49 protein-coding genes, 1 tRNA gene and 3 pseudogenes (2 of these 53 running past the window's edge) are annotated in these 56782 nt (G+C 72.5%); 36 read left to right on the forward strand and 17 right to left on the reverse strand.

The genetic code is table 11. From position 1 onward, the window contains the following. The 5 genes in view from ACH4ZA_RS05615 to ACH4ZA_RS05635 are tightly spaced (each overlapping or abutting the next) and all read left to right on the forward strand, a layout consistent with a single transcriptional unit that may run on beyond the window. On the forward strand, positions 1-192 hold the final stretch of the coding sequence (locus ACH4ZA_RS05615) for an SRPBCC family protein (protein ID WP_319277826.1). Its footprint begins 1056 nt before the window's first position; only the last 192 of its 1248 coding nucleotides appear in the window; the start codon falls outside the window, past its left edge; it ends in the stop codon at positions 190-192. Beyond that, positions 189-599, forward strand: coding sequence for a gas vesicle protein (locus ACH4ZA_RS05620; RefSeq protein ID WP_319277825.1), 411 nt, complete (start codon positions 189-191; stop codon positions 597-599). The genes ACH4ZA_RS05615 and ACH4ZA_RS05620 overlap by 4 nt, the downstream gene beginning before the upstream one ends. Next, positions 596-1381 (forward strand): GvpL/GvpF family gas vesicle protein, encoded by a 786-nt coding sequence (locus ACH4ZA_RS05625; RefSeq protein WP_398428159.1) that lies wholly within the window; start codon positions 596-598, stop codon positions 1379-1381. The genes ACH4ZA_RS05620 and ACH4ZA_RS05625 overlap by 4 nt, the downstream gene beginning before the upstream one ends. Then, the gene (locus tag ACH4ZA_RS05630) at positions 1378-1566 is read left to right on the forward strand and encodes a gas vesicle protein (protein WP_266725677.1); all 189 of its coding nucleotides are present in this window, start codon (positions 1378-1380) and stop codon (positions 1564-1566) included. The genes ACH4ZA_RS05625 and ACH4ZA_RS05630 overlap by 4 nt, the downstream gene beginning before the upstream one ends. Next, positions 1563-1847, forward strand: coding sequence for a gas vesicle protein K (locus ACH4ZA_RS05635; RefSeq protein ID WP_319277823.1), 285 nt, complete (start codon positions 1563-1565; stop codon positions 1845-1847). Before ACH4ZA_RS05630 ends, ACH4ZA_RS05635 begins: the two co-directional genes overlap by 4 nt. A 47-nt stretch (positions 1848-1894) precedes the next feature. On the opposite strand, the gene ACH4ZA_RS05640 is transcribed toward ACH4ZA_RS05635, so the two are convergent. Then, positions 1895-2716, reverse strand: coding sequence for a class I SAM-dependent methyltransferase (locus tag ACH4ZA_RS05640; RefSeq protein ID WP_319277822.1), 822 nt, complete (start codon positions 2714-2716; stop codon positions 1895-1897). Between the two features lie 184 nt (positions 2717-2900). Here ACH4ZA_RS05640 and ACH4ZA_RS05645 point away from each other — a divergent pair, with 184 nt between their 5' ends. Further along, positions 2901-4520, forward strand: a complete 1620-nt coding sequence (locus ACH4ZA_RS05645; protein WP_319277821.1) for an ATP-binding cassette domain-containing protein — start codon at positions 2901-2903, stop codon at positions 4518-4520. Between the two features lie 157 nt (positions 4521-4677). After that, positions 4678-4950: pseudogene (locus ACH4ZA_RS05650) on the forward strand (DUF6158 family protein); the annotation flags it as partial. 225 nt (positions 4951-5175) lie between these two features. Here the strand turns inward: ACH4ZA_RS05650 and ACH4ZA_RS05655 are convergent. Continuing rightward, entirely contained in the window at positions 5176-5718 is a 543-nt protein-coding gene (locus tag ACH4ZA_RS05655; RefSeq protein ID WP_398428163.1) for a type 1 glutamine amidotransferase domain-containing protein, read from the reverse strand. A 192-nt stretch (positions 5719-5910) separates the two neighbouring features. Continuing rightward, the gene (locus ACH4ZA_RS05660; protein ID WP_398428165.1) at positions 5911-6828 is read right to left on the reverse strand and encodes an NAD(P)-dependent oxidoreductase; all 918 of its coding nucleotides are present in this window, start codon (positions 6826-6828) and stop codon (positions 5911-5913) included. 172 nt (positions 6829-7000) lie between these two features. Between ACH4ZA_RS05660 and ACH4ZA_RS05665 the strand changes: the two genes are divergently transcribed. The 5 genes from ACH4ZA_RS05665 to ACH4ZA_RS05685 all read left to right on the forward strand — a co-directional run bounded on the left by ACH4ZA_RS05665 (position 7001) and on the right by ACH4ZA_RS05685 (position 12340). Beyond that, positions 7001-7615 (forward strand): TetR/AcrR family transcriptional regulator, encoded by a 615-nt coding sequence (locus tag ACH4ZA_RS05665; protein ID WP_398428167.1) that lies wholly within the window; start codon positions 7001-7003, stop codon positions 7613-7615. Positions 7616-7767: 152 nt separating this feature from the next. After that, entirely contained in the window at positions 7768-8370 is a 603-nt protein-coding gene (locus ACH4ZA_RS05670) for a hypothetical protein (protein ID WP_319277816.1), read from the forward strand. Between the two features lie 169 nt (positions 8371-8539). After that, on the forward strand, positions 8540-9634 hold the full coding sequence (locus ACH4ZA_RS05675) for a GNAT family N-acetyltransferase (protein WP_398428169.1): 1095 nt from the start codon (positions 8540-8542) through the stop codon (positions 9632-9634). A gap of 286 nt (positions 9635-9920) precedes the next feature. Continuing rightward, on the forward strand, positions 9921-11324 hold the full coding sequence (locus tag ACH4ZA_RS05680; RefSeq protein WP_398428171.1) for a hemolysin family protein: 1404 nt from the start codon (positions 9921-9923) through the stop codon (positions 11322-11324). After that, entirely contained in the window at positions 11321-12340 is a 1020-nt protein-coding gene (locus ACH4ZA_RS05685) for a hemolysin family protein (protein ID WP_398428173.1), read from the forward strand. The genes ACH4ZA_RS05680 and ACH4ZA_RS05685 overlap by 4 nt, the downstream gene beginning before the upstream one ends. A 77-nt stretch (positions 12341-12417) precedes the next feature. On the opposite strand, the gene ACH4ZA_RS05690 is transcribed toward ACH4ZA_RS05685, so the two are convergent. Then, a complete protein-coding gene (locus ACH4ZA_RS05690) occupies positions 12418-14298 on the reverse strand; it encodes a thiamine pyrophosphate-requiring protein (RefSeq protein WP_398428175.1) in 1881 nt (626 codons plus the stop codon). Positions 14299-14704: 406 nt separating this feature from the next. Here ACH4ZA_RS05690 and ACH4ZA_RS05695 point away from each other — a divergent pair, with 406 nt between their 5' ends. From ACH4ZA_RS05695 to ACH4ZA_RS05710, 4 genes are all read left to right on the forward strand, one after another. Then, positions 14705-15511, forward strand: a complete 807-nt coding sequence (locus ACH4ZA_RS05695; RefSeq protein WP_398428177.1) for an RNA polymerase sigma factor SigF — start codon at positions 14705-14707, stop codon at positions 15509-15511. A 476-nt stretch (positions 15512-15987) separates the two neighbouring features. Continuing rightward, positions 15988-16728 (forward strand): hypothetical protein, encoded by a 741-nt coding sequence (locus ACH4ZA_RS05700; protein WP_398428179.1) that lies wholly within the window; start codon positions 15988-15990, stop codon positions 16726-16728. Positions 16729-17118: 390 nt separating this feature from the next. Then, positions 17119-18366 carry an aminotransferase class I/II-fold pyridoxal phosphate-dependent enzyme gene (locus tag ACH4ZA_RS05705; RefSeq protein WP_398428181.1) on the forward strand — a complete coding sequence of 416 codons (1248 nt, stop codon included), beginning with the start codon at positions 17119-17121 and terminating at the stop codon, positions 18364-18366. After that, positions 18363-19505, forward strand: coding sequence for an MBL fold metallo-hydrolase (locus tag ACH4ZA_RS05710; protein ID WP_319277809.1), 1143 nt, complete (start codon positions 18363-18365; stop codon positions 19503-19505). Before ACH4ZA_RS05705 ends, ACH4ZA_RS05710 begins: the two co-directional genes overlap by 4 nt. Before the next feature lie 9 nt (positions 19506-19514). Here ACH4ZA_RS05710 and ACH4ZA_RS05715 read toward each other — a convergent pair whose 3' ends face one another. Together ACH4ZA_RS05715 and ACH4ZA_RS05720 are read right to left on the reverse strand one after the other, a co-directional pair. Continuing rightward, a complete protein-coding gene (locus tag ACH4ZA_RS05715) occupies positions 19515-20144 on the reverse strand; it encodes a VTT domain-containing protein (RefSeq protein WP_319277808.1) in 630 nt (209 codons plus the stop codon). Next, complete coding sequence (locus ACH4ZA_RS05720) at positions 20141-20914, reverse strand: MBL fold metallo-hydrolase (protein ID WP_319277807.1); 774 nt, start codon at positions 20912-20914, stop codon at positions 20141-20143. The genes ACH4ZA_RS05715 and ACH4ZA_RS05720 overlap by 4 nt, the downstream gene beginning before the upstream one ends. A gap of 84 nt (positions 20915-20998) precedes the next feature. On the opposite strand from ACH4ZA_RS05720, the gene ACH4ZA_RS05725 reads away from it, so the two are divergent. From ACH4ZA_RS05725 to ACH4ZA_RS05735, 3 genes are all read left to right on the forward strand, one after another. Further along, complete coding sequence (locus ACH4ZA_RS05725) at positions 20999-21409, forward strand: hypothetical protein (protein WP_319277806.1); 411 nt, start codon at positions 20999-21001, stop codon at positions 21407-21409. A gap of 206 nt (positions 21410-21615) precedes the next feature. Next, positions 21616-23739, forward strand: a complete 2124-nt coding sequence (locus ACH4ZA_RS05730) for a phage holin family protein (protein WP_398428184.1) — start codon at positions 21616-21618, stop codon at positions 23737-23739. A 227-nt stretch (positions 23740-23966) separates the two neighbouring features. After that, the gene (locus tag ACH4ZA_RS05735; RefSeq protein ID WP_319277804.1) at positions 23967-24395 is read left to right on the forward strand and encodes an OsmC family protein; all 429 of its coding nucleotides are present in this window, start codon (positions 23967-23969) and stop codon (positions 24393-24395) included. 86 nt (positions 24396-24481) lie between these two features. On the opposite strand, the gene ACH4ZA_RS05740 is transcribed toward ACH4ZA_RS05735, so the two are convergent. From ACH4ZA_RS05740 to ACH4ZA_RS05755, 4 genes are all read right to left on the reverse strand, one after another. Beyond that, entirely contained in the window at positions 24482-24946 is a 465-nt protein-coding gene (locus ACH4ZA_RS05740; RefSeq protein ID WP_398428186.1) for a hypothetical protein, read from the reverse strand. Continuing rightward, a complete protein-coding gene (locus tag ACH4ZA_RS05745; RefSeq protein ID WP_398428188.1) occupies positions 24943-26703 on the reverse strand; it encodes a right-handed parallel beta-helix repeat-containing protein in 1761 nt (586 codons plus the stop codon). Before ACH4ZA_RS05745 ends, ACH4ZA_RS05740 begins: the two co-directional genes overlap by 4 nt. A 208-nt stretch (positions 26704-26911) precedes the next feature. Then, a complete protein-coding gene (locus ACH4ZA_RS05750; RefSeq protein WP_398428190.1) occupies positions 26912-27775 on the reverse strand; it encodes a helix-turn-helix domain-containing protein in 864 nt (287 codons plus the stop codon). A gap of 112 nt (positions 27776-27887) precedes the next feature. Then, positions 27888-28739, reverse strand: coding sequence for a helix-turn-helix domain-containing protein (locus ACH4ZA_RS05755; RefSeq protein ID WP_398428192.1), 852 nt, complete (start codon positions 28737-28739; stop codon positions 27888-27890). Positions 28740-29026: 287 nt separating this feature from the next. Here ACH4ZA_RS05755 and ACH4ZA_RS05760 point away from each other — a divergent pair, with 287 nt between their 5' ends. After that, the gene (locus ACH4ZA_RS05760; RefSeq protein WP_319277799.1) at positions 29027-29329 is read left to right on the forward strand and encodes a 4a-hydroxytetrahydrobiopterin dehydratase; all 303 of its coding nucleotides are present in this window, start codon (positions 29027-29029) and stop codon (positions 29327-29329) included. A gap of 34 nt (positions 29330-29363) precedes the next feature. Beyond that, positions 29364-30152, forward strand: coding sequence for a class I SAM-dependent methyltransferase (locus tag ACH4ZA_RS05765; protein WP_319277798.1), 789 nt, complete (start codon positions 29364-29366; stop codon positions 30150-30152). Between the two features lie 291 nt (positions 30153-30443). Here ACH4ZA_RS05765 and ACH4ZA_RS05770 read toward each other — a convergent pair whose 3' ends face one another. Together ACH4ZA_RS05770 and ACH4ZA_RS05775 are read right to left on the reverse strand one after the other, a co-directional pair. Next, positions 30444-33113 (reverse strand): cellulose binding domain-containing protein, encoded by a 2670-nt coding sequence (locus ACH4ZA_RS05770; RefSeq protein WP_398428195.1) that lies wholly within the window; start codon positions 33111-33113, stop codon positions 30444-30446. Positions 33114-33504: 391 nt separating this feature from the next. Next, positions 33505-36420 carry a glycoside hydrolase family 48 protein gene (locus tag ACH4ZA_RS05775; RefSeq protein ID WP_319277796.1) on the reverse strand — a complete coding sequence of 972 codons (2916 nt, stop codon included), beginning with the start codon at positions 36418-36420 and terminating at the stop codon, positions 33505-33507. Between the two features lie 264 nt (positions 36421-36684). On the opposite strand from ACH4ZA_RS05775, the gene ACH4ZA_RS05780 reads away from it, so the two are divergent. The 4 genes from ACH4ZA_RS05780 to ACH4ZA_RS05795 all read left to right on the forward strand — a co-directional run bounded on the left by ACH4ZA_RS05780 (position 36685) and on the right by ACH4ZA_RS05795 (position 42181). Further along, positions 36685-38202: a cellulose binding domain-containing protein gene (locus ACH4ZA_RS05780; protein WP_398428197.1), complete on the forward strand. Its 1518-nt coding sequence runs from the start codon at positions 36685-36687 to the stop codon at positions 38200-38202. Between the two features lie 60 nt (positions 38203-38262). Further along, entirely contained in the window at positions 38263-39996 is a 1734-nt protein-coding gene (locus ACH4ZA_RS05785; RefSeq protein WP_319277793.1) for a glycoside hydrolase family 6 protein, read from the forward strand. Between the two features lie 322 nt (positions 39997-40318). Next, positions 40319-41257, forward strand: coding sequence for a class I SAM-dependent methyltransferase (locus ACH4ZA_RS05790; protein WP_398428199.1), 939 nt, complete (start codon positions 40319-40321; stop codon positions 41255-41257). 222 nt (positions 41258-41479) lie between these two features. Next, the gene (locus ACH4ZA_RS05795) at positions 41480-42181 is read left to right on the forward strand and encodes an SDR family oxidoreductase (RefSeq protein ID WP_319277791.1); all 702 of its coding nucleotides are present in this window, start codon (positions 41480-41482) and stop codon (positions 42179-42181) included. Between the two features lie 61 nt (positions 42182-42242). Here ACH4ZA_RS05795 and ACH4ZA_RS05800 read toward each other — a convergent pair whose 3' ends face one another. The 3 genes from ACH4ZA_RS05800 to ACH4ZA_RS05810 all read right to left on the reverse strand — a co-directional run bounded on the left by ACH4ZA_RS05800 (position 42243) and on the right by ACH4ZA_RS05810 (position 46211). Then, complete coding sequence (locus tag ACH4ZA_RS05800) at positions 42243-43079, reverse strand: aldo/keto reductase (protein ID WP_398428202.1); 837 nt, start codon at positions 43077-43079, stop codon at positions 42243-42245. A gap of 124 nt (positions 43080-43203) precedes the next feature. Next, positions 43204-45030, reverse strand: coding sequence for a long-chain fatty acid--CoA ligase (locus ACH4ZA_RS05805; RefSeq protein ID WP_319277869.1), 1827 nt, complete (start codon positions 45028-45030; stop codon positions 43204-43206). 296 nt (positions 45031-45326) lie between these two features. Next, positions 45327-46211: a LysR substrate-binding domain-containing protein gene (locus ACH4ZA_RS05810; RefSeq protein ID WP_319277788.1), complete on the reverse strand. Its 885-nt coding sequence runs from the start codon at positions 46209-46211 to the stop codon at positions 45327-45329. Positions 46212-46461: 250 nt separating this feature from the next. Between ACH4ZA_RS05810 and ACH4ZA_RS05815 the strand changes: the two genes are divergently transcribed. Next, complete coding sequence (locus tag ACH4ZA_RS05815; RefSeq protein WP_398428261.1) at positions 46462-47448, forward strand: bile acid:sodium symporter family protein; 987 nt, start codon at positions 46462-46464, stop codon at positions 47446-47448. A 149-nt stretch (positions 47449-47597) separates the two neighbouring features. Then, positions 47598-48125 (forward strand): isochorismatase family protein, encoded by a 528-nt coding sequence (locus ACH4ZA_RS05820; protein ID WP_319277787.1) that lies wholly within the window; start codon positions 47598-47600, stop codon positions 48123-48125. Between the two features lie 271 nt (positions 48126-48396). Here the strand turns inward: ACH4ZA_RS05820 and fdhD are convergent, their stop codons facing one another. Next, positions 48397-49245: a formate dehydrogenase accessory sulfurtransferase FdhD gene (fdhD, locus tag ACH4ZA_RS05825; RefSeq protein ID WP_398428204.1), complete on the reverse strand. Its 849-nt coding sequence runs from the start codon at positions 49243-49245 to the stop codon at positions 48397-48399. Between the two features lie 7 nt (positions 49246-49252). After that, positions 49253-49367, reverse strand: a pseudogene (locus tag ACH4ZA_RS05830) (Fe-S-binding domain-containing protein); the annotation flags it as partial. 115 nt (positions 49368-49482) lie between these two features. Here ACH4ZA_RS05830 and ACH4ZA_RS05835 point away from each other — a divergent pair. The 9 genes and pseudogenes from ACH4ZA_RS05835 to ACH4ZA_RS05875 form a co-directional block, all read left to right on the forward strand. After that, positions 49483-50817: an OFA family MFS transporter gene (locus ACH4ZA_RS05835; RefSeq protein ID WP_398428206.1), complete on the forward strand. Its 1335-nt coding sequence runs from the start codon at positions 49483-49485 to the stop codon at positions 50815-50817. 284 nt (positions 50818-51101) lie between these two features. After that, positions 51102-52049, forward strand: coding sequence for a beta-ketoacyl-ACP synthase III (locus ACH4ZA_RS05840; protein ID WP_319277866.1), 948 nt, complete (start codon positions 51102-51104; stop codon positions 52047-52049). 347 nt (positions 52050-52396) lie between these two features. Further along, positions 52397-52498: pseudogene (locus ACH4ZA_RS05845) on the forward strand (GntR family transcriptional regulator); the annotation flags it as partial. Between the two features lie 200 nt (positions 52499-52698). Beyond that, positions 52699-52783: transfer RNA gene (locus tag ACH4ZA_RS05850), tRNA-Leu, on the forward strand. 432 nt (positions 52784-53215) lie between these two features. After that, positions 53216-54385, forward strand: a complete 1170-nt coding sequence (locus ACH4ZA_RS05855; protein ID WP_398428207.1) for an ATP-binding protein — start codon at positions 53216-53218, stop codon at positions 54383-54385. Then, positions 54382-54783 (forward strand): roadblock/LC7 domain-containing protein, encoded by a 402-nt coding sequence (locus ACH4ZA_RS05860; RefSeq protein WP_306947531.1) that lies wholly within the window; start codon positions 54382-54384, stop codon positions 54781-54783. The genes ACH4ZA_RS05855 and ACH4ZA_RS05860 overlap by 4 nt, the downstream gene beginning before the upstream one ends. After that, a complete protein-coding gene (locus tag ACH4ZA_RS05865; RefSeq protein WP_057582153.1) occupies positions 54780-55157 on the forward strand; it encodes a DUF742 domain-containing protein in 378 nt (125 codons plus the stop codon). Before ACH4ZA_RS05860 ends, ACH4ZA_RS05865 begins: the two co-directional genes overlap by 4 nt. Further along, the gene (locus ACH4ZA_RS05870) at positions 55132-55725 is read left to right on the forward strand and encodes an ATP/GTP-binding protein (protein WP_319277781.1); all 594 of its coding nucleotides are present in this window, start codon (positions 55132-55134) and stop codon (positions 55723-55725) included. The genes ACH4ZA_RS05865 and ACH4ZA_RS05870 overlap by 26 nt, the downstream gene beginning before the upstream one ends. Positions 55726-55733: 8 nt before the next feature. Continuing rightward, positions 55734-56782: the 5' portion of a cytochrome P450 gene (locus tag ACH4ZA_RS05875; protein ID WP_319277780.1), read on the forward strand. It continues 298 nt past the right edge of the window; only the first 1049 of its 1347 coding nucleotides appear in the window; its start codon is at positions 55734-55736; its stop codon lies off the right edge, out of view.

The raw sequence follows: 56782 nt of genomic DNA on the forward strand, positions 1-56782 counted from the left end.
GACGAGTACGACGACGAGGCCGAGGCCGAGGAGGGGGCCGACGACGAGTACGAGGACGAGGCGGACGACGAGGAGCAGCCCGAAGCCGAAGAGGGCGGCGAGCCGGCGGACGCCGAGGACGAGTACGAGGAGTACGACGAGGAGGAGCCCGAGGACGAGGACGTGGACGACAAGCGCAGGAGTCGTCGATGACCATGGCGAGCCGGATGCCGGAGCCGTACGGCCAGGGCGGCGGAGCCAACCTGGCCGACATCCTCGAGCGAGTCCTGGACAAGGGCATCGTGATCGCGGGCGACATCCGGATCAACCTGCTCGACATCGAACTGCTCACCATCAAGCTGCGGCTCATCGTGGCCTCCGTCGACAAGGCCAAGGAGATGGGGATCGACTGGTGGGAGGACGACCCGGCGCTGTCCTCCGGCGCCCGCCGCAAGGAGCTCGCGCGGGAGAACGCCGAGCTCCGCGAGCGGCTGGCCCGGCTGGAGGAGCTGGCCGACCCGGAGGAGCTGGAGGAGCTGGAGGCGGCCCGTCCCCGGCAGAAACCCCGGCGGGACGCTCCGCGTGAGGCCCGTGGGAACGCCCGGAAGGAGCCCTCGTGACCGGACTGCGCTACGTGTACGCCGTCTGCCGCCCGCTCGGCGCGCCCTTGCAGGCCGCCCTGTCGGGCGTGGCGGGGGATCCGCCCCGGCTGCTGGCTCACCACGGCCTGATCGCCGTGGTGAGCCATGTGCCGGAGCGCGACTTCTCGGAGGAGCCGCTCCGCCGCCGTCTGGAGGACCTGGACTGGCTCACCGAGACCGCCAGGGCCCACCAGCAGGTCGTCGACGCGCTGACGGCCGTCACCACGCCCCTGCCGCTCCGGCTCGCCACCGTCTTCCGGGACGACAGCGCCGTCCGCGTGATGATGGAGAAGCACGAGCAGGATTTCCTGCGCACCCTGGACCGGCTCGACGGGCGGGTCGAGTGGGGCGTCAAGGTGTACGTCGAGCCGCAGACGCGGGAGCCCGAGCCGGCGGCCAGGCCCGTCTCGGGCCGTGACTACCTCAGGCAGCGGCGCACGAGCGCCCGGGCCCAGGAGGACACCTGGCAGCGCGCCGAGCGGTTCGCGGCGCGGCTGCACGCGACGCTGTCCGCGCACGCCCAGGACGCCCGCCTCCATCCGCCGCAGAATCCCGCGCTCTCCGGGGTGTCCGGGCAGAACGTGCTGAACGCCGCCTATCTGGTGCCGCGCGCGCAGTCCGAGGAGTTCGTGGAGATCGTGGACCGCACGAAGGGCGAGGAGCCCGGGATACGGGTGGAGCTCACCGGCCCGTGGGCGGCCTATTCCTTCGTGGACATGACGGAGGACGTCGGGGCCGGCGGACCGGGGGAGGGCGCATGACCGTCGTGGAGCGGCGCGAGGTCGCCCTCGTCGACCTGCTGGACCGGCTGCTGGCCGGCGGGGTCGTCATCACGGGGGACATCACCCTGCGCATCGCGGACGTCGACCTCGTCCGCATCGACCTCAACGCGCTGATCAGCTCGGTGAACGAGAACGTGCCGGCGCCCTGGGGGGATCTGCTGTGACGGACCGTAGCCACCGGGTCGACCTCGAGCCCGACACCGTCGAGCGCGATCTGGTCAAGCTCGTCCTGACCGTCGTGGAGCTGCTGCGCCAGCTGATGGAACGGCAGGCGGTGCGCCGTTTCGACACGGGGGACCTGAGCGAGGAGCAGGAGGAGCGCATCGGGCTCACGCTGATGCTGCTCGACGAGCGCATGACCGAGCTGCGCGAGCGTTACGGTCTGCGGCCCGAGGACCTCAACCTGGACCTCGGGCCGCTGGGACCGCTGCTTCCCAGGGAATGAGCCGTCCGGGAGAGCCGGGCGGCCGCGCGGCGGCGCCCCTCCGCTGTTCAGGCGGCCTTGCGGCAGAGGATCTCTCCGTGCAGCACGGCGAACCAGCCGTCCTCCCGCCGCCCCCACTCCCGCCAGGCCCGTGACACGGCGTGCAGCTGTTCCGCGGTCGCGTGACCGCCCTGCGTGGCGCGCTCCGCGTACGCCGAGGCGACCGTGCGGTCGGCCCACAGGCCGCTCCACCAGGCCCGCTCCTCGGGTGTGCTGAAGGTCCAGGTGGCGGAGGTGGCCGTGACGTCGGTGAACCCGGCCGCCAGCGCCCATGACTTCAGCCGGCGGCCGGCGTCCGGTTCGCCTCCGTTCGCCCGGGCGACCCGGTGGTACAGGTCCAGCCAGTCGTCCAGGCCGGGCGAGGCGGGATGCCAGGTCATCGCCGCGTAGTCGGAGTCGCGGACCGCCACGTAGCCGCCCGGCCTGGTCACGCGCAGCATCTCGCGCAGCGCCTGGACGGGGTCGCCGACGTGCTGGAGGACCTGATGGGCGTGGACGACGCAGTACGTGTCGTCGGGAGCGTCCAGCGCGTGCACGTCGGCGACCGCGAAGTCCACGTTGGCGAGTCCCCGTTCGGCCGCCGTGGCGCGGGCCTGCTCCAGGACGCCGGGCGCGTGGTCGACGCCGGTGACGTGTCCGTCGGGGACGAGGGCGGCCAGGTCGGCGGTGATGGTGCCCGGGCCGCAGCCGATGTCGAGGATCTTCATGTGCGGCTTCAGGGAGCCGAGCAGATAGGCGGCGGAGTTGGCGGCGGTCCGCCAGGTGTGCGACCGCAGCACCGACTCGTGGTGTCCGTGCGTGTAGACGGCGGTCTCCTGCGCTTTCGGCATGGCTGTACCCCTTCTCGGCTGCTCGGCGAACCGGGTGCCCGGCGTCGCTACCGTACGCTGCCGCTCGTATGGTGAGACATTTCGTTTCGCCATATGGACAAGGCGTGGGCGGCGCACGGACCGCGTGGGCGGTGCGGATATTCGGTTTGCCGCGGGTCGGGGGCGGCCCGCAGAATGCCTGACCATGGGACACCTGGAAGCCGCGCACCTCGAGTACTACCTCCCCGACGGGAGGGCGTTGCTCGGCGACGTGTCCTTCCGGGTGGGCGAAGGCGCGGTGGTGGCCCTGGTCGGGCCCAACGGCGCCGGCAAGACGACGCTGCTGCGGCTGATCTCGGGTGAGCTGAAGCCGCACGGCGGGACGGTCACCGTCTCGGGCGGCCTGGGCGTGATGCGCCAGTTCGTCGGCTCCGTGCGGGACGAGACGACCGTGCGCGACCTGCTGGTGTCCGTCGCCCCGCCCCGGCTGCGCGAGGTGGCGCAGGCCGTCGACAGGGCCGAGCACGCCATCATGACCGTCGACGACGAGGCCGCTCAGCTCCAGTACGCGCAGGCCCTCTCCGACTGGGCCGAGGTGCGCGGCTACGAGGCCGAGACGCTGTGGGACATGTGCACCACGGCCGCGCTCGGCATCCCCTACGACAAGGCCCAGTTCCGTCTGGTGCGGACCCTCTCCGGCGGTGAGCAGAAACGGCTCGTGCTGGAGGCGTTGCTGCGCGGCGGTGACGAGGTGCTGCTGCTGGACGAGCCGGACAACTACCTGGACGTGCCCGGCAAGCGGTGGCTGGAGGAGCGGCTGAAGGAGACCCGCAAGACGGTCCTCTTCGTCTCCCACGACCGCGAACTCCTCTCCCGCGCCGCCGAGAAGATCGTCTCCGTCGAACCGGGGCCGGCCGGCGCCGACGCCTGGGTGCACGGCGGCGGCTTCGCCACCTACCACGAGGCCCGCCGCGAACGCTTCGCCCGCTTCGAGGAACTGCGCCGCCGGTGGGACGAGAAGCACGCCCAGCTGAAGAAGCTGGTGCTGAACCTCCGCCAGGCCGCGTCCATCAGCCATGAGCTGTCGTCCCGCTACCAGGCGGCCCAGACCCGGCTGCGCAAGTTCGAGGAGGCGGGACCGCCCCCCGAGCCGCCGCGCGAGCAGGACATCACCATGCGCCTCAAGGGCGGCCGCACCGGCGTGCGGGCCGTCACCTGCAAGGGGCTCGAGCTCACCGGCCTGATGAAGCCCTTCGACCTGGAGGTGTTCTACGGCGAGCGGGTCGCCGTCCTCGGCTCCAACGGCTCGGGCAAGTCGCACTTCCTGCGGCTGCTGGCCGGTGAGACCGTGGCGCACACCGGGGAGTGGAAGCTCGGCGCGCGGGTGGTGCCCGGGCACTTCGCCCAGACCCACGCCCATCCCGAGCTGCTGGGCCGCACCCTGCTGGACATCCTGTGGAGCGAACACTCCCAGGACCGGGGTGCGGCCATGTCCCGGCTGCGGCGCTACGAGCTCACCCAGCAGGCGGAGCAGACGTTCGACCGCCTCTCCGGCGGACAGCAGGCCCGCTTCCAGATCCTGCTGCTCGAACTGCAGGGCGTCACGGCCCTGCTCCTCGACGAGCCCACGGACAACCTCGACCTGGAGTCCGCGGAGGCGCTCCAGGAGGGTCTTGAGGCCTTCGAGGGGACCGTCCTGTCCGTCACGCACGACCGGTGGTTCGCCCGCTCCTTCGACCGGTACCTGGTCTTCGGCAGCGACGGCCGGGTCCGGGAGACCGCGGAGCCCGTGTGGGACGAGCGGCGCGTGGAGCGCGCAAGGTAGCCCACGCGGCCCGCACGCGCGAGGCGCCGGTGCGCACGGAGGCCCGGGGGCCGGAATGTTCGTACAGTGGAGGCAGAGACACGAGCTCCCCGGTTCCCTCCCGGGTCCCGCCGCCGGGGAGTGCTGGCACCGCTCCCGGACGGGGTACCCGGACCGCATGGACGCACACGACGAGCGGGGCACCACGATGACCGGAGTCGACCCGGACCGGCTGGACGACCAGCAGCTGATGAAAGAGCTGGAGACGATCCACCGCACGCGCCACGACACCCTGCTGCACGGCTCGAACGACGCCCTGCGCGCCCACAACGACCGCATGGCCCAGCTGGAGGGAGAGTATCTGCGCCGCAACCCGCGCCGGTTCGTCTCCCCGGGGCGCACCCGCGACGGCGCCAGGGAACGCGGCGCGGGGTCGAACGGCGGCGCCCGCCGGACCCCGGCCGGGACCAGGGCCGCCGGCGAGCCCGAGCCCGCGGCCACGCCCGTCGGCAAGTGGGGGCCGGGCGCAACGGGCCCGGGCGGCACGAGGGGTCCGGGCGTGAGCGGCAGGGGCCCCGGCGGAGCCTGAGCCCCGGCCGGGACCTGCCCGGGTCGTACGGCCAAGGTGCGTACGGCCAGGGTTCGTACGGCCGGGGCCCAGGTGCGTCGGGCCCGCTCAGCCGGTCTCCTGCGCGAACACGCGCAGGTACGTCTCGCAGAACGCCTCGAGGTCGTCCGGCTTGCGGCTGGTGACCAGCTTGCCGGCCCCGTGGTCGCAGACCTTCACCTCCTCGTCCACCCAGGTGCCGCCCGCGTTGCGGATGTCCGTCCGCAGGCTCGGCCACGAGGTGAGCACCCGGCCCCGTACCACGTCCGCCTCGACGAGGGTCCACGGCGCGTGACAGATCGCGGCGACCGGCCGGCCCTGGTCGAAGAAGTCCTTGACGAACGCCACGGCCTTGTCGTCGGAGCGCAGGGCGTCCGGATTCGCGACGCCGCCGGGCAGGACCAGGCCGTCGAAGGAGTCCGCGGACGCCTCGCCCACGACCTCGTCCACGCCGAACGTGTCCGCCTTGTCGAGATGGTTGAACGCCTGGATGCTGCCGGATTCGGTCGACACCAGGACGGGCTCGTGACCTGCGTCGACCGCCGCCTGCCAGGGATCGGTGAGCTCGACCTGCTCGACGCCCTCGGGCGCCGTCAGAAACGCGATGCGCATGGTTTCCCACGTCCTTTCCGTGTCCTCGCGGCCTGGTCCGCGTCCCTCGGGGGCACGACCGTCCGCCGTACGCCCGACCCGGCCGACGGCCGTGTGCGGCCGCGTCGGGTGAGCACCGCGTACCCGAGGACACGAGGCCGACACGGCCTCACCGAACGCCGGCAGCTCCTCCTCCCGCCCGGCCCCGGAGGCTCAGGCCCCGTGGACCGCTCCGGTGCCGCCTGTGGTCCGGGCCTCGAGCGCGTGCAGGACGGCCGCCATGTCCTCGCCCCCGTGCCCCTGCTCGACGGCCTCGCCGTACAGCGCGTGGCAGACGTCGAGGAGCGGTGAGGCCAGCCGGGTCCTGCGGGCGGCGTCGGCGATCAGCCGGTTGTTCTTCAGGACGTCGGCGGCGGCCGCCTGCACGCTGAAGTCCCGGGTCAGCAGCTTGGCCGCCTTCGTCCGGGAGACGGCGCTGGCCATCGGGCCCGCGTCCAGGACGTCCCGGAACAGACGCCGGTCGAGCCCGTGCCGGTCGGCGAAATGGAACGCCTCCGTGAGGCCGGTGACCAGCGTGATCAGGAACAGGTTCACCGAGAACTTCATGAGCAGGGCCTGAGGCGCCGCCCCGCAGACGAAGGTCTCCCGGCACAGCGGGCCGAGCAGCGGCCGCACGGCCGCCACGGACTCCGGGTCGCCCGCCAGCATCCCCACCAGCTCGCCCCGCTCGGCGGGGACGCGGGAGCCGGAGACCGGGGCCTCGACATAGCGGCCGCCCGCGGCCCGGACGTCCTCCTGCAGACCGTGCGAGTACTCGGCCGAGGTCGTGCCCATGTGCACGACGGTGCGCCCGGCGACGCGCGCCGCGAACTCCGCCGTGCCGCGTGCGAGCACCGCGTCCACCGCGTTCTCGTCGGCCAGCATGAGGATCACGGTGCGGGCCCGGGCGAAGACCCCGCCGGGACCCGCCGCGACCTCCGCCCCGGCGGCGCGCAGGGGGTCGCACCGGCCCGCGGTGCGGTTCCACACCACGAGGGGGACACCGGCGCGGGCGAGGTTGAGCGCCATGGGCTGCCCCATGACCCCCAGGCCGATGAAGCCGGCGAGACCGGCGGATCCGACGTCGTCCACGATGCACCGCGCTTTCCGCCGGGCGGCGCAGGGCGGACCGCCGCCACGGACCGCTGCCGCCCGCGCCCCTGCCGCCGCTGACTATGACAGCGGTCATAGTAGCCGGTTCTATGACGCCGGTCATAGGGTGGGGCCGAGGCGGAGCCGGACGACAGGGCGTGGGAGGCGGGCGATGGCGGTGTCCGAGCGCGGACCGCGCGAGCGGATGGTCTTCAGTGCCGCACAGCTGATCCGGCGCGACGGTGTCGCCGCGACCGGGATGCGCGAGGTCGCCGCCCACGCGGGAGCGCCCCGCGGTTCGCTCCAGCACTACTTTCCCGGCGGCAAGGAGCAGCTCGTCAACGAGGCGGTGGGCTGGGCGGGCCGGTACGCGGGCAACCGGGTCGCCCGCTTCCTCGCCGCCCTGCCCGAGCCGACGCCCGGCGCCCTGTTCGCCGAGATGGTCCGGCAGTGGACGGACGAGTACGAGGCCGTCGGCTTCGCGGGAGGCTGCCCGGTCGCGGCCGCCACCGTCGACTGCGCCCGTACCGCGCAGTCCAGCCGGACGGCCGCGGCCGCCGCGTTCGCCGCATGGACGGAGCCGGTGGCCCGTGCGCTGACGGACATGGGCGTGCCCGAGGAGCGGTCCGGCGCGCTCGCCACCCTCATGATCAGCTCCCTGGAGGGCGCGCTTCTCATCGCCCGCGCCGAGCACGACGTACGGGCCCTGCGGGCCGTGACGCGGGAACTGCGCCCTCTCCTGGACGCGGCGGCCGGCCAGGACGCGGCGGCACGGCAGGACGGCTGACGGCCGGCCCGTCCCGTCAGCACCTCTGTCCTTCTCACCCGGTGTCCGTCCGGCTTCACCCGCAGACGTGACCGGTCGCCCGAACGTTCGCCCCCGGCGGTTTCGCCGTTCCGGACCGTCGGCACGCGTGTCTCCTCGACCATGGACGGGACATGACCGTGCACCCGCTCCCGCTCGCCTGCCGCGGCCTCCCGCACGCCGACGGCGCGGCCGGCGCCGGAGCGCTGTCGGCCGTCGGCCTGGCCGCGACCACGACGGCCCTGGCCGCCGCCGGCTACCACCTGGTCTTCGCGTGCACCGCCTCGTTCGCCGCCTGTCTGGTGGCGGCCCTGGTGTTCTTCACGGTCGCCCTCCTGCGGCCGGCCGCCGCCGGGTCCGGCGCCCTGCTGTCCGACCTCGGCGCCATGGTGTCGGCGCAGGTCGCGGCGTGCTGCTGGTTCTCCTTCACGGCCGCCGGCCCCGGCCCCGCCGAAGGGACGCTCCACGAGGGCGCGGGCGGTGCGATCCACCTGGCGATGACCCTGGTCACGGTCTGCGCGCTGCGCGCCGCGGCGCGCTCGCGGTTGCGGCTCCCGGGCCGGGTCCAGTCGGGTCTGCGCAGCCTCTTCCGCCGCCTGCGCGCCCTGCTGTCCGCGCGGACGGCCACGTCCCCGGCCGGGGACCCGAGCCGCCTCCCGGGCGCCCGCCCCGCCGACGAACGGTGCCTCTCCGAAGTGCTGCTCACCGGCGCGTCCGGCAGGCGGGGCCCTCCCTAACACTGCCGGACCCCGACCTGTGCCGCACACACGCGACGCGTCCCCGCACGCCGTCGCGCCGAACCCCTCCCCCCCCCCCGCATGTCCGACCCCGCCGCGCGCCTCGCACGGCCCCGGCGGACGACCCTCTCGCCGCGAACCAGAAACCCAGGGACCCCCCATGACGCCCATGACGACCCCCCGCATCGACATCGTGCACGCCGGCGACCTCACCCCCGGCGACCTCGCCCGCTGGAACGAACTCCGGGGCGCCACGACCGCCGCACCCGCCAACCCCTTCATGAGCGCCGAGTTCACGCAGGCCATCGGCCGGGTGCGCCGCGACGCCCGGGTGGCGGTGCTGCGCCGCAAGCGGCAGGCGGTCGGCTTCTTCCCCTACCAGCGGGGCCGATGGGGCCACGGCCGAGCGGTGGGCCTCGGGGTGTCCGACTGCCAGGGCGCCGTCCTGGACCCCGACGACACGCTCCTCGACCCGCACCACCTCATGCGCGCCTGCTCCCTGAACGCCTGGGAGTTCAACCACCTCGAGAACGGCCAGGACCTCTTCCTGCCGTACGCGACGGGCCGGTTCGCGTCCCCCGTCGTCGACCTCGCCCACGGATTCGCGGCGTACGAGACCTACCTGCGCGCCCACTCGCGCAGCCTGCTGAAGACGACCCGGGCCCAGGAGCGCCGCCTGGCCCGGCACCTCGGCCCGCTGCGGTTCGTCCACGGCGAACGCGACCCGGCGGCCCTGCGGACCCTCGTCGGCTGGAAGTCCGCCCACTACCGGCGCACCGGCCGCCGCGACCCCTTCACCCAGCCGTGGATCAGCCAGCTCATCGCCCTGCTCGCCGCCGCGGACTCGCCCCACTGCCGCGGCGACCTCTCGGTGCTCTACGCCGGCGACAGGCCCGTCGCCGCCCACTTCGGCCTGCGCTCCCGCACGGTCCTGTCCTGCTGGTTCCCCTCCTACGACCGCGGCGTCGCCACCTTCTCCCCGGGCAGGATCCTCTACCTGCGCATGATCGAGGCGGCCGCCGCGTCCGGCATCCGTCTCGTCGACTTCGGCAGAGGCGAGGCCGCCTACAAGAACTCCTTCAAGACCGGCGATCTCATGGTCCACGAAGGAGCACTGCGCACGTCCGGCCCGGGCGCCGCCCTGCACTGGCTCCGCCGGGAGCCGCTACGGGCAGCCCACCGGCTGGTGCGCGAACACCCCGCCCTCAAGGGCGCGGCGCTACGCACGCTGAGGGCCGTCGGCACGGTCCGGAACACGGCCTAGTCCCGCGAGGAGCAGGCGGGAGCACGGGAGCGCGGGAGCGCGGGAGCACGGGACAGTGTCGGCCGTGACGCGAACCGCATGAACCTTCCGGCCTTACCGCCTTGCCGCCATACCGCCTTCCCGGGCGCCGGGAACTCGGACGCGGTCACGGTCGTTTCTCCCAGCACACCGCTACTTCAGGAGAGCAACGCTTGTCCGCCACGTCGACGGACCCCTCGGGGCACGATCCCCGGTCATCCGGTCACGCCCGGTCACCGCGCCGCGCACGGCAGGGCGGTGATGCCGCGTGAGTGTGACGAGCGCCGTGCTGGGCCTGCTGGCGGTCCTCGTGCTGACCGCCGGCACCGGATACTTCGTCGCCCAGGAATTCGCCTACGTCTCCGCCGACCGGCTCGCCCTCGCCCGCGAGGCGCAAGCGGGGGACAGGAAGGCCGCCCGCGCGCTGACGGTGCTCGAGCGGCTGTCGTTCATGCTGTCGGGCGCGCAACTGGGCATCACCGTGACGGGCCTGGTCGTCGGCTTCGTCGCCGAACCGTCCGTGTCCGCGCTCCTGGAGCCCGCGCTGTCCGGCCTGGCTCTGCCCGACGCCGCCGTCTCGGCCGCCTCCGTCGTGATCGCCTTCGGCGGCGCGACGGTCGTCCAGATGGTGCTGGGCGAGCTGGCCCCGAAGAACCTCGCGATCGCCGTGCCCGAACGGCTGGCGAAGTCCCTCGCCGGTTCCACGATCGCGTACCTGAAGATCGTCGGCCCGGTGGTGCGCGTCTTCGACGGCGCGGCGAACAGGCTGCTGCGCGCGGTCGGCATCGAGCCCGTCGAGGAACTGCACCACGGCGCCACCCTGAAGGAGCTCGGCCACCTCATCGGCGAGTCCCACGAGCAGGGCGTACTGCCCGAGGACACGGCCGCACTCCTCGACCACGCGCTGGACTTCTCCGAACGCACCCTGGACGAGGTGATGGTGCCGCGCGCGGACGCCGTCTTCGTCCGCAAGGACGCCAGTGCCGCCGACGCGATCGACCTGATCGGCGTGCACGGGCACTCCAACTACCCCGTCCTCGGCGACCACCCGGACGACGTCACCGGCGTGCTGGGCGTGCGCGAGCTGACGCGTCTGCCCGCCGGCCTGCTCACCGCCACCGCCGCCGGCACGCTCGCCCGCCGTCCGCTCCTGCTGCCCGACACCCTGCCGCTCCCGAACGCGGTCGAGCAGATGCGTGAGCGCGGTGACGAGTTCGCGGTCGTCCTCGACGAGCACGGCGGCGTGGCGGGCATCGTCACCTACGAGGACATCGCCGAGGAACTGGTCGGCGACATCGTCGACGAGTCCGACACCGTCACCGAACTCGCCATCGCCGACGGAGAGGGCTGGCTGGTGGACGCCGGCCGCCGGCTCGACGAGGTGGCCGACGCCACCGGCGTCGAGCTGCCCGCAGAGGAGGACTACGACACCGTCTCCGGTCTGATCGTGGACCGGCTGGGCCGCTTCCCGACCATCGGCGACCGTGTCACCGTCGAGCTGCCGGACGGCGGCCGCGCCGTCATCGACGTCCGCACGCTGAACAGGCACGTGCCCGAGCGCGTACGGATCGAGCGCCTGGGAATCGAGCGCGTGGGGACCGAACGCCTGGGGATCGAGCGATCGGACGGGCAGGCGCACGAGCAGGTGGACGAGAGGGAGGAGCAGGCATGAGTTTCCCGATGGCGCTCTTCGTCACCGTGCTGCTCCTGATCGGCAGCGGGTTCTTCGTCGCCGCCGAGTTCGCGCTGGTCGCCGCCCGACGGCACCGTGTGGAGAAGGCCGTGGCCGAGGGGCGGCGCGGCGCCCGGGCCGCCCTGGCCGGCATGCGAGAGCTGTCGCTGATGCTGGCCGGCGCCCAGCTCGGCATCACCGTGTGCACGCTGGGACTCGGCTCGGTCTCCAAGCCCGCGATCTCGCACGAACTCGACCCCCTGCTGCACGAACTGGGCCTGCCGGCCTCACTGAGCTACGCGATCGCGTTCGCCGTGGCGATGATCGTGGTGGTCTTCCTGCACATGGTGCTCGGCGAGATGGCGCCCAAGTCCTGGGCCATCGCCCACCCGGAGCGATCGGCGATGCTGCTCTCGCCCGCCTTCCGCGCCGCGGTGAAGGCCGTACGGCCGGTCATCGGTCTGCTCGACAAGGTGAGCAACGCGCTGGTACGACTGTGCCGCGTGACGCCACGCGACGAGCTGACCGCCGTCCACGACCGCGAGCAGCTCACCCGTCTCGTCGCGGAGTCGCACCGGCTCGGGCTGATCAGCGATACGGACTCGGGGCTGCTCACCAGCTCGCTCACCCAGCCGCACAATCCGGTGAGCGACCTCCAGGTGCCCGCCGCGCAGATCACCTCGGTGCCGGCCCGGGCGGGCACCGAGGAGATCCTCGCCCTGGCCGCCGCCCACGACCGCAACCGCCTGCTGGTGCGTGACGGGGACCGCGTCGTCGGCTCGGTGCACGCGCGTGACGCGCTCATCGCCCGAGCCCGCGGACGATCGGCGACCGCCCGCGACCTGGCCCGTCCGCTGCCGGAACTGACGGAGCAGGACACGATCAGCCACGCCATCGAGCAACTGCGCCGGCGCCGCGCCTCGCTCGCCGTCGTCCGCGACGGCGCCGGCCGGCTCTCCGGCATCGTCACCCTCGACGACCTGCTCGGTCGGCTGACGCACCCGCAGACGGCGTAGCGTCCGCCGATCCGCCGATCCGGCGGTCCGCCGGTCCGCCGCCCCGTGGCCGCAGTGCGTCACGCCGGCCTCGTCGGTCACGGGCGGTCGTCGCCCGTTTCGCGCCCCGGCAGGAACTCCTGGAGCTTCGCCTTGAACGCCTGCCGGATCACCGCGCCCCCCTCGGCATCGCCGGCGAGGACCGACGCGGCCGTGGCCTCCAGCCGCTCCCAGGTGGTGTGCGGCGGGAGCGGCGGCACGGCCGGGTCGGTGAGGAACTCCACGAGAGCGGGCCCGTCCGCGTCGAGGGCCGTCCGCCAGGCCTGCGCCACGTCCTCGGGCCGCTCCACGCGCACCGCCGTCAGTCCCAGAGAACGGGCGAACTGCGCGTACGGCACGTCCGGCAGCCGCTGCGAGGGAAGGAAGGACGGAGCGCCCTCCACGGCACGCATCTCCCAGGCGCCCTGATTGAGTTCGCGGTTGTTCCACACGGCGACGACGAGCCGCGGATCCCGCCACCGGTCGCGGTAGCGGGCGGCGGTGACCAGCTCCGCGAGCCCGTTCATCTGCATGGCGCCGTCCCCGAGCAGGGCGATCGCGGGCCGGTTCGGGTGGGCGAACTTGGCGCCGATGGCGTACGGCACCGCGCAGCCCATCGTCGCGAGCGTGCCGGAGAGGGACGCGCGCATGCCCGGCCGCAGCCTGAGGCCGCGGGCGAACCACGTCGCCACCGAGCCCGAGTCGCAGGCGACGATCGCGTCGGGCGGCAGCAACGGGTCCAGGACCCGGGCCACGTACTCGGGGTTGACCGGATCCGCCGACAGCCCGGCCCGGCGCTCGGACACCTCGTCCCAGCGCCGGACGTTCGCGCGGACGGTGTCGGACCACTCGCGGCCGCGTTCCGCGCCCCGGATCATCGGGATCAGCCGCCGCAGGGTCTCCTTCGCGTCGCCGACCAGGCTCACCTCGTGCGGATGGCGCCTCTCGTTCGTCCGTGGATCGACGTCGATCCGCACGCCGCGCGCCCTGTCGGGCCCCGGCAGGTACCGCTCGTACGGGAAGGACGATCCGATCGTCAGCAGCGTGTCGCAGTCGCGCATCAGCTCGTAGGAGGGCCGGGTGCCCAACGGACCGACCGCCCCCGTCACGCAGGGGAGTTCGTCGCTGAGGACGTCCTTGCCGAGCAGCGCCTTCGCCACGCCCGCACCCAGCAGCGCGGCGATCCGCTCCACCTCCGCGCGGGCCCCGGCGGCGCCCCGGCCGACCAGGATCGCCACTTTGTCACCGGAGTTGAGGATCTCCGCCGCCTGCCGCAGGGACTCGTCCGACGGGACGTCGGCCGGCAAGGGCGGCGGTACGGTCGTCGGGCCGCCCCGGTCCGGGCCGGACGCCGCCGTCGTGAACTCGTCCTCGGAGGCCTCGTGGACGAGATCCTGGACGTCCGCGGGGATGACGACCACGGTCGGGCAGCGGCGGGCGTACGCCGTACGGATCGCCCGGTCCAGGACGTCCGGCAGCTCTTCGGGGACGGTCACCGTCGCCATGAACTCCGAGGCGACGTCCCCGAACAGCGAGTGCAGGTCCACCCCGCGCCGGCCGCCGCCGCCCAACGCCGTGGCGTCCGCCGACCCGTCCGACGACCCGTTCGCGGTCCCGTCCGTCACCTCGTCCGTCGTGCCGATGATCGCCAGGACCGGGACGCGGTCGAGCTTCGCGTCGTACAGACCGTTCAGGAGACGGACCGCCCCCGGCCCCGAGGCCGCCGCGCACACCCCCAGCCGCCCGCTGAACTTGGCGTAGCCGACCGCCTGGAGCGCCGACGCCTCCTCGTGCCGCGCCTGCACGAACCGCGGCTCGTCCCCGGCCCGCCCCCAGGCCGCGAGGAGCCCGCGTAGGCCGCTGCCGGGGTACCCGAAGACATGCTCGACCCCCCAGGCGCGCAACCGTCGCAGGACGTGATCGGAGACTCTGACGCTCATGGAAGAGGCCTCCCGGGGCCGGGGAACCACGCCCGCCGGGTCTCGGGGCGGGCGTGGAAACGGGTGTGAAGGTGAGTGGGGAGGTGGGTGGCGAGCTGTGTGTCGAGCGAGTGTCGAGCGGGTGTGGAGGCGGGCGCGGACAGGGACTTGGGCTGGGCGGGGACATGGTCACGGGGCAGTGCTCGTGCACCGGTCCGAGGCGTGACGGGTGACCCGGACTCCGGCGGCAAAACCTGCACGGTGTTTGGAGGCGGGCGTCGCGGGCAGGCGCAGCCTCAGTGCTTCGGACCGGAGGCACCTCCGTGGGAACGCCGCGCCGCGCGGCCCCCGGCAGGCCCGGTCGAGCCGCTGTCGCCTCTTGCGACCCGGCCGATCCCGAGCACGTCAGAGGGAGTTGCTGTACCCCATGTCGAACCGAACGAACACCAGGCGCCACCCGCACGACGACGCCCCCGACACCGCCGACGCCTTCCGTGAACTGGCAGCCCTGCCCGCGGGACCCCGGCGCGACGCGCTGCGGGACCGGATCGTCGAGGCCTGGCTGCCGATGGCCGACCGCCTCGCCGGACGGTTCCGCAACCGCGGCGAGAACCACGAGGACCTTCGCCAGGTCGCCGCCCTCGGCCTGGTCAAGGCCGTCGACCGCTACGACCCCGCGCGCGGCAACGCCTTCGAGAGCTATGCCGTGCCGACCGTGACCGGCGAGATCAAGCGGCACTTCCGCGACCACATGTGGACCCTGCACGTGCCGCGCCGGGTGCAAGACCTGCGCAACCGGGTGCGCATCGCCGGACAGGACCTCTCCCAGACCGTCTCCGGACGCGGTCCCACCGTCGCCGAGATCGCCGAACGCGCGCAGCTCAGCGAGGAGGACGTCCGCACCGGTCTGGAGGCGCTCGACAGTTTCTCCGCCCTGTCCCTGGACGCGGAACTGTCCGGCAGCGAGGGCGGGTACTCGCTGAGCGACGCGCTGGGCGCGACGGACCCGGCGCTGGCCATCGTCGTCGACCGGGAGGCGGTCAGGCCCCGGCTCGCCGCCCTGCCCGAGCGCGAGCGGGCGATCCTCTACATGCGGTTCTACCGGGACATGACGCAGAGCCGGATCGCGGAACAGCTGGGCATCTCGCAGATGCACGTCTCCCGCCTCATCAGCCGGTGCTGCGACCGGCTGCGGGAACAGGTGCTGCAGGAACCGCCGGAGCCGCCGGAGTAACCCTTGTCGCAAGCTTCGCTGCATGAACCGCTGAAGCAACCCCTTCAGCAACCCCTGAAGCAACCGTTGCGGAAGCCCGCGCGGGAGCGGCTGCGGAAACCGCTTTCGAAACCTTGGCGGAGCGGCTGCGGGAACCGTGTGAGAAACCGTTGCGGGAACCGCTTGAGAAACCGCTGGGGGAGCGCGGCTGCGGAAACCGCTTGAGAAACCCGTCCCAGGAGCCGCTGTAGAGACGGCCGTAGCGGCCGTTGCAGAAACCCTTGCAGAAGCCCTTGCGTAGCCCCCTGCAGAAGCTGCTTCGGGAAGCGCTGCAGAAATCGCCGCGGCGACGGCCAGGGCGGGGCGGCGTCACCCGCTTGGGGGCCGCCCGTCCCGCCAATGGCGTCCGGCCGCGCGCGGCCGGCGATCTCCCGGGCTGTGATGGCGGTGGGGCAGGAAAGCCCCGCCCCGCTGTCACCGGCCGAAGGAGCCGTCCCATGGGTCGCACCGCCCACTTCCTCTCCGCCCTCGCCGTGGCCGGTGCCGTGCTGGTCGCCGCCGGACCGGCAGCGGCGGCCGACCCGTCGGCGGAGGTCAGCCCCGGCAGCGTCGCCCCGGGCGGCAGCGTCACCGTGTCCGTCTCCTGCGGCGCCCTGGGCGCCGCCGCGCCCGAGACCCTGGAGGCCACCTCGCAGGCCTTCGCCGACGGCGCAGTCAAACTGACCAAGGTCCCCGGTGGCGACGCGCAGGCGGACGCCGCTTACCGGGGCACCGCCGTCGTCGCCCCCGCCGCCGAGCTCGAGGTGAGTCCCGACGCGGTCGGACCGGACGCCGCCTGGACCGTCGACGGCACCTGCCCGGCCGCGCCGGGTGGGCCGGGGAAGCCGTGGAGCGCCACCCTGGACGTGGCGCGCACCCCGGCCCCGCCGTGCGGACCGGCAGCCGGAGCGTCCTGCTCCACCGCCGGGCCCTGCCCGCAGCCCCTGACCGCCGCGCAGCCGCACCCCGCGGGCTGCCGCACCGCACCGCCCTGCGGCCGGCCCGAGGCGCAGCCCCGCGGTGCCGCGTCGCCCGCCGACTGCCCGCCCGCGAGCGTCGACCACGGAGTACGGGCCGGTGCGGGCGGCGCCTTCACCGATTCCGTCCCCGCGCTGGCCGCCGGGGGTCTGCTGATCGCCGGCGCGCTCGGCGCCGCCGTGCACCGGCTGCGCCGCCGCGGCCCCTCCGACGACGTCTGACACCGGCTGTCCGCGGCCCGCCGGCCCGCGCTGTGACCGGCGCAACGCGCGAAGCCGGCCATGACGCGCCGCCTCACCGGGTACTCGTCACCTCGGGAGCACGACCCCGCCCCGTACGAGACCTGACGTCCCGTACGAGCGCCGGGCCCCGTACGAGACGTAACGCCCCAGGGCCCGCGGGCCCCTGCTCCACGGTCCACGACGATGTCCGGCGACCCCAGGCAGCGGGAAGCACGGGGCACGGGCACGGAACCAGGCAAGGCAACAGGCTGGGCGCCAGGCAAGGCAAGAAGCAAGGCAAGGCAAGGCAACAGGCTGGGTGCCAGGCAAGGCAAGAAGCAAGGCAAGGCAACAGGCTGGGCGCCAGGCAGGGACTGCACGGAGGGCCAGATGCGGCGGACCGAACCGGAGGACCACGGCCCCGTCCGCTACGGCCCGCCGCTCCCCCCGGACGGCCTGCCGGTGCTGCCCGAACTCGCCTCGGTCCTCGCCGGGGCCGCCGACCGCGCCGACGGCGAGCCGGTCGGCGGCGGCCGCGCCCTCCTCGACGCGGCCCGGGGCTACTGGTCCCGGCGCGGCGGCCCCGCAGAGCCGGGTCGGGTCGTCGCCGGACCCGGGGCCCCCGCCCTCCTGCTCGCGCTGACCGCAGCTCTCGGCGGCGACGTCCTGGTGCCGCGGCCGTGCGCGGCCTGGTGGGCGCCGTACGCCAGGCTGCTGGGCAGGCCCGTGTTCCACGTCGCGACGCCCGCGGAGTGCGGCGGCGTCCCGGACCCGTACGCCCTGCTGGAGACCGTGCGCCGGGTGCGCGCCGAGGGCGGCGACCCGCGCCTGCTGGTGCTGTCCGTCGCCGACGACCCGACGGCCACCGTGGCGCCGCCGGAAGTCCTGCACGAGGCCGTGGAGGCCGCCGCGGGGGAGGGCCTGCACCTGGTCAGCGACGAGACCTGGCGCGACACCGTGCACACCCCGCAGGAAACCGTGCTGGTCAGCCCCGCCGAGATGCTGCCCGGGGAGGTCACCGTCGTCAGCGACCTCGCCGGGGCCCTGCTGCCCGTCGGCTGGCCGGCGGCCGTCGCCCGGTTCCCCGCCTCGGCTGCCGGAGACGCCCTGCACGCGCGCGTGCTCGACGTGCTGACGGCCCTCGACGCCCGGGTGGCCGGTCCGGTCGCGGCCGCGGCCGCGTACGCCCTGACCGAGCCCGAGCCGGTCACCGCGCGCGCGGCCGCCGCCGTCCGCCTGCACGCGCACCTGGCGCGGGAGATGCACGCCGCGGTGGTCGCCGCGGGCGGCCTGGCTCTTCCGCCCCGGGCCGGCCGCCACCTCTACGCCGACCTCGGGCCGCTGCGCGAGGCGCTGTCCGCCCACGGCGTGGGCGACGCACAGGAACTGGAGGACTACCTCTCCGCCCGGCTCGGCATGCCCGCGCCGGGCGGACACCGCTTCGGGGACGACCTCAGCGCCCTGCACGTCCGGTTCTCCACCGGCATGCTGCTCAATGGCGCGGACGCCCGGCGCACGGAACGCCTCACCTCGCCCACACCGTGGGAACTACCCCACGTGCAACGTGCGTTGACGCTCATGAGATCGGTCTTCGACGATCTCGGTGACGAAGCTCAGCGATGGGAGCCTCCTCGATGACGCAGCAGTCCGAGTCGACCGCCACCAGCACCGTGACCGGCGGGGCCGTCGGCGCCGCGCCGACCCTGTCCCCCCTCGCACCGGCGCCCGCCGTCCCGCCGCTCGCCGAACCCCGGCCGCCGGGCGAGCGCCGGATCTGGCCGAGAACCTTCCACGACCGGCTCACCGCGCCGCTGCCCGGCCTCAAGGCCATCGCCCGGTTCGCCCGCGAAGGCTCCGTGCGCCCCGGCAGGGAGGGCCTCGCCGACATCCCCCGACTGCCCTTCGCGCCCGCCCCGCTGCCCCGCGTGGACGCCCGCACCCTCGCCGTCAGCTGGGCGGGGCACGCCAGCTGGGTGGTCGGCATCGGCGGCCTGACCGTCTTGACCGACCCGGTGTGGTCCCGCCGCATCCTCGGCACCCCGGCGCGGATCACCCCCGTCGGCGTCCCCTGGGACGCGCTGCCGCGCGTCGACGCCGTCGTCATCAGCCACAACCACTACGACCACCTGGACGCCCCCACGCTGCGCCGACTCCCGCGCGACACCCCGGTGTTCGTGCCGGCCGGGCTCGGACGCTGGTTCCTGCGCCGCCGGTTCACCCGGGTCACCGAGCTGGACTGGTGGGAGGCGGCCGAACTGTCCGGCGTGCGCTTCGACTTCGTGCCCTCGCACCACTGGTCCAAGCGCAGCCTCACCGACACCTGCCGCTCCCTCTGGGGCGGCTGGGTGCTGACCGCCCCGGACGGCCGGCGCGTCTACTTCGCCGGGGACACCGGCTACGGCCACTGGTTCTCCCGTATCGGCCGCCGCCACCCCGGCATCGACCTGGCCCTGTTGCCGATCGGCGCCTACGACCCGCGCTGGTGGCTGCGCGACGTGCACTGCGATCCCGAGGAGGCGGTCCGCGCCGCCCTCGACCTCGGCGCGCGGCGCATGGCCCCCATGCACTGGGGCACCTTCGTGCTCTCCGCCGAGCCCGTCCTCGAACCTCTCACGCGTGTGCGCGCCGCCTGGCAGAAGGCCGGCCTCGCCCGCGACGACCTGTGGGACCTGCCGGTGGGAGGCTCGCGGGTACTGGACGAGTCCCCCGAGGGGCGGGACGCCCCGGCCGGCCGCGCCCTCGCGACGGGGGCCCTCGGACCGTCCGGGTCCTCCTGACGGTGGCGCTCAGGCGGTGCGGGTCCCCCTGATCCGGCGCCACAGGGCAGGGGCCGCGCCGACCAGCACGGTCAGGGCGACCGCGGCGACCACGCCCTCCCAGGGCTCGGGGAACAGCGAGCCGCCGAGGATGCCGATCAGCTGGTACGTCACCGCCCAGGCGAGACAGGCCGGAAGGTTGCCGCGCGAGAAGCGGCGCAGCGGCCACTTCGCCATCAGACAGGCCAGCATCACCGGGATGCGTCCCGCCGGCACCAGCCGGGACAGCACCAGCACCGTCGTGCCGTGGTCGGCGAGCTTGCCCTGCGCCTGCGCCAGCCGCTCCTCGGGCGCCCGCGAGCGGATCGCCTCCAGCCACCGCGAGCCGTTCTTCGAGCCCATCCCGCGCCGCCCCAGCCAGTACAGCGCCGCGTCCCCGCAGAACGCGGCCAGCGACGCCGTCACGAACACCAGGAGCAGCGAGAACGGCGCCTTCTGGTGGAACGCGACCACGGCCGCCGTGCTCACCAGCGCCCCCGTCGGCACCACCGGCACCAGCGCACCGATCAGCACCAGCAGGAACAACGACGGATAGCCGAGCGCCTGTTGCGTCGCCTCGGTCGGTATGACCGCGGTGACCACGGCGGCCGACACGGTCACCGCGCCTCCTCCAGGCGCACGCTCTCCCCGTGCCCCAGCCGGTGCACGGCCACGTCCGGCGCACGCTCCGCCGCGAGCCGCACGAACTCCTCGCCGGGCGCGTGGAACTCGTGGGGCCGCACCGCGTCCATGCCGATCGGCCAGTACGTGCCGTAGTGCACCGGCACCGCGCTGCGCGGCCCAAGCCGGGCCAGTGCCTCGGCCGCCCGCCCCGCGTCCAGGTGCCCCTCGCCCAGATGCGGCCCCCAGCCGCCCACCGGCAGCAGCGCCACGTCGACCGGCCCGACCTCCTCGGCCATGTCCTCGAACAGGCCGGTGTCCCCGGCGAAGTACGTCCGTGCCTCGCCCTCGACGACGTACCCGAGCGCGGGGGAGGAGCGTCTGCCGACCGGCAGCCGCCGCCCGTCGTGCCGCGCGGGCACCGCCCGTATGCGGACCCCGCCCACGGTCGTCTCGTCACCCGGCGCCATCTCGCTCAGCCGCAGATGCCGCAGCCGCCGCAGCCCGGGCACGGCGCGCGGCGCGCCCCGGGGCACCAGCAGGCGCGTGCCCGGCGCGAGGCGCGCCAGCGACGGCACGTGCAGATGGTCGGCGTGCAGGTGCGAGACGAGCGCGACGTCGGCCTTCCAGGCCCCGGGCGGGGGCAGCGCGCCGCGGCGGCGGCGCAGATGCGCGAGGCGGCGGGCGAACAAGGGGTCGGTGAGCACACGCACGTCCGAATCCTCGACCGTGCAGGTCGCGTGACCCCACCACGTGATCTCCACCGGCACCTCTTTGCCTCCTTCGCGCGACTCCCCGAAGCCTACGGGCAGGAGTAGGGTCGGCGACTGAACCCGGAGGTGAGGGGGGACGCCATGGGACCGCCGCGGGTCATGCGGGTCACCGCGATCGCGAGTCTGACGCCGCTCGAGGAACTGGACGCCGATCCCTTTCTCGTGGACTCCCGCAGCCAGCACGCGATGTGCGCGCGGTGGGCCGCGGAACGCGGACACGTCGTCAGCCGGGAACTGCTGGTGCGCGGACTGCGCCCCGACCACAGCGTGCTGTGGGACGGGGTGGAGCCCGGATGCGACCTGTTCGTCGCCCCGAGCCGCCGGGTGCTGGAGAGCGCGCTGTCGTCCGTCGAGGAGTTCGCCGCCGAGTGCGCGCGGCGCGGGGTGCGGGTGGAGACCGTCGGCAGCGCCGAACCCGCCTACGACGCCCAGATGAAGGCCCGGGTGCACCGGAGGCTGTCCATGCCGACCGCCGGTTACGACGGCCGGTAGGACCCGCCGCCCGCATCCGCGCCCGGCGGCGGGGCGCCGGCAGGCGTCGGGAGGGCGCCGGCAGGGCGTCGACGGGGCTTGCCGACGCCGGCGAGCGGGGTGATCCGAACACCGGACCCGGTCCCCGGGGTGCCCCTCGCCGCGGTGTGGCAGGGTGGAAGACGGCTCCCACGGGCGTCGGGGCCGGAACGCGAGGTGTACGGGGCGTGCGTGGGGTGCGATGGCGGCGTGCCGTCAGCCAGGCGGGGCGGAGCATCGCGGTGTGGGCCGTCTCCACTCTCACGATGCTCGCGCTGGCGGGGATCCTGCCGGACTTCCGGCTTCAGTCGCCCGACGGCGACAGCGCCACCACCATCGCGGTGACCGCGGCCGTCGGCGCGGGCGTTTTCGGCGTGCTGTCCGCCCTGGCCTGGCCACTGCTGGTGCGCCTCCTGCTGCTGGTGCCGGCGCTGGTCCTCGGCCTGCTGGTGTTCTTCCTCAACGGCTCGCTGCTGCTCCTCGCCCTGCGGCTGAACCCCTCCGGGCAGAGCGAGGCGGCTCCCGAGACCGCCGTCATCGTCGCCGCCGTGATGTCCGCCGTCGCCTCCGCGACGGGTGGAGCCCTGGCCGTACGCGACGACGACGCCTACCGTCGCCGCCTGTACCGTCTCGCCGACCGCCGGCGCAGGGGCGGCCCCGCCTGTCCCGCCACCCACGGCACTGTCTTCCTCCAGCTCGACGGCGTGGGCCACGACGTGCTGGTCGCGGCCGTACGGAAGGGGCTGATGCCGACCGTCGCCCGGTGGCTGGGCGACGCGCCCGCCGTCGGCGGCGCCGGCGCACCGGGGCGCGCGCCGCGTGCGACGCACCGCCTCACCCCCTGGCGCACCGACTGGTCCAGCCAGACCGGCGCCAGCCAGCTCGGCATCCTGCACGGCAGCAACCACGACGTCCCCGCCTTCCGCTGGTACGAGAAGGACACCGGGGAGGTGATGGTCTGCAACCGCCCGACCAGTGCCGTCGAGCTCCAGCGCCGCGCGGTCGAACGCACCGGTGACGGCGGCCTGCTGTCGGCCGACGGCGCGAGCCGCGGCAACCTCTTCGGCGGCGGCGCCGACGAGCAGGCGCTCGTCCTGTCCATAGCCGCCCGTCGGCGCAGCCGGGAGACCCGTTCCCGGGCCGGCTACTTCGCCTACTTCAGCGACCCCGCGAACGCCGTGCGCACGGCCCTGTCGTTCGTCGCCGAGGTCGTCCGCGAGATCGTCCAGTCCACCCGCGCCCGGCTGCGGGGCGACCGCCCGCGCGTGGGACGCGGCGGCCTCTACCCCTTCGTCCGCGCCTTCGCGACCGTCGTCGAACGCGACGTCGTGGTGGCGGCGGTGATGGGCGACATGCTCGCCGGCCGCACCGCCGTCTACGCCGACCTGGTGGCGTACGACGAGGTCGCGCACCACTCCGGGCCGCTCGGCCGGGACACCGAGCAGGTCCTCGGCCGCCTCGACCGGGCGCTCGCGCTGATCGAGACCGTCGCCGAGCACGCCCCCCGCCCCTACCGGGTCGTCGTCTTGTCCGACCACGGCCAGAGTCCCGGCGAGACGTTCCACGCCCGGTACGGCCTCACCCTCGGCGACCTGGTGCGGGCCGGCTGCGGCCTGCCCGTGCCGCGCAGGGCGCAACGCACCCACAGCGGCGCCGAGGCCCGCGCGGCCGTCCGCGCGGCGCTGCGCCGCCCCGTGGAAGAGCCGTCCGGGCGCCGGGAGCCGTCCGGGCGCCGCTCGGAGCCGGTCGTGCTGGCCTCCGGCAACCTGGGCCTGATCTCCTTCCCGGACGTCCCGCACCGGATGAGCAAGGAGGAGATCGACGCCCGTCACCCCGCGCTGCTGTCCACCCTCGCCGACCATCCCGGCGTCGGCTTCCTGCTGGTGCGCAGTGAGGAGCACGGCGGGGTCGTCCTCGGCGCGCACGGCGCGCACATCCCCCTCGACCGGCTCGACGAGGATCCCGGCCCGCTGGCCGCGTTCGGGCCCGGCGCGGCCGACGCCGTGCGCCGCACCCACACCTTCCCGCACACCGCCGACATCATGGTCAACTCCTGCCACGACCCGGCCGACGGCGAGGTCCTCGCCTTCGAGGAGCAGATCGGCTCGCACGGCGGCCTCGGCGGCGCCCAGGGCCGGCCGTTCCTGCTGTCCCCGCTGGCCCTGTCCGCGCCGGCCCGTGACGGCGGGGAACTCGTGGGCGCGGAACAGGTGCACCGCGTCCTGCGCCGCTGGCTGCGCGAGTCCGACGGCCCCCAGGTCCCGCTGAAGACGACGCATGAAGAACCCGCCCGGGAGGAACGCGCCGCCTGACGGCGACGACGCCCGACTGGCCCGCCGGTTCGACGAGTTCGTGCCGCGCCCGCAGCCGGTGGGACGCCCCGCGGGGTGCGACGTCAGCACGCCTGCTCGGCGTTTGCCGGGCCGACGGCCGCCGTTCACGGCGCGAGGCCCGGTGTTCCGGGTGCGGTGAGCCGGAGTGTGATCGGATGGGGGCACGCAATCCCGTCCACCGGGATCCCCATGCGAAAGGAAGAACCGTGGCCACCACGCGCTCCGCACACACCGTCTGGGAAGGCAACCTGCTCGAGGGCAACGGGGTCGTGACCTTCGACTCCTCCGGCGCCATCGGCCGGCAGCCCGTGACGTGGGCCGCCCGTACCCAGGAGGCGAACGGCAAGACCAGCCCCGAGGAGCTGATCGCGGCAGCCCACTCCAGCTGCTTCTCCATGGCCTTCTCGCACGCCCTGGCCGGTGCGGGCACGCCGCCCGCCAAGCTCGTCACCTCGGCGGACGTGACCTTCCAGCCGGGCGAGGGCATCACCGGCATCCACCTGACCGTGGAGGGCACGGTGCCCGGCCTCGACGAGGACGGCTTCCTCGCCGCCGCCGAGCAGGCCAAGGTCAACTGCCCCGTCAGCCAGGCCCTGAAGGCCGTCCCGATCACGCTGTCGGCCAAGCTCGCCTGACCGGCCGCCCGCGCCGGGCACGCCGGGCCGCTCCCGACGGACGGTCCCGCGCGCCCGGCCCGGGCGGGTCCGGCCGGCCTCGCGGTTCAGACGAGGCCGGTCAGGCCTCTGATCGCGGACTGGGCCCACTCCTGCGCCCCCACGGCCGTCCCCGCCGCCAGGCCGGTCGCCACGGGGGCCAGGGCCCCTTTGAGCGTGGTGACCGCACGGCGCACGCGGCCGGGCTCCGGGGAGTCCGGGCCGGTGATCTCCGCGATGACCTCCTCGGCCGCCGTCGCGGCGTCCGCGCGGTCGCCGTCGGCGAGGCCCGCCCCGGGCAGCTGCCGGAGCAGATCGGTCACCAGCGCCGCGAGGGCCTCGTAACCGGGCGCGACCGAGCCGTCGTTGATCTGCTGGTTCTGGGTGACCGTCTCGTTGTTCCAGGCCAACTGGGCGTTTCCGACACCCTTGTTGAACACCGGTCCGTCGTAATGGTTCACCTGCTGCGGGCGGTTCGCGTCCTGCGGGTCGTGCGCGTCGCTCACGTCGTTCGGCACGTTCGGGTGGTTCACCGGCTGGCTCCGTCCGGGTCGATGGGGTCGGTGTGCACGCTGCGGTCGCTGCGGTCGTCCGGGCTGTTCTGATGCGTCTGCTGCTGGACGACGTTGGTGTTGCCCCATGCCAACTGGGCGCTGTGGACGGCCTCCACGAACACGGGTCCGTGGTAGTTGTTCACGATCGTCGGCGGCGGGGCGGGCTCGGTGATCTCCCTGACCGGCAGCGCCGTACGCAACGAGACCAGCTGGACGCGCCCGTTGTGCTGCACCGCCGTCCCCGACGTCCCGGTCACGCAGCAGTCCGCCAGCCGGCCGCCGCACTTCTCGTCGCAGCGCACTCCCGTGGCCGCGCAGTCCTCGAAGCGGCCGCCGACGACGTCCAGATACGCGGAGCCCGTCCCGCACAGCCCGTACGACTGCGCACCCGTCACCGTGAGGTCGCGGGCGACGAGCCGCGCCGTGCCGAACGCCAGGGCACCACCGGTCTCCACCCCGGTGACGGTGCAGTCGTGCAGGTGCAGTTGGGCCTCCTCGCCCGCGCCGAAGCCCAGCAGCCCGCGCTCGGCCGTGACCGACCTGAGCGTCACCCGGGACTGGCCGACGGCGGCCACGGCGATCATGTCGAAGTCGCCGAAGGCCACACCGGTCAGCTCGGCCGTGGTGCCGCCGTCGCCCTTGGCGTCCAGGCCGAACGGGCAGCGCTCCACGCGGACGTCCTCGAACACGGCCTTGCTCCCGTCCCACACCCGCAGTCCGACACCCGTCAGGTCCCGCACACGGCAGCCGGCGAACCGGCCCCGGGCGCGGTCGGTGACGGCGATGCCCACATTGCCGCCCGAGACGCGGCAGCCGCTCACCAGCGGAGCGCCGCCCCGCGTCGACAGCACCGCGACGTTGCCCGCGTCCACGACCTCGCAGCCCTCGAAGGCGCCACGGCCCGCGTCCTGGACGTGGATGCCCGTGTCGCGGCACCCGGTGAACACGCAGCCTCGCACCTGGGGGTCGGCGCCGCTCGCCACCACGATCCCGTTCTCGGCGTCGAGGACCCGGGTGTCCGTGACCGTGCCCCGGGACTGCTCGACGAACTCGAGCGCGGCCCCGTGCACACCCTCGATACGGCAGCCCTCGACCGTCAGCTCCGCCTGCGCGTCCGCGATCACGGCCGTCCGCTCGGTGCCGGTGATCTCGCAGCCGGTGAGCTGCGCCCAGGCGTCGCTGACGCGCACGCCATGGATCCCGGCGCCGTCGACGCGGCTGTCCCGCACCGTGACCCGGGCGCTCTCGATCGCCGCGACCGCGTTGTCGGCCGCGTCGGCGAACCGGCACCGCTCGACGAGTCCGGCGCTGCCGGTGAACACGGTCCGGCCGAACCTGAACGCGCTGTCCGTCAGCGTCGCGGAGGCGCCGGGCGACACCTGCACGCACACCCCGCGGTGTGCCCGCACCTCCACCCGGTCGAGGGTGAGGGATCCGGTCCGGCAGTGGACGACCCCGGCGTCGGCCTCCCGGCCGGTCAGCACGAGACCGCGGACCACGACCGACCCGAGGGTGCTGAGCACGGTGCCCCGGAGGCCTCCCACCACCACGGAGCCGGGGTCGCCGGCCGCCGCCAGCTCGACCTCGCCGTGGACCGTGAGCTGCTCCTCGTAACGGCCGGGCGCGATCTCGATCCGCGCGGCGCGGCCGCGTGCGGCCGCGGCCCGCAGGGCGGAGCCGATGTCGGGGTGCGCGCCGCGGCCCCCGCCCGGCGAGACGACGTACTTCCTGACCATGCCCGCCTCCCCCGAAGCGCCTGTCCGTGCAGCACCCGACGGTCCGTGCCGCACTGTTGACCGCCCGTCACCGATGCTACCCGAGCGGGGCTGCCGTGCCGGGTGTGCGGCGAGGGGCCTTCACGGAACCTCTGCAGCGCCCGGCCCGGCCGGGCTCCGCCGGACTCCGAGGCGCCGCGGCCGCAGGCCGGACGCCGCCGAGGCCGGGTCAGACGCTGTCGCGGGCGTCCCGCAGGATCTGCTTGGTGTCGTCGGCGGACGCGGCGTGCGTCGTCATGTGGTCGAGGACCTCCAGGTGGGCGGAGACCTCCTTGCGGACGTCGAGGTAGAGCGCGCCGGTCAGATACTCGGTCACGACCATGTCGGGCAGCTCGGGCTCGCCGAAGCGGAACAGCGAGAACGGCGCGGACGTCCCGGGGTGCGGGCCCGCGGCGAACTCGGAGACCTGCAGAGTGATCCGGTCCCGCTCGGCGAACTCCACCAGCTTGTCCAGCTGTTCCGCCATCACGGCGGCGTCGACGCTCACCGGCCGGCGCAGCACCGTCTCGTCCATCACCACCCACAGACGGGGCGGGTCGGCGCTCTCCAGCAGCCGCTGGCGCGCCATGCGCAGAGCCACGTGCCGTTCGAGGGAGTCCGGGGTCGAGCGCCCGACGGTCCCGGCCTCCAGCACCGCCCTCGCGTAGGCCTCGGTCTGCAGCAGTCCCGGCACGAAGTGCGGCTCGTACGAGCGGATCAGCCGTGCGGCGCCCTCCAGGCTCACGTACAGGCTGAACCACTCCGGCAGCACGTCGTGGTAGCGCTGCCACCAGCCGGGCCGGTTCGCCTCCTCGGTGAGCGAGACGAACCCCTGCGCCTCGTCCCGGGAGACGCCGTACGCCTCCAGGAGGACCTGCACGTACGGCACCTTCAGCGCGACGTCGGCCGTCTCCATGCGCCGTACCGTCGCCGGGGCGACGTGCAGGGCACGGGCGGCCTCCTCGCGGCTGAGGCCGGCCGCCTCGCGCAGTTCCTGCAGCCGTCTGCCGAGTACCACCTGGCCCACCGTGGGCGCGGGCCGTCGCTCACTCACCCCACGTCTCCCCTGCGTGTCGAGGCACGCGGGTCAGTGTGTCACGTCCGGGCCGCGATCTCACGAATAGCGGAGGGGGGCATTCAACGGCGCGCGCCCGACTGATCGAACGTCAGCCCACCAGGCCTTGCAGGTACTTGGCCGTCGCCGGGTCGGCCGGCAGGAACGTCTCGACGGCGAGTTCGGCGACCGTCACGTCCATGGGGGTGTTGAAGGTGGCGACCGTCGAGATGAAGGAGAGGATCCGCCCCGCGTGCTCGATCCGCATGGGCAGCGCGAAATACGGGACGACCTCGCCCGGTCCACCGACCGCCCCGGTGTCCGTGACCGTCCCGGTGCCGGCGACGACCGGATAGGCGGCCACCTCCTCGTACAGCTCCCTCAGCGGGTTCGAGCGGTACAGGGCGATCTGGCGCTCCATCTGCGCGAGCAGGTGACCACGCCATTCGCGCAGGTTGCGGATGCGCGGTGCGAGGCCCTGCGGGTGGAGGGTGAGGCGCATCGCGTTCAGCGGCGGCTCCAGCAGGGACCGCGGGACGCCCTCCAGCAGCATCGTGATGCCCCGGTTGGCCGCCACCACGTCGTAGCGGGCGTCCATGACCAGCGCCGGATACGGCTCGTAGCCCTGGAGCAGCCGCTCCAGACCCGAGCGCAGCGCGTCCAGCGCCGGGTCGTCGAGCGGGGTCTGCGGATAGCGCGGTGCGTATCCGGCGGCCAGAAGCAGGGCGTTGCGCTCGCGCACGGGCACGTCGAGCTGCTCGGCGAGCCGCAGCACCATGTCCTCGCTCGGCCGGGAACGACCCGTCTCGACGAAGCTGACGTGCCGGGCCGACGAGTCGGCGCGCAGCGCCAGCTCCAGCTGACTCATCCGCCGCCGTTCCCGCCAGGCCCGCAGCAGCGGGCCCACACCCCCACCGCCGGGATTCGCGGGGGCGGACTGCGTACCGATCGCTGCAACGGTCATGCCCACGACCGTAGTTCACCGGCCGGGCGGGGACGAACCCGGCAGCCGCCCGGTGGCGCCGGGGACGAACGCGGCAGCCGCTCCGGCGGCGCCGGACGACGCCCGAACGCCTGAACGCGGGCGCGCTGCTGCTCCGGCCGGCCCGACGGCCGGCGCGGGGCCGGTGGCCGGGCCGGCGACGGCGCCCCGGATCGTCGTGTTCCCCGCGGAGCCCTGCTGACCAGGGCCGTCCCGGCGTTCCTGTGGCACGCTGGACGGGTAGGCGACACCCACGAAGGGAGCCGGTCATGGCCGAACCGCTGTCGCAGAGCGAGATCGAGGAGCGGCTGGGCGAGCTGCCCGGCTGGTCCCTGGACGGCGGCCGCCTCACCCGCGCCTACCGGCTCGGCTCGCACTTCGCCGCGACCTCCCTGGTCATCCACGTCGCACAGATCCAGGAGGAGCTCAACCACCACTCCGAGCTCACCCTCGGCTACAACACCGTGTCGCTCAGCGTGCACACCCACAGCGCGGGCGGCGCCGTCACCGGCCTGGACGTCGAGCTCGCCCGCCGTGTGGAGGCCGTGGCCCCCGCGCACGGGGCGCACTGACCCGCCCGGCAGGGCGAGGGGAGGGGGAGGGGCGGTGCTGGACTACGACGAGGAAGCCGAACGCTACGACACCCTGCGCGGCGGCGAGCCCCGGGCCGCCGCGGCGGCTGACGCCGTCCTCGGCCTGGTGCCCGGCGGGGCGCGCAGCCTGCTGGACGTCGCGTGCGGCACCGGCATCGTCACCCGGCGGCTCGCCGACGAACGTCCCGGCCTGCGCGTGACGGGAGTGGACCGGGCCCCGGCCATGGCGGGCCATGCCGCCGCCCGGCTGCCGGACGCGGTGGTCCTCGCCGACGCCCGCCGGCTCCCCTTCGGCGCGGGACGGTTCGACGCCGTCAGCAGCGTGTGGCTGCTGCACCTCGTGGAGGATCCGGCGGACGCGCTGCGGATCGTCGCCGAGTGCGCCCGGGTGCTGCGTCCGGGCGGGGTCTACGTCACCACGGTCGACAAGGGCGCGTCGCACAACGTGGGCAGCGACATCGATGTCGTGTTGGCCTCGCGCCCGCCCCGGCCGGCCTCGGACGCCGCCGCGCTCGTCGAGTCGTACGCCCTCGCATCCGGCCTGGTCCCCGCGGGCCAGGCCCGTTTCGCCGGCCGGGGACAGGGCCGCAGCCCGCGCCGGGCCATCGCGGACCTGCGACGCGGCTGGTTCGTCACGCTGCCGCCCGGGCATCCGCTGGCCGACGGTTTCGCCGCCCGCCTCGCGGCCCTGCCCGATCAGGACCGGCCCCGCCCTGACCCCGTGTTCGCCCTGAAAGCGTTTCGGAAGCCGCTTTCCGGGCCGTTGCCGCAGGGGTGCGGGCCGGGGCCGCGGGACGCCTGAACCGGACCGCCCGACCCGTCAACTGGAGTGTCCGCGGCGGCGACGGGGAGAGCGGAACCCGTCCGTCCCGCTCAGGAGGCACGTCCCGTGCAACAGCCGCACCCGACCCGAGCTTCTTCCTGGGCGCCGGCATGGCCACCGCACCCGAGCTTCTTCCTGGGCGCCGGCATGGCCACCGCACCCGAGCTTCTTCCTGGGCGCCGGCATGGCCACCGCACCCAGGCCGGCGCTGTACACGCCCTGACCGCCGACGCGAAGGGCCCCGCCCGGCGTCCGGACGGGGCCTGCGGTTCACCCCGACGAGCAGCTCCGGTCGCCGAGCCGGAACGCCGTCGGTCTGGTGTTCGTGCCCGACCAACTGCCCGTGAAGCCGAAGGCGACGGACGAGCCGGCCGCCACGTTGCCGTTCCAGCCGATGTTCCGCGCCGTCACCGCCGGACCCGACTGGGTGTGCTCGGCGTTCCAGATCTGGGAGACGCTCTGCCCGTCGGCGAACGTCCAGCCGAGGCTCCAGCCGGACCAGGCGCTCGTGCCGGTGTTGGTGAGCTTGACGTCGGCCTGGAAACCGCCCGACCACTGGTTGGTGATCGTGTACGTCACCGCGCAGGCGCCCGTCGGGGTGGGCGTCGGGTCCGTGCCGCCGCCCCCGCCTCCGCCGCCCCCGCCGGTGTCGGAGGTGTCTCCGTAGATCACACCCCGCCCGTTGGTCGAGACGTACACCCGCCCGTACACCCGGGGGTCGCCGGTGATCGCCGCGCCCGTCCAGCCCCACTGGTGGGCGTCGTCGTTGATACGGGTCCAGGTGACGCCCTTGTCGGTCGAGCGGTAGACGCCCCGGACCCCGGCGATCTTCGCGCTGGCGTAGAGGGTCTGGTACGAGGCGCCCGTCGCGGCCTTGCCGAACCCGATGGTGTCGGCCTGCTCCACGGACGACAGCTTGGTGAAGGTGGCTCCGGAGTCGGTGGAGTGCCACAGCCCGTACGCTCCGTCGCTCGCCCCGCCGGCCAGCCAGACGTCGCCCCTGCCGCCGGGCAGCGCCTTGAAGCGCACGCTGTCCCCGCTGGGCAGACCGCTGGCGGCCGACGCGGTGAAGGTGGCACCGCCGTCCGAACTGACATAGAACTTGCCGGACTTGAAGCCGTAGAAGGTTCTCGGGTCGACGCGGTCGGATTCGACGACCGCACCGGCGGGGATGCCGCTCGACGCGGCCCACGAGGTGCCGAACCCGGTGGTGTACTGCACACCCGTGCCCGCCGGACTCCACACGAAGCGGCTGCCGTCCGCGGACGCGGCGACCGTGCCGCCGCCGCTGACGCCCGAGGGGTCGGTTCCCGCGAACCAGTTGGCGCCGTTGTCCGTGGAGAACGCCACATGCGGTCCCGAGTCGAGATCGCCGACCCGTACCACGGTGTCGGGCTTCGTCTCGGCGAAGTCCAGGCTCGTCGTCGTGGTGAAGTTCGGGGAGGCGAACATCATCGACGGCACCTTGGTCAGGTCCGTGTGGCGGAAGCCGCCGACGTCGCCGAGGGCGCTCAGCAGCGGGGCGCCGGACGGGGGAGAAGCGAGGTCGTTGACCGCGGTCTCCTCCAGCCCCCGCACCATCGGCCGGACGGTGAACCGGCCGCCGCTGTCCCAGTCGGCGAGGTTCTCCGTGCCGTAGATCGTCGCACCCGTCCCGTACATCATGCGACTGGAGTTGAACGGGTCGATCTCCAACGCCTCGGTCATCCAGCCGAGTTTGGGAGCCTGCTCCGGAGGAGACGGGTTCGCGCCCCAGGTCAGCCACGGCGACGAGGAGACGTCCATCGTGAAGCGGTCGGCGCGGTTGGGGTACGAGGTGTAGTCCCAGGCCTTCGTCCAGGCTCCGCCGCTGTTGGTGGAACGGAAGATCTGGGTGTCCGGCCACCAGGAGCTGTAGGCGGTGGCCATGACGGTGCCCGGCTTCTGCCGGTCGACCGTCAGCCCGCTGAAGCCGTAGTAGGTGTCGGCCTCCGCGACCGGGGAGATGTCCGTCCAGGTCCCGGTGGCCGTCGCGTAGCGCCACAGCCGGCCCTTGCCGCCGTCGTACGGCCCGCCCTTGTCGCTGTAGGCCAGATACAGGTAGCCGTTGACGGCGTCCAGCACGCCCTTGTGCGCCAGGTATCCCGTCGGCTGCCCGGCCAGCCGTGACCAGGTGGCGCCGGCGTCCGTCGAGCGGTACACCGCGTTGTCCTTGTCCGCCACCCCGACGTAGATCGTCTTCGTCGCGGCGCCGGACGTGCCCGTGGACTCGTCGAAGGTGACCCACACGATGCCCTGGTTGTCGGACGCGTACCCGCTCGTGTCGGTCGGATCCTGCCGGTAGTTGCCGACGTTGGGGAAGTTCGCCACCTGCGACCAGCTGACGCCCGAGTCCGTCGAACGCCACAGGCCCTTGCCGCTCGGCGCGCCCAGGTACAGCACGCCGGGGCGGTTCGGGTCGACCGCGAGCCGCTCGCCCATGCCCCGGCCCGGCATGTTCCCGCCCAGCTTGAAGGGCAGGTCCGTCTTCTGCCAGCTCGCACCCCGGTCGCCGGAGCGCAGCACCGCCCCGTTCCCCGGGTCCCAGCTGTTGGTGTACGTGCCGACCGCCGCGTACACCTTGTTCGGGTCGACGGAGTCGGAGGCCAGGCTCACCACGCCGGTGTGGCCCCAGTCCGCCCAGCCGACCGAGTCCAGCAACGGCGTCCACGTCCTGCTCGACTCCTGCCACCGGTACGCGCCGCCGATGTCGGTGCGCGCGTAGGCGAGGTTCTTCTCCTTGCGGTTGAAGACGATGCCCGGCACGAAGCCGCCGCCGTCGATCCGGGCGTTCTTCCAGGTGTACGACTCGGCGGCGGGCGTCGCCTTCGGGCTGCCGTTCGCGGCCAGCACGGGCGGGCTGCCCGCGATCAGACCGGCGGCGAGCGCCAGTACGGCCGTCAGGATGCGGGTTCTTCGCACGGTGGGGGTCCTTCCTCGCGAAAAGCCAGGGGGAGGGGACGGGGTGCGGGGGGAGAAGGATGCGTGACGTTCAGGACGCGCGGGACGCGTCGGGAACGCGTGGTCGCCCCGGGGGCGCGGTCGTCCGGACGGGACGGGGCGGGGCGGGATGTGGCAAGGGCGCTTTACGTGCGATTGCCGGGCGGCCCCCTGTGCGGGTGGGGGCCGCCCGGCTGGACCCCGTCGTCAGGTGACGGGGCCACGTACGCGGAGCCTCGAGCGCTTCGCCGGAGGGCGGCGCCACCCCGTGTCCCCGGGCCCCGGGGGGCGAGGGGACGCGGGGAACCGCGCGGCCGGCCGCATCCGGCCCGCGGTCGGACGCCGTCCGGCCGGCGAGGCGCTCAGCGGGGGCTTATTCGAGAAGCTCCGCGTACGAGCCCATGGCCATGGCGATGTCCGCCTGGGCCCAGAAGCGGTGGTACGTGAACACGGGCGCGGCGCCGCCCGCGAGATAGGCCTCGATCTTCGACCAGGCGGGGTCGTTCTTGTAGAAGGACCGCAGCGAGGTGAAGGTCGAGGAGGAGCTGATCGTGTCGCCGTTGGGCATCTTGCCGCTGAAGCCGCTCGGGACGTACACGCCGTCGTCGAAGCGGTTGTAGTCGGTGCGGGTCTCCGGGACCGCGACGCCGAGGGCGTCCCGGTTGTTGGCCCACATTCCGTCCAGGAGCGCCTTGGCCGTCGTCTTCGCCTCCGTGTCACCGGACTTGGCGGCGTAGTACGTCAGGGTCTTGGCGTAGGCGGCGGCCACGCCGACGTCGTCGGTGTAGTCGGCGACGGTGACGTGAAGTCCCGTGTTCGCGCCGGGACTCGAGGCGTTCCAGTTGTCGGGCTTGCCCGACCACTGGAGCGTGGAGGGGATGCGGAAGGTGCCGTCCGGGTTGATCGTGGTCTTGGACAGCGCCCAGTCGACCCACTTGTCGAGGACAGCCTTCGCGGCGGCGTTCCCCGTCTGCTGGTAGTACTCGGCCACTCGCTCCATCGACCAGGCCTGGAACCCGAACCACTGGTTGGACGGCGGGTCGTGGTAGACGGGCTGCTGGTCGTAGTACATGCCGTAGAAGGTCGACGTGCCGGCCGGGGGAGTCGCGTAGCGGCCCGCCCAGCTGTTCGTCGCGCCGCCCGCGATGGCGCCCTCGCTGGACTGCAGCCAGCGGTAGAACTCCATCTGCCGGGTGAGCGACTTCGCCCAGTCCGCCTGGCCCGTCGCCGACTTGGGCTTCAGGTCGGCGTAGCTGCTGAGCGCGTAGGCGGCCAGGGGGTTCTGGTAGCCGCCGTGGGTGTGGCTCGAGCCGATGCGCCACGCCCAGCCGGCGTTGGTGTCGGTCGCGCCGCCCCAGGCGTAGTACCAGGACAGCAGGTAGTGCGAGGCGTCCTTGCCGGTGCCGGCCGGGCAGGCGCTCGGTCCGACGCAGTTGCCGATCTTCTTGAAGTACTTGTCGTACATCGCGTACCGCAGGTAGTCGCCCATCTTGGCGGCCTTGCCGACGGCCGCGGAGACGTCGCCGCCCTTGCCCTGCTGCTTGGCCCAGACGTCCGCCCAGTACGCGGCCTGCACGGCGCGTGCGTCGGCGTCCGGGGCGTTGGTGAACTTCCACTGCTTGGCGTAGGAGGAGTCACCGGTGAAGAGGTCCAGGTAACCGTTCTTGCCGCCGTACTTGAAGGCGTCGCACGTCGGTTGCGGAACCGTTTCCCACACCGATTCCTCTGCGCCGCGCTGGAAGGTGTTGATGTACGAGGGGCCGGTGTCGGCCGGGCCGGCCTCGCACTTGCCGGGCGCGTTGCCGTAGCCGTAGACGTTGTCCACGTCCTGCAGCCAGTGCATGCCGTAGACGTCGTCCGTGCCGTAGGCGGACTTCAGTTCCCCGGCGATCGGGTCGGACCCCACGGACACCCCGGTGTCCAGCTTCGCCGGGTACTCGTTCGGCGTGTCCAGCTCCGGGGCGTAGGTGGCCGGCTTGGACGCGTTGTAGAAGGAGTTCGTCGGCTGGTCGGCGTGGGTGGGGATCATGTACTTCTCCATGATGTCCCAGGCACCGTTGAACTTGGTCCAGTCGCCGGTGATCTTCCCGTACATCGCCTGCAGCCACAGCAGGTAGCTGTAGGCCTCGGACGTGGTCTCGTGGCCCTGGTCCGGAGCCTCGACGATCAGCGTCTCGACCGAGTGATAGGGGATGCCCTCGGGGGAGAAGTAGCCGTTCGCCGGGTTGGTGATCTTGCCGTAGAGGTCGAGGAATCGGGCGTCGTACGCCTTGGTCCCGGCGATCTCGGTGGCGGTGACCGTCGCCTTCGCGTGCCCGGTGGCGCTCGACTCGAAGGTCGCTGCGCCCGTGCCGGAGGCGTTGGCGGTGATGGTCACGGTCTGGGCGGTGTTCCAGTTCGACGGGGTGAAGGTGAGACTCGCGCCGCCGCTCACCGTCAGGCCCGTGTTGCCGGCCGTCCGGGCGGTCGTGACGGTCACGGCGGCCGACGGCTGGGTCGACAGCTTCAGCGTGAACGTGCCCGTCTTGCCCTGCTGCACGGCCAGTTGGGTGGTGGAGGCGACCACCGCGGGCCCCGAGGCGACGGTGATGCCGACCGGTGTGGACGACGCCGACGCGCCCAGGCTGTCGTAGGCCTTGGCGACCAGGGAGTGGTTGCCCACGGACAGCCCCGAGGCGGACAGCGTGTACGGCGCGCTCGTGTCCGTGCCCAGCAGGGTCGTGTCGTCGTAGAACTCCATCTTGGTGATCGTCGCGTTGTCGGCGGCCGCGGCGGTCGCCGCGAGCGGCACCGCGCTGCCCTGGGTGTAGACGGCGCCCGCGGTCGGGCTGGTCAGCACCGTGACCGGCGGCTGGTGCGCGCCGACGCAGGGCGTGCCGTTGACCGCGTAGCCGGTGGGAGCGGCGTTCGCGCCGCTGTAGCTGAACTGCGCACCCGTGCCGACCGCCGCGCCGGGGGCGATCGTCCCGTTGTAGGAGGCGTTGGTCACCGTGATCTGCTGACCGGACTGCGACCAGCTGCCGTTCCAGCCGTTCGACAGCTTCTGGTTGCCCGCGTAGGAGTACGTCAGGGTCCAGCCGCTGATCGGGTCGGTTCCCCGGTTGGTGAGGGTGAGGTCCGCGGTGAACCCGGAGCCCCAGTCATTGGTCTTGTAGTCGACGCTGCACGCGAGCGCGGCCGCCTGGGCGGGTGTCGTGCTCGTGCTGAGCATGGCGAGAGGGAGCGCCAGGGCCGCCACGGCGGCGGTCCACAGGCGCCGCGTCCCGCGACGTCTGCGTGAGGGTTTCATGGTGCTGGTTCCTCCTTGCGGCTCGGGGAGTGGGGGAGGAGCAACAAGCCTTGAACCAGTGGGAGCGCTCCCATAGTGGGGATGCGGGTGAACGGGGTCAAGATGCTTGAAGAGTCGAAAAGATTCGACGACGGGTGCTGAGTAAAAGTCAGTTACTCCTACTGTTCTTTGCCAGCACGTGGCGCTAACTTCGAGTCACCAGTGGGAGCGGTTCCATCAGTCGACGCGCCTGTCACGGCGCGCCTGATCTGCAAGGAGTCGCTCATGCGTCACCCCCCGCGTTCAGTACTTTTAGCCGTGGCCGGCACGGTCGCCCTCGTCGCGGGCGCCCTGCTGCCGGTCGTCACGGCGCAAGGAGCGGCGCCTTCCTGCACGGTGGAGTACTCGGTCACCGGGCAGTGGGACACCGGCTTCCAGGGCGCCGTGAAGGTCACCAACAATGCGGCGGCCATGAGCGGTTGGAGTCTCGCCTTCGACTTCGCGGACGGCCAGAAGGTCACCCAGGGCTGGAACGCCAAGTGGTCCCAGTCCGGGGCGACCGTCACCGCCGCGAACGAGAGCTGGAACGGCTCCCTGGGCGCCGGCGCGAGCGTCAGCGCCGGATTCATCGCCTCGAAGACGGGGGCGAACGCCGTTCCGACCGCGTTCCGGCTCAACGGCACGGCCTGCAACGCCGGCAACGGGCCCACACCCACCCCGACGTCCACCCCCACGTCCACGCCGACCCCCACCGCACCGCCCTCGACCGACCCGCCCGGACCCGGTGACGCGCCGCCCGCCCTGCACGTCGCGGGCAACAAGCTCGTGGACGCCGCCGGGAACACCCGCCGGCTGCTCGGCGTGAACCGCTCGGGCGGCGAGTTCATGTGCGTGCAGGGGCGCGGCATCTGGGACGGACCGGTCGACGACGCCGCCGTCGCGGCGATCGCCGCCTGGCACGTCGACGCCGTCCGTATCCCGCTCAACGAGGAGTGCTGGCTGGGACTTTCGAACATCGACCCCGCCTACCGGGGCGCGACCTACGTCAACGCCGTGAAGGACCTGGTCGCCCGCGTCAAGGCGCACGGCATGACCCCGATCGTCGAACTGCACTGGACGTACGGCCAGTACACCGGCAACTCGGCCGGCTGTTCCGACGTGCACGCCAGTTGCCAGAAGCCGATGCCCGACATGCAGTACTCGCCGGCGTTCTGGACCTCGGTCGCCAACGCCTTCAAGAACGACACGGCCGTGGTGTTCGACCTGTTCAACGAGCCCTACCCGGACCGCGCCACCGCCACGACCGCCCAGGCGTGGCAGTGCTGGCGGGACGGCGGGACCTGCCCGGGCATCGGCTACGAGGTCGCCGGCATGCAGGACCTCGTCGACTCCGTGCGGGCGACCGGGGCCAGGAACGTGATCCTGGCCGGCGGGCTCGCCTACTCCAACGACCTCGGTCAGTGGCTGACCCGCAAACCCACCGACCCCACCGGCAATCTCGCCGCCGCGTACCACGTCTACAACTTCAACTCCTGTGCCGACGAGAGCTGCTGGAACTCCACGCTCGCCCCCGTGGCCGCCCAGGTGCCTCTGGTGGCCGGGGAGATCGGCGAGAACACCTGCTCACACGGTTTCGTCGACCGCGTCATGAAGTGGTTCGACGATCGCGGACTGTCGTACCTGGGCTGGACCTGGAACGCCTGGGACTGCTCCACCGGTCCGTCCCTCATCTCCGCCTACGACGGGACGCCCACGGCGTACGGCAGCGGACTGCGCGACCATCTGCGCGCACTCGACGGATAGGCGCCACCCGGCAAGCAGCAGAACGGACCACACCCTCGACCACGAAGGAAACCCGCACTCATGAGCCGTAGCAGAACAGCGGTACTCGCCGCGCTGGCGCTGGTCGCCGGCGCCTCGGGGACGGCACTCGCCGTGGTCCCCGGCGACTCGGGGCTCGCCGCCGTCCCGTGCAGCGTCGACTACAAGGTGCAGAACGACTGGGGCAGCGGCTTCACCGCAGCCGTCACCGTCACCAACAACTCGGCCGCCAAGACGAGTTGGTCGGTGAAGTGGGCGTACGCCGGCAGCCAGAAGGTCACCAACGCCTGGAACGCGAAGGTCACCCAGTCCGGCACGGCCGTCACCGCCAACAACGAGACCTACAACGGGACGCTGGCGACCGGCGGTTCGGTCAGCTTCGGGTTCCAGGGCACCTACAGCGGCAGCAACGCCGTGCCCACGGCGTTCACCCTCGACGGTGTCACCTGCAACGTGGACGGCGGAACCGGACCCACCGATCCGGGACCCACCGATCCGGGACCCACCGGACCCGGCACCCCGTCCACCAAGGTCGACAACCCCTACGCCGGGGCCAAGGTGTACGTGAACCCCGAGTGGTCGGCGAACGCCGCCGCCGAGCCGGGCGGCAGCCGCGTCTCCAACCAGCCCACCGGTATCTGGCTCGACCGCATCGCCGCCATCAACGGCGCCGGCGGCCACATGGGGCTGCGCGCCCACCTGGACGCGGCCCTGGCGCAGAAGGGCAGCGGCGAGGAAGTCGTCCAGCTGGTCGTCTACGACCTCCCCGGGCGTGACTGCTCCGCACTCGCCTCCAACGGCGAGCTCGGCCCGACGGAGATCGACAAGTACAAGACGCAGTTCATCGACCCGATCGCGGCGATCCTCTCCGACAGCAAGTACGCCGGCCTGCGGATCGTCACCACCGTCGAGATCGACTCGCTGCCCAACCTCGTCACCAACGCCGGCGGAACCCCCACCGCCACTCCGGCCTGCGACGTCATGAAGGCCAACGGCAACTACATCAAGGGCGTCGGCTACGCGCTGAAGAAGCTCGGCGCCATCCCCAACGTCTACAACTACATCGACGCCGGTCACCACGGCTGGCTCGGCTGGGACGACAACTTCGCCCCCTCCGCCCAGATCATGTTCCAGGCCGCGAACGCCGAGGGCGCGACCGTCGACGACGTGCACGGCTTCATCACCAACACGGCGAACTACAGCGCCCTGAAGGAGAACAACTTCGCCCTCACCGACCAGGTGGCCGGCAAGTCGGTCCGGGAGTCCAAGTGGGTGGACTGGAACCGGTACGCCGACGAGCTCTCGTACGCCCAGGCGTTCCGCAACCAGCTGGTCACGACCGGCTTCCGGTCGAACATCGGCATGCTGATCGACACCTCCCGCAACGGCTGGGGCGGCTCCGCCCGGCCCGCCGGCCCGGGCGCGACGACCAGCGTGGACACCTACGTGAACGGCGGACGCTACGACCGTCGGATCCACGTCGGCAACTGGTGCAACCAGTCCGGCGCCGGACTCGGTGAGCGCCCGAAGGCCGCTCCGGCCGCCGGGATCGACGCGTACGTCTGGATGAAGCCGCCGGGTGAGTCCGACGGCGCCAGCTCCGTCATCCCCAACGACGAGGGCAAGGGCTTCGACCGGATGTGCGACCCGACCTACACGGGCAACGCCCGCAACGGGAACAACATGTCGGGCGCCCTGGGCAACGCCCCGCTGGCCGGACGCTGGTTCTCGGCCCAGTTCCAGCAGCTGATGCAGAACGCGTACCCGGCGCTGTAGCCGGTGAACGGATCCGCCCGGTCGTGAAACCGAAACCGGGATCGGTGTGATCCGTCGGGCGGCCGGCCCTCCCGGGCCGGGCCCCGGCGGATCGCCGGCCCGACGGCCGGACGGGTCCGTCCAGTCCACTTCCGTGGCTCCGGCTCTCCGGGGCCGGTCCGGCGCAGCGGCGGCCGTGCCGGACGCGGGAACGGGCGGGGAAAACGGGTGCGGAACGGCTTGCCGTCCGCACCCGTCATTTTTGCCGTCCCGGCAACAGAAGTGGCGCTCCTCCGGTGCGTCGGCGCACGCTGACCGCACACCGGACGAGAGGCTGACCGCCATGGCGCACCACCCGCACACACCCCACGCCGACCAGGACCCGCACGGTCACGGTCACAGCCACGGTCACCCGCACGGTCCCGGCCACGACCACCGCACCGACATCGACTGGGCCGCGATGGCGCAGCATCTGGAGGCGCAGGCCGAACTCTTCACCCCCCTCTACGAGCGGGCCCTGTCCTGGCTCGGCAGGGAAGTGACCGAACCCGGGCTGATCGTGGACGCGGGCAGCGGCCCCGGGGTCGTCTCCTGCCTGTTCGCGGAGACCTTCCCCGGCGCGCGCGTCCTGGCGGTCGACGGCTCCGAGCCGCTGCTCCAGCGGGCCGGGGAACGGGCGGCCCGGCTCGGGTACGCCGACCGGTTCGGCACTCTGGCAGGCGAACTGCCCGACGTACTCGGCGAGTTGGACTACCCGGCCGACCTGCTGTGGGCCGGGCGCAGCCTGCACCACCTGGGCGACCAGCGCGCCGCGCTGGCGGCCTTCGCGCAGCGCCTCAGCCCCGGCGGAACACTGGCGATCATGGAGGGCGGACTGCCGACCCGGTTCCTGCCGCGCGACCTGGGCTTCGGACGGCCGGGCCTCGAGGCACGGCTCGACGCGCTGGAGGCGGAGTGGTTCGCGCGGATGCGGGCCGACCTGCCGGGCACCGTGGCCGAGACCGAGGACTGGGCGGCGCTGCTCGGCGCCGCGGGCCTGAGGCACAGCCGCAGCCGCAGCTTCCTGCTCGACCTGCCCGCGCCCGCCCCCGACCGCGCCCGTGCCTACGTCGCCGCGAGCCTGTCGAGGCTGCGCGAGGCCTTCGGCGAGGACCTCGACGCCGACGACCGCGCCACCGTCGACCGCCTCCTCGACCCGGACGACGCGGCGAGCGTGCATCGCCGGCCCGACGTCTTCGTGCTCGCCGCCCACACCGTGCACACCGCCGTACGGGCGGTCTGACAGGGCGAACGGCGGCGGGCGGCCGCCCACCGAACCAGGCCGGTCGGACTCGGCTGCCGTCAGCGCCGCGAATGTGGGCACGGGCGGACGGCTAAGGCGTCCCCGGCGTGGCGGTCGCTGCTTCTCCTCTGCCGCCGACCGCCGTACCCGGGAGGGCATTTGACTTCGAGAGCACTCCAGCTGATGGAATCCCCGCCGTACACCGAGACACAGGGGGCAACCATGACCGACTCTCCGGTCGCACTGATCACCGGCGGCGGCAGCGGCATCGGCGCCGCCGTCGCGCGGCAACTGCTCGACCTCGGGCACCGGGTCGCCGTCACCGGCCGGGGCGAGGAACGGCTGCGCGCCTTCGCCGCCGGCCTCGGCGACCCGAAGGCCCTGTCGACGTTCGCCGGGAACGCCGCCGACTACGACAGCGTACGGTCGGCGGTCGACCGTACCCTCGACGCCTACGGCCGGCTGGACACGGTCGTCGCCAACGCGGGAACCGCCACCCACGACTCGGTCGCCGAGGGCGATCCGGCCGGGTGGACCGACATGGTGCTGACCAACGTCCTCGGCCCCGCGCTGCTCATCCGGGCGTCGATCGACGCGCTGAAGGAGACCCGGGGACGGATCGTGCTCATCGGGAGCGTCGCCGGCTTCGTGCCGACCCCGGGCAACCTCTACGGGGCGACCAAGTACGCGGTCACCGGACTCGCGGAGAACACCCGCCGCCAGGTCACCGAGTGGGGCGTCGGCGTGACGCTGGTCGCGCCCGGCCGGGTGGAGACCCCGTTCTGGGACAGCTACGGCAGCCTGCCGCCCGGCCGGCTGCTGACCGCCGACCAGATCGCCGACTCCGTCGTGTGGGCCGTCGGGCAGCCGGCCGGAGTGGACGTCAACACCGTCGTCGTCCGGCCGGTCGGGCAGCCCAACTGACGAGCCGCCCGACGCGCCGAGGGCGCCCCCGACCGGGGCGCCCTCACCTGCTGCGGGCCTGTCAGCCGATGTCGAACGCGGCCGGGTCCGGACCGATGCGACGGTCCTCGTTCAGCGCGCTGACGGCCGCGAGGTCCTCGGCGTCCAGGCTGAAGTCGAACACGTCGATGTTCTCCTTGATCCGCGACGGCGTCACGGACTTCGGGATCACCACGTTGCCGAGCTGGAGGTGCCAGCGCAGCACCACCTGGGCAGGGGTGCGGTCGTGCTTGCGGGCGATGGCCACCACCGCCGGGACCTCGAGCAGGCCCTTGCCCTGGCCGAGCGGGGACCAGGCCTCGGTGGCGATGCCCCGCTCCGCGTGGAACGCGCGGGACTCCTGCTGCTGCAGATGCGGGTGCAGCTCGATCTGGTTGACCGCCGGCACGACCGACGTCTCGTCGATCAGCCGCTCGAGGTGCTCCGGCAGGAAGTTCGACACGCCGATCGCCTTGACCCGGCCGTCGGCGAGGAGCTTCTCGAAGGCCTTGTACGTGTCGACGTACTGTCCCCGGGCCGGCCGCGGCCAGTGGATCAGGTACAGGTCCACGTAGTCCAGGCCGAGCTTGTGCAGGGAGACGTCGAACGCGCGCAGCGTCGCGTCGTGCCCCTGGTCGGAGTTCCAGAGCTTGGTGGTGACGAAGATGTCCTGGCGGGGCACGCCGGAGGCGGCGATGGCCTTGCCGGTGCCCTCCTCGTTGCCGTAGATCGCCGCTGTGTCGATGCTGCGGTACCCGGCCTCCAGTGCGGTGGTGACCGCCTGCTCCGCCTCGTCGTCCGGCACCTGCCAGACCCCGAAGCCCAGCTGGGGCATCTCGACGCCGTTGTTGAGGATGATCGGGGGGACCTTGCTGCTCACGAGCTCTTGATCCTTCGCTTGTCCGTCAAGGGGTACTCCCATCGTCAACGATCACGACGGTCGGTGCATTCCTCCCCCTCCGGTACCCGCTCTCCGCCCGTCCAAGACCTGGGCAGGGTCCGGCTCAGGACCGGTACAGCGCCTCGACCTCGTTTGCGTAAGCGTTCTCGATCGCCTTGCGCTTCAGTTTCAGCGACGGGGTCAGCAGCCCGTGCTCCTCGCTGAAGGGCAGACCGAGGATGCGGAACGTGCGGATCGACTCCGCCTTCGACACCAGCGTGTTGGCGGCCACCACCGCCCGGCGCACCTCCGCCTCCAGGTCGGCGTCGCTGACCAGCTCCGACGGCGTCATCTGCGGTTTGCCGCGCATCTGCAGCCAGTGTTCGACGGCCTCCTGGTCGAGCGTGATCAGCGCCGCCACGAACGGCCGGTCGTTGCCCACCAGCAGGCACTGGTGGACGAGGGGGTGGTCGCGCACCCGCTCCTCCAGCAGCCCCGGCGCGACGCTCTTGCCCCCGGAGGTGACCAGGATCTCCTTCTTGCGGCCGGTGATCGTGAGGTATCCGTCCTCGTCCAGTGCGCCGAGGTCACCGGTGGCCAGCCAGCCGTCGTGCAGGGCCTCGTCGGTGGCCTTGGGGTTGTTGAGGTACCCCTGGAAGACGTTGTCGCCGCGCAGCCAGATCTCGCCGTCGTCCGCGATGTGCACGGTCATGCCCGGGATGGCCTGGCCGACGGTGCCGTAGCGGGTGCGGCCGGGAGGGTTCGCGGTCGCCGCCGCCGTCGTCTCCGTCAGACCGTAGCCCTCGTAGATCTGCACGCCCGCGCCGGCGAAGAACAGACCGAGCCTGCGGTCCATGGCCGAGCCGCCGGACATCGCCTGCCGCACCCGGCCGCCCATCGCCGCGCGCAGCTTGCCGTAGACGAGCTTCTCGAACAGCTGGTGCTGCATGCGCAGCCCGGCCGAGGGGCCAGGTCCGGTGCCCCACGCCTTCGCCTCGACCGCCTCGGCGTACTGCACGGCCACTTCCACGGCCTTCTCGAACGGTCCCGCTCTGCCCTCCCGCTCCGCCTTGCGCCGCGCCGCGCCGTACACCTTCTCGAAGATGTACGGCACGGCCAGGAAGAACGTCGGACGGAACGCCTGAAGGTCGGGGAGGAGCGCGGACGCGTGCAGCTGGGGCTGGTGGCCGAAGCGGACCCTGCCGCGGATCGCGGCGATCTGCACCATCCGTCCGAAGACGTGCGCCAGCGGCAGGAACAGCAGGGTCGCCGCCTCGTCGCCCTTCCTTGAACGGAACACCGATTCCCAGCGCTCGATGACGGTGTCCGCCTCGAACATGAAGTTGCCGTGCGAGACGACACAGCCCTTGGGCCGGCCGGTGGTCCCCGAGGTGTAGATGATCGTCGCGGTCGAGTCGGGAGTGACCGCCTCCCGGTGCCGGTGGACGACCTCGTCCTCGATGGCCGCGCCGGCGTCGTACAGCTCCTGCACACAGCCGGAGTCCAGCTGCCACAGCTGCCGCAGCTGCGGAAGGCGGTCGATGACGGTGGCGATCGTCATCGCGTGGTCCTCGTGCTCGACGACGGCCGCCGTGCACTCGGCGTCGTAGAGCATCCAGAAGCACTGCTCGGCGGACGAGGTGGGGTAGACCGGCACCACCTGGGCGCCGACGGTCCACAGGGCGTAGTCGAACAGGGTCCACTCGTAGCGGGTGCGGGACATGATCGCGACGCGGTCGCCGAACCGGATGCCCTGGGCGAGGAGACCCTTGGCCAGGGCGAGGACCTCGTCACGGAACTCGGCGGAGGTGACGTCCCGCCATTCGCCGTGCTCGTCCTTGCGGCCGAGCGCGATGTAGTGCGGGTCCTCCCGGGCGTGCCGGAAGACGACGTCGGCCAGACCGCCGACCGGCGGTGGCAGCGCCAACGGAGGGTTGGTGAACTCCCGCAAACTTCGCACCCCGCTTTCTCAAGGCCGCACAGCGCCGTGAAAGCTACCCCACCCTGCGACAGGGCGGGAGGGGCGCGAACAGCGCGCGACGTTCCAGTCCACGCTGGTCAGGGCGGGAAAAAGGGCCCACAAGGGGAAGGGACGGACACAAAGCTGACGGTTGAGTAAGTTTCGGTACCGTAATCTCCACCGAATCCCCCCGCACCGCTTACGCCGCCCACGCTCCCGCGGGGCCCCTCGCGACGCGGCGGGCCGCCTCGGGGGTGAGCTCGTGGTGAGGCCGGCACGCAGGGCGGTCAGGGGGCCGGCCCAGGGGCGGCGGGGCGCCGGTGCAGCCGGTCGCCGCCTGCCATGATCGCCGCCGCCAGGGCGTCGGCCGCGCTCTCGGCCGACGTCCGCCTGGATCCCTGCACCAGCACGAAGTCGACCCTGCCCAGCTCGGGCAGCCCCGCCCGGTCCACCCTCACCAGACCGGGCGGGACCAGGTCCCGCGAATGCGCCATCACGCCCAGACCCGCGCGGGCCGCGGCGATGAGGCCGTTGAGGCTTCCGCTCGTGCACACGATCCGCCAGGACCGCCCCTGGCGCTCCAGCGCCTCCAGCGCCAGAGCGCGGGTGATGCCCGGCGGCGGGAACACGATCAGCGGGACCGGCCGTCCCGGGTCCAGGCGCAGCCGCTCCGCGCCGATCCAGACCAGCTCGTCGTGCCACACCGGCTCACCGCGCGGATCCTCGGGGCGCCGCTTGGCCAGCACCAGGTCCAGCTCTCCCGCGGCGAGCCGCTCGTGCAGGGTGCCCGACAACTCCACCGTCAGCTCCAGATCGACCTCGGGGTGGTCGGAGCGGAAACGTTCCAGAATCTCCGGCAGCCGGGTCAGCACGAAGTCCTCGGACGCACCGAAGCGCAGTCTGCCGCGCAGCCGGGTCCCCGTGAAGAACGCGGCGGCCTGCTCGTGGACGTCCAGGATCCGGTGCGCGAACCCGAGCATGGCCTCGCCGTCCTCGGTCAGTTCCACCGAGTGCGTGTCCCGGGTGAACAGGGCGCGTCCGGTCGCGTCCTCCAGCCGCCGCACGTGCTGACTGACGGTGGACTGGCGCAGCCCGAGCCGCCGCGCCGCCTGCGTGAAACTGAGCGCCCGGGCCACGGCGAGGAAGCTGCGCAGATGAGAGGGGTCGTACACACGCCCCACCGTAGCGCTGTCATCGCGATTCATGATGACAGTGAGAGCGGTATACGGGATTCCCGATCACTGACCCGGGGTGGACGATGGACACAGGCCTCCCGGGGTCCAGGTCCCGCCCGCCCGCGGCGACGACCGCAGGCGCATGCCGGCGGTCCGCGCGAGCAACAGACGGTAAAGCCTTCCAGGAACAAGCACTCCTTCGAACAGCACGTGGAGCACCGTGAAACGCCTGACGTGGCCGAGTCGGATGCCGGTCGACCCCTACCTCCTGCTGTTGCTCGGGACCGTCGGGCTCGCCGCGCTGCTCCCGGCGCGCGGCACCGCCGCAGACGTGGCATCCGGCGCCTCGACCGCGGCCATCGCCCTCCTCTTCTTCCTGTACGGCGCCCGCCTGTCCACCCGCGAGGCGCTGGACGGACTGAAGCACTGGCGACTGCATGTGACGGTGCTGGCCTGCACGTTCGTGATCTTTCCGCTGCTCGGCCTGGCCGCCCGCGGCCTCGTCCCGGTCCTCCTCACCCACCCGCTCTACCAGGGGCTGCTGTTCCTCACCCTCGTACCGTCGACCGTCCAGTCGTCGATCGCCTTCACCTCGATCGCCCGCGGCAACGTGCCCGCGGCGATCTGCGCGGGCTCCTTCTCCTCCCTGGTCGGCATCGTCGTCACACCGTTGCTGGCGGCCGCCCTGCTCGGGAGCAGCGGGGGCGGCTTCTCCGCGGACTCACTCCTGCGGATCGTGCTGCAACTGCTCGTGCCGTTCCTCGCGGGACAGGTGCTGCGCCGCTGGATCGGGGGCTTCGTCACCCGCCACAAGAAGGTGCTCGCGCTCGTCGACCGCGGTTCGATCCTCCTCGTCGTCTACACGGCGTTCAGCGAGGGAATGGTCCAGGGCATCTGGCACCGGGTGAGCGCGGCGCGGCTGGGCGGACTGCTCGTGGTCGAGGCCGTGCTGCTCGCGGTGATGCTCGCCCTGACCTGGTACGGCGGCAGGGCACTGCGCTTCGGCCGCGCGGACCGGATCGCCCTGCAGTTCGCCGGCTCCAAGAAGTCCCTCGCCTCCGGACTGCCCATGGCGAGCGTGCTGTTCGGCGCGCACGCCTCCCTCGCGGTGCTGCCGCTGATGCTCTTCCACCAGATGCAGCTCATGGTGTGCGCGGTCATCGCCAGACGCCGGGCCTGCGATCCGCTGGAACCGAGTGAACGCACCGGCGAGCGGACTGCGGCGACGGCCTGAGACCCGCGCGTCGTGCCGTGCCTGCCGTGCGCGCACCGGACCACAGGCCGAGCTGCCCGCCCCGCTCGGTGCCGCCGAACGGGAGCAGTTCACCGAGCTGTTGATCCGGATCTCCGGCACGGACGGCTGACGGGGGATAACGTTCCGTCATGACCGTCCCCCTCGCGCTCGATCCCGCGCGCACCGCACTGGTCCTCGTCGATCTGATGGACCGCATCGTCGCCCTCCCCCTGGCGCCCCGCAAGGGCACCGAAGTGCTGCTGACGGCCCAGGAGTTGGCGGACTCCTTCCGCTCGGCGGGAGCCCTCGTCGCACTCGTCCGCGTCGAGCGGCCGGGGGTCGCCGAGCAGCCGTCCGGCAGCCAACTGGTCCAGGGTCTGGCACGGGAGGGCGATGTGGAGATCGTGAAGCGGACGATCGGCGCCTTCCAGGGGACCGGCCTGGACGACCGTCTCCGTGAACGGGGCGTCACCACGCTCGTGTTCGCGGGCATCGCCACGAATCTCGGCGTCGAGTCCACCGCCCGCGCGGCCGGCGACCTCGGCTACGACCTGGTCTTCGTCGAGGACGCGATGGCCGCTCTCACCGGACCCGAACACGAGGCGTCCGTGAAGCTCGACTTCCCGCGTCTGGGCACCGTGGTCCGCGCGGCCGACGTGCACTTCACGCGCGGCTGAGCCGAGGGGCCGGCCCGGGAGAGGTGCGGCGGGGCGAGGGGGACGACGCCGCTGCGGACGCACCCGGCGAGGCTCGGGCCGGCGCGGGCCCGGCGGCGACACGGGGCCGACGGCGACACGGCGACGACCGCCACGGGGGGTCGAGAGCGACGGGGGCCGACGGCGACATCGGGCCCACCCGCAGAGCCGGCCCGGCGGTGGCCGGGGCTCGGCGGCTCGGGAAGCCCGCCCGCCGGTTGCGAGGCACCGCCGCCTGCCGCGGGGAACCGGGTCAGCCCTGGGCGGCCGGGGCCTTCAGGGCTATGCGCTCCTCACCCGCGTAGACGTTCATGGAGCTGCCTCGCAGAAAGCCCACCAGGGTCAGTCCGGTCTCCACCGCCAGGTCGACCGCCAGCGAGGAGGGCGCGGAGACCGCCGCGAGCATCGGGACGCCCGCCATCACGGCCTTCTGCGCCAGCTCGAACGAGGCCCGGCCCGACACCAGCAGGATCGCCCGGGACAGCGGCAGGTCCCCGTTCTGCACGGCGCGGCCGACCAGTTTGTCCACCGCGTTGTGCCGGCCCACGTCCTCGCGGACGTCGAGCAGTTCGCCGTCCTCCGAGAACAGGGCTGCTCCATGGAGCCCCCCGGTCCGGTCGAACACCCGCTGCGCCTCGCGCAGCCGGTCGGGGAGGACGGCGAGCAGCTCGGGCTCGATCCGGAGTGGGGGAGCGTCGGCGACGGGCCAGCGGGTCGTCGTGCGCACCGCGTCCAGGCTCGCCTTGCCGCACAGGCCGCAGGAGGAGGTGGTGTAGACGTTGCGCTCCAGCGTGATGTCGGGGATCGCCACCCCGGGCGCGGTGCGCACGTCCACCACGTTGTAGGTGTTGCTGCCGTCGGCCGTCGCGCCCGCACAGTAGACGATGTTCTGGAGGTCGCCCCGCTCGGCCAGCACGCCCTCGCTGACCAGGAAGCCGGCGGCCAGCGCGAAGTCGTCACCGGGCGTGCGCATCGTGATCGCCAGCGGCTTGCCGTTGAGCCGGATCTCCAGTGGCTCCTCGGCGACCAGCGTGTCCGGGCGGGTGGAGACCGCGCCGTTCCTGATGCGGACCACCTTGCGTCGTTCGGTGACTCGTCCCATGTCGTGATCAGCCCCGGTTCTGTACGTGCTGGTAGCCGAAGCGGCCCTTGATGAGAGTGTTGCCGTGGGTCACCGGGTCGTCGTCCCGGTGACGTGTCCTTCACGATCTCATTGTCCTGCACACGGTCGGGAGACCGGACGGTCCGACCGTTCGGCGCAGCCCGCATACCGCTCACCGCAATCGGTCGATGCTCCCCCTTCTCAGCGTCGGAAACGGGTTTCTACCGTTCAGGTTTCATGAGTCCCCCCATCGCGCCGCCCGGCTGGAGCCGCTGGCTCGTCCCCCCGGCCGCCCTCTCGGTCCACCTCTCCATCGGCCAGGCCTACGCCTGGTCGGTGTTCAAGCCGCCGCTGGAGTCCGCGCTCGGTCTCAGCGGCACGCAGAGCGCGCTCCCCTTCCAGCTCGCCATCGTGATGCTGGGCCTGTCCGCGGCGTTCGGCGGCACCCTGGTGGAGCGCAACGGGCCGCGCTGGGCGATGACCGTCGCCCTGGTCTGTTTCTCGTCCGGCTTCCTGATCTCCGCGCTCGGCGCCGCAGTCGAGCAGTACTGGCTGATCGTCCTCGGATACGGCTTCGTCGGCGGCATCGGTCTCGGAATCGGTTACATCTCACCCGTCTCCACGTTGATCAAGTGGTTCCCGGACCGCCCCGGCATGGCCACCGGAATCGCCATCATGGGCTTCGGCGGCGGCGCGCTCATCGCCTCCCCCTGGTCGGCGCAGATGCTCGAGTCGTTCGGCGCCGACAGCTCGGGCATCGCCCTCGCGTTCCTCGTGCACGGTCTCTCGTACGCGGTCTTCATGTCGTTGGGCGTCCTGCTGGTGCGGGTGCCGCGCGGTGAGCGGCCGGTCGCCGGCGCGCCGAGCGCTCTCGAGGGCGTCCAGGTCTCGGCACGCAGCGCGGTGCGCACCCCGCAGTTCTGGTGTCTGTGGATCGTGCTCTGCATGAACGTGACCGCCGGCATCGGCATCCTCGAGAAGGCCGCGCCCATGATCAGAGACTTCTTCGCCGACACCTCCACACCGGTCTCGGCGTCCGCGGCCGCCGGCTTCGTCGCCCTGCTGTCCGCGGCCAACATGGCCGGCCGGATCGGCTGGTCGTCGACCTCCGACCTGGTCGGGCGCAAGAACGTCTACCGCCTGTACCTGGGCGTCGGAGCCCTGATGTACGCCCTCATCGCCCTGATCGGCGACTCGTCGAAACCGCTGTTCGTCCTGTGCGCGCTGGTGATCCTCTCGTTCTACGGAGGGGGCTTCGCGACGATTCCCGCCTACCTCAAGGACCTGTTCGGGTCCTACCAGGTGGGCGCCATCCACGGCCGGCTGCTCACAGCCTGGTCGACGGCCGGCGTACTGGGCCCGCTGATCGTCAACTGGATCGCCGACCGCCAGGAGGAGGCCGGCAAGGACGGCTCGGCGCTGTACACGCTGTCCCTGTTCATCATGATCGGGCTGCTGGCCGTCGGCTTCGTCGCCAACGAGCTCGTCCGTCCCGTCCACGTCCGTCACCACGTACCCGACCAGAGGAAGGCAGCCGATGCCGAACGACAGCAGCCCGAGTCCGCAGCCTGACCGGCGGCCGTTGACCGCCTTCGCCTGGCTGTGGGTGGGGGCGCCGCTCGTCTACGGGCTGTACGAACTCGTGCAGAAGGCGACGCAGCTCTTCACCGGGTAGCGGTGGTCGCGGGGCGCGTGTTCGGCGGGCGGGCGTTCGGCAGGTGAGCGGGCGTCCGAGAGCTATGGGGAAGCCGACAACGGGGGAACCGGTTTCCTGTCGCTTCACGCGCCCTCGTACCCGTGAGTCACTGATCAGACTGGTGGATCCCGCAACCCACGGCAACGAGGGGACCCACCACATGAACGGCTCGCGCATCTCCGCCGTCGGCCACTACCAGCCCGCCAAGGTGCTCACCAACGAGGACCTGGCGGAACTGGTGGACACCAATGACGAGTGGATCAGGAGCCGGGTGGGCATCCGCACGCGCCACATCGCCGGGCCCGACGAGCCGGTGGACGAACTCGCCGCGCACGCCGCGGCCAAGGCGCTCGCGACCGCGGGCCTCGCGCCGGACGAGATCGACCTGGTGCTGGTCGCCACCTCCACCGCCGTCGACCGCTCTCCCAACATGGCCGCGAGGGTCGCCGCCCGCCTCGGCATCCCGCAGCCCGCCGCGATGGACGTCAACGTCGTCTGCGCCGGCTTCACCCATGCGCTGGCCACCGCCGACCACACCGTCCGCGCCGGCGCCGCCACCCGCGCCCTGGTCATCGGCGCCGACAAGATGTCCGAGGTGACGGACTGGAGCGACCGCACCACCTGCGTCCTCGTCGGCGACGGGGCGGGCGCCGCCGTGGTCGAGGCCTGTCCCGACGGCGTCGAGCCCGGCATCGGGCCCGTGCTGTGGGGCTCGGTGCCCGAGATGGGGCACGCGGTGCGCATCGAGGGCCAGCCGGCACGGTTCGCCCAGGAGGGGCAGAGCGTCTACCGCTGGGCCACCACCCGGCTGCCTCCGCTCGCGCGCCAGGCGTGCGAGCGGGCGGGGTTCAAGCCCGAGGACCTGGCCGCCGTCGTCCTGCACCAGGCGAACCTGCGCATCATCGAGCCCCTCGCGGCGAAGATCGGGGCCGTGAACGCGGTCGTCGCGCGCGACGTCACCGAGTCCGGCAACACCTCCGCCGCCAGCATCCCGCTCGCCTTCTCCAAGCTCGTCGAGCAGGGCGCCGTTTCCACGGGCGACCCGGTGTTGCTGTTCGGTTTCGGCGGCAACCTCTCGTACGCCGGGCAGGTCGTGCGCTGCCCGTGACCCGCGGACAGTGACCCGCAGGCGTGTGAGGACCCGGACGTGACCCGCCCCCGCCGGCAAGCGATGACGGGCCCGACGGCGACGGGCGCGAGCGACGCGGGACGCGGGTCGTTCGGCGCGGTGTGCACACGGCGGCGGGTCGCGGTGGGTGTGCGGGCGCGGTCGGCGGGTCGCGGTGGGACGCGCGGTCGCCCGGTCCGGCGGACCGTGCGCCGTGGACTGTAGACGACAGACAATCGGCGCCGGCTGCGGAAGGCCGCCCGGCCGAGCGGGCCCATCGCGCGCACCCGGCTTGCACACGTCGTGCCCCTCCATGGTTCGCGGCGTACGCGGCCGTCCACGGCCGAATCGCGGCCATCGCCGCCCATGACGAACAGGAGGCCGCCCGGCTGATGCGCGAGCACACCGAGCACACCCGCCATGCGTACCGCGCCCGCGCCACGTCCTGATCCGCGCGGGTGGAGGACCGGCCCGCCGTGGGCCTGCGGGTGACGGGTCGCCGGGTGAACGGCGGCCACTCGGGGGAGGGGCGCCGTGCAGGGCCCGTCACCGTGCGCGGCCAGCGGTTATGCAGGTGAGAGGCACGCCGAAAGCTTGGTATTGTTGTCCGTGTCGCCGCGGGGATCTCCTCGCAGGCGGCAGACACCTGGTCCGGGTGGCGGAATGGCAGACGCGCTAGCTTGAGGTGCTAGTGCCCTTTATCGGGCGTGGGGGTTCAAGTCCCCCCTCGGACACTCTCACTCTCCGCACCGAGTCGATTCCACTCGGTGACGCATCGTAACCCGTATTCGGCTTTCCGCCGGATGCGGGTTTTGTTGTTTTCGGTAGCCCTTAACTCCGGAATGTCGCGGAAGGACACTTATCGGTTGTCCTGTCGTGCGGCGCCGAGCGGTTGTTGCGAACCCGCTTCCCGGCTCGTTTCGCGGTCGTTCGACAGTACGACTGACGGTTCGTCAATGTTCATCTCCGTGGGCATATTGGCGCTCTGTGGTTCCTTCTTGTGGTGATACGATCACGCTCGCTTGTGGGCGGGCGGATGGGTGCAAGACGACATCTCCGGCTACGGGGGGCAGTCCGGGCGGTCATTCCCCGTGCGGGCGGTCCGCCGGTCCACCCGTGTTGACGGGAATTCAGCAACTGGCCGTCAGTCGCCTGAAGAGAGTCTTATGACTGATTACATACGGAACCCGGTACTCTGGGCTCTCCTCGCTGCCGTACTCATCGCAGTCGCCCTCATTGTTCGCCAGCGCAGGGCGGCGCGTGCCTTAAGGCGAGAGATCGAGGGGCTCAGATCCCACTACTCCGTCCTCGAAAACGAGTACGCGCAATCTGTCGAGGCCGCTCGGGAAAGAGCCGAAGAGGCTACGAAGACGGTCCTCAAGTCCGCGATGCGGACTCTTCAGGGCCTCGCCGCGGAACAGCAGTTGATCGTCTCCCGGCTGCAGAACAAATATGGCGAGTCGGTCATCCTCCAGGACCTCCTGGAGATCGACCACACGAACTCGCAGTTCGGCCGGCGCGCCCAGTCCATCGCCGTGCTCTGCGACGGCTGGCTCGGACGCGCACGCGATGTCGCGTCCGTCTATGACGTGGTGCGCAGCGCCCAGGGCAGGGTGCGCCACTACCGGCGGGTGGAGATCCTCTCCCAGGTCGACTTCGGCATCACGAGCCGTGCAGTCGAGCCGGTCGCACTGGCCCTCGCCGAGGTGCTCGACAACGCCACGAGCTATTCCAGCCCGGACACGGTCGTCGAAATCAACATCCGTACCGTGCCCAAGGGCATCTGCATCGTCGTCGACGACGCCGGTGTCGGCATGAACGACGAAGAGCGCGCCCGCGCGGACAAGCTCCTGTCGAGCGAGCGGGTGTCGGGCGTCTCCGGCCTCGGCAACCCGCCGCAGTTCGGCTTCGCGGTGATCGGCGTGCTCAGCGAACGCTTCGGCTTCGAGGTGTCGGTGGACTCCACCTCCCCCTACGGCGGCGTCCGTGCAGTGCTCCTCCTGCCGCACGACCTGCTCACCAACGCACCCGAGCAGAAGGAACCGGCCCCGGTCGTTCCCGCTGCGTCCACCGCACCCCTGAGCGGCGGCCCCGAGACCGCGCTGACCGCGGCCGCCACGTCCGACGGCCTGCCGAAGCGGCGCCGCAAGCGGCCGATGGCCATCGTGCCCGGCAGCGCGTCGAACGCCTCCGGCGCCTCCCGGACGGGAGCGGAGACGGCGGCGATCATGGGCGCTTTCCAGCGCGGCACCCGGTCGGGCCGGGCCGTGCAGACGGACCCGGCGGAACAGTCGAGCACCCGTGGTGCAAGCAGCGAAGGGCATGAGTTCTCGTGAATGACGATCTGTCATGGATGCTTGACAGCGCCCTGGAGATTCCCGGGGCCCTGCACGCCGTCCTGATCTCCGCGGACGGCCTGCTGATGGCGCGGACGCAGGACTTCGACAAGGACGACGCGGACCGGGTGGCCGCCGCGATGAGCGGGGTGCAGTCGCTCAGCCGCTCGCTCGCCTTCTTCTGCGAGGACGCGCAGATGCGCTGGCGGCAGACGCTGGTCGAGTTCGACGGGGGCTGGGTCTTCCTGATCTCCGCCGGTGAGGGCGCCTACCTCGGCGTCTCCGCCTCCCCGGACGTCGACATGGCGGACATCACCTTCCGGATGCAGCAGCTCGTCGGCCAGCTCGGCAAGGCGCTCACCACGCCGCCGCGCGAGAACCTTGGCGTGCGGTCATGACCGGCTACGGAGAACTGGAGCCCCAGACACCGGAGTTAGTGCGTCCGTACGTCATCACCAAGGGACGCGGGCTGCCCGACGAAGGGCAGTTGTCCCTCATCACGCTGGTCACGGCGGCGGCGGACCACGAGCAGCGGCCCACCAGGCTGTCGCCCGAGGAACAGAAGCTGCTGGACCTGTGTGCGGCCGGCTACCTCTCGGTCGCAGAGATCGCCGGGCACACCCAACTGCCCCTGGGAGTGGTGAAGATCCTCCTGGCCGCACTCACGGAGGGCGGGTATCTCATCACCCGCCCGCCCGTCCAGCGGGCCCCACTCGCCGACCGGGACATCCTGGAGGAGGTGCTGAATGGTCTCAGGGCCAAGTTTGGATGAGCAGGCGTACGTCCGGCGCGGCGAGACGCAGACGGCCGTCAAGATCCTCGTGGTCGGACATTTCGCGGTCGGCAAGACCACGTTCATCGGGGCGATCTCCGAGATCGAGCCGCTGTCCACCGAGGAGACGATGACGCGGGCGGCCGAGGCCGTCGACGATCTCAAGGGCGTCCAGGGCAAGACCACCACCACGGTCGCCATGGACTTCGGCCGGCTGACGATCAGCGACCGTGTCGTGCTGTACCTGTTCGGAACGCCGGGCCAGCAGCGCTTCGTGCAGATGTGGGAGGACATGGCACGCGGCGCGCTCGGCGCGCTGGTGCTCGTCGATCCCGAGCGGCTCGCGGACTCCTTCGCCGTGATCGACCTGATCGAGCAGTACGGACTCGACTACGCCATCGCCGTCAACCACTTCGACGGCGCACCGCCGCGGGACGAGAGCGCTCTGCGCGAAGCACTCGACCTGCTCGACGACACCCCCGTCGTCACCTGCGACGCGCGGGACGAACGGTCGTCGGCCGACGCGCTGATCACCCTCGTCCGCCATCTGCAGGAACGTGCACACTAGGAGCACACATGGAACAACCCACCGCACCCGTGCCCCCGCCCGGGTGCCCGGCGCACCAGGTCGGCGGTCGAGTGCCGTTGTACGGGACGGAGTTCGCAGCCGACCCGCAGGCCTACTACTCCTACCTGCGGCACTTCGGGCCCACCGCGCCCGTCGAGCTCGCGCCGGGAGTCGAGGCCACCCTCGTCACGGACTACGCGATCGCACTCCAACTGCTCCAGGACTCCGGTGCGTTCCGCAAGGACGCGCGGCGCTGGCGGGACCTCAACGAAGGCCGCATCCCCGCGGACAGCCCCGTCGCACCGCTGCTGGCGTACCGGCCCAACGCCATGTTCAGCGACGGCGCGGAGCACCACAGGCTGCGCCAGGCGATCACGGACAGCATGGCGCGCGTCGACTCGCGCAAGTTGAGCCAGACCACTGAGCAGGTCTCCAACTACCTGATCTCGCAGTTCGGTTCACGTGGCTCGGCCGACCTGCTCGGCGACTACGCCAAGCAGCTGCCGCTGTTCGTGTTCAACGAGCTGTTCGGCTGCACCGCCGACATCGGCGACCGCGTCGTCTTCGGCATCACCGGCATGTTCGACGGTGTGAACGCCGAGCAGGCGGTCGGGGTGATGTTCGGGGCCATCGGCGAACTCGTCGCGCTCAAGCGGTCCAAGCCCGGCGACGACGTCCCCTCGTGGCTGATGCAGCACCCCTCCAAGCTCACCGACGAGGAGATGGTCCACCAGATCGCCCTGCTGCTGGTGGCGGGCAACGAGCCGCTGCGCAACCTCATCGGCAACACCCTGCACCGCCTGCTCACCCACGACGCGTACGCCTACCAGGGCGGTCTGATCGACGAGGCGATCGACGACACGCTGTGGGAGAACCCGCCGATGCAGAACCTCAGCGCCCACTACCCGGCGTCCGACATGGAGTTCGCCGGACAGAAGCTGCACGCCGGCGACCTCGTGCTGGTCAGCTACGCCGCGGCCAACACCGGCCCGGCGCTGACCGCGGCACGCCAGGCCGGCAGCAACCGCGCCCACCTCGCCTGGAGCGCGGGTCCGCA

It is taken from the genome of Streptomyces sp. NPDC020597 (assembly GCF_044335095.1).
GTDB lineage: Bacteria > Actinomycetota > Actinomycetes > Streptomycetales > Streptomycetaceae > Streptomyces.

Coding starts and splice junctions, on each gene's coding strand:
- ACH4ZA_RS05775 (WP_319277796.1), bottom strand. CDS start 36,420: ATGAAACCCTCACGCAGACGTCGCGGGACGCGGCGCCTGTGGACCGCC.
- ACH4ZA_RS05855 (WP_398428207.1), top strand. CDS start 53,216: ATGACTGATTACATACGGAACCCGGTACTCTGGGCTCTCCTCGCTGCC.
- ACH4ZA_RS05865 (WP_057582153.1), top strand. CDS start 54,780: ATGACCGGCTACGGAGAACTGGAGCCCCAGACACCGGAGTTAGTGCGT.
- ACH4ZA_RS05670 (WP_319277816.1), top strand. CDS start 7,768: ATGACCGTGCACCCGCTCCCGCTCGCCTGCCGCGGCCTCCCGCACGCC.
- ACH4ZA_RS05620 (WP_319277825.1), top strand. CDS start 189: ATGACCATGGCGAGCCGGATGCCGGAGCCGTACGGCCAGGGCGGCGGA.
- ACH4ZA_RS05640 (WP_319277822.1), bottom strand. CDS start 2,716: ATGCCGAAAGCGCAGGAGACCGCCGTCTACACGCACGGACACCACGAG.
- ACH4ZA_RS05790 (WP_398428199.1), top strand. CDS start 40,319: ATGGCGCACCACCCGCACACACCCCACGCCGACCAGGACCCGCACGGT.
- ACH4ZA_RS05710 (WP_319277809.1), top strand. CDS start 18,363: ATGACGCAGCAGTCCGAGTCGACCGCCACCAGCACCGTGACCGGCGGG.
- ACH4ZA_RS05655 (WP_398428163.1), bottom strand. CDS start 5,718: ATGCGCATCGCGTTTCTGACGGCGCCCGAGGGCGTCGAGCAGGTCGAG.
- ACH4ZA_RS05645 (WP_319277821.1), top strand. CDS start 2,901: ATGGGACACCTGGAAGCCGCGCACCTCGAGTACTACCTCCCCGACGGG.
- ACH4ZA_RS05665 (WP_398428167.1), top strand. CDS start 7,001: ATGGCGGTGTCCGAGCGCGGACCGCGCGAGCGGATGGTCTTCAGTGCC.
- ACH4ZA_RS05695 (WP_398428177.1), top strand. CDS start 14,705: ATGTCGAACCGAACGAACACCAGGCGCCACCCGCACGACGACGCCCCC.
- ACH4ZA_RS05820 (WP_319277787.1), top strand. CDS start 47,598: ATGACCGTCCCCCTCGCGCTCGATCCCGCGCGCACCGCACTGGTCCTC.
- ACH4ZA_RS05745 (WP_398428188.1), bottom strand. CDS start 26,703: ATGGTCAGGAAGTACGTCGTCTCGCCGGGCGGGGGCCGCGGCGCGCAC.
- ACH4ZA_RS05785 (WP_319277793.1), top strand. CDS start 38,263: ATGAGCCGTAGCAGAACAGCGGTACTCGCCGCGCTGGCGCTGGTCGCC.
- ACH4ZA_RS05815 (WP_398428261.1), top strand. CDS start 46,462: ATGCCGGTCGACCCCTACCTCCTGCTGTTGCTCGGGACCGTCGGGCTC.
- ACH4ZA_RS05795 (WP_319277791.1), top strand. CDS start 41,480: ATGACCGACTCTCCGGTCGCACTGATCACCGGCGGCGGCAGCGGCATC.
- ACH4ZA_RS05690 (WP_398428175.1), bottom strand. CDS start 14,298: ATGAGCGTCAGAGTCTCCGATCACGTCCTGCGACGGTTGCGCGCCTGG.
- ACH4ZA_RS05675 (WP_398428169.1), top strand. CDS start 8,540: ATGACGACCCCCCGCATCGACATCGTGCACGCCGGCGACCTCACCCCC.
- ACH4ZA_RS05840 (WP_319277866.1), top strand. CDS start 51,102: ATGAACGGCTCGCGCATCTCCGCCGTCGGCCACTACCAGCCCGCCAAG.
- ACH4ZA_RS05685 (WP_398428173.1), top strand. CDS start 11,321: ATGAGTTTCCCGATGGCGCTCTTCGTCACCGTGCTGCTCCTGATCGGC.
- ACH4ZA_RS05870 (WP_319277781.1), top strand. CDS start 55,132: ATGGTCTCAGGGCCAAGTTTGGATGAGCAGGCGTACGTCCGGCGCGGC.
- ACH4ZA_RS05725 (WP_319277806.1), top strand. CDS start 20,999: ATGGGACCGCCGCGGGTCATGCGGGTCACCGCGATCGCGAGTCTGACG.
- ACH4ZA_RS05760 (WP_319277799.1), top strand. CDS start 29,027: ATGGCCGAACCGCTGTCGCAGAGCGAGATCGAGGAGCGGCTGGGCGAG.
- ACH4ZA_RS05700 (WP_398428179.1), top strand. CDS start 15,988: ATGGGTCGCACCGCCCACTTCCTCTCCGCCCTCGCCGTGGCCGGTGCC.
- ACH4ZA_RS05755 (WP_398428192.1), bottom strand. CDS start 28,739: ATGACCGTTGCAGCGATCGGTACGCAGTCCGCCCCCGCGAATCCCGGC.
- ACH4ZA_RS05705 (WP_398428181.1), top strand. CDS start 17,119: ATGCGGCGGACCGAACCGGAGGACCACGGCCCCGTCCGCTACGGCCCG.
- ACH4ZA_RS05780 (WP_398428197.1), top strand. CDS start 36,685: ATGCGTCACCCCCCGCGTTCAGTACTTTTAGCCGTGGCCGGCACGGTC.
- fdhD (WP_398428204.1), bottom strand. CDS start 49,245: ATGGGACGAGTCACCGAACGACGCAAGGTGGTCCGCATCAGGAACGGC.
- ACH4ZA_RS05630 (WP_266725677.1), top strand. CDS start 1,378: ATGACCGTCGTGGAGCGGCGCGAGGTCGCCCTCGTCGACCTGCTGGAC.
- ACH4ZA_RS05835 (WP_398428206.1), top strand. CDS start 49,483: ATGAGTCCCCCCATCGCGCCGCCCGGCTGGAGCCGCTGGCTCGTCCCC.